The organism is Rhizobium mulingense, assembly GCF_029194105.1.
GTDB classification, from domain to species: Bacteria; Pseudomonadota; Alphaproteobacteria; order Rhizobiales; family Rhizobiaceae; genus Rhizobium; species Rhizobium mulingense.
Genome location: NZ_JARFVE010000005.1, coordinates 172,238 through 229,056, shown reverse-complemented (window position 1 = coordinate 229,056; position 56,819 = coordinate 172,238). Strand labels below are relative to the sequence as shown.

General features: G+C 61.9%; 52 protein-coding genes and 1 riboswitch (1 of these 53 cut by a window edge). Of the genes, 38 read left to right on the top strand and 14 right to left on the bottom strand.

Features of this window, described 5'->3' with window-relative positions; translation table 11 throughout:
- Both pyc and PYR71_RS13740 read left to right on the top strand, forming a co-directional pair.
- Window positions 1-71: the 3' portion of a pyruvate carboxylase gene (gene pyc, locus PYR71_RS13745; protein WP_275619754.1), read on the top strand. It extends 3,394 nt beyond the left edge of the window; the window shows 71 of its 3,465 coding nt (coding positions 3,395-3,465); its start codon lies beyond the left edge, outside the window; its stop codon occupies window positions 69-71.
- 186 nt (window positions 72-257) lie between these two features.
- Window positions 258-830, top strand: coding sequence for an NADPH-dependent FMN reductase (locus PYR71_RS13740; RefSeq protein ID WP_183917512.1), 573 nt, complete (start codon window positions 258-260; stop codon window positions 828-830).
- Window positions 831-871: 41 nt separating this feature from the next.
- Here PYR71_RS13740 and PYR71_RS13735 read toward each other — a convergent pair whose 3' ends face one another.
- The 3 genes from PYR71_RS13735 to PYR71_RS13725 all read right to left on the bottom strand — a co-directional run bounded on the left by PYR71_RS13735 (window position 872) and on the right by PYR71_RS13725 (window position 3,304).
- Window positions 872-1,633 carry an amino acid ABC transporter ATP-binding protein gene (locus PYR71_RS13735; protein WP_183917513.1) on the bottom strand — a complete coding sequence of 254 codons (762 nt, stop codon included), beginning with the start codon at window positions 1,631-1,633 and terminating at the stop codon, window positions 872-874.
- Window positions 1,630-2,310, bottom strand: coding sequence for an amino acid ABC transporter permease (locus PYR71_RS13730; protein ID WP_275619753.1), 681 nt, complete (start codon window positions 2,308-2,310; stop codon window positions 1,630-1,632). Before PYR71_RS13730 ends, PYR71_RS13735 begins: the two co-directional genes overlap by 4 nt.
- Window positions 2,311-2,530: 220 nt before the next feature.
- A complete protein-coding gene (locus PYR71_RS13725; RefSeq protein WP_183917517.1) occupies window positions 2,531-3,304 on the bottom strand; it encodes an amino acid ABC transporter substrate-binding protein in 774 nt (257 codons plus the stop codon).
- A gap of 281 nt (window positions 3,305-3,585) precedes the next feature.
- Here PYR71_RS13725 and PYR71_RS13720 point away from each other — a divergent pair, with 281 nt between their 5' ends.
- From PYR71_RS13720 to hisC, 4 genes are all read left to right on the top strand, one after another.
- Entirely contained in the window at window positions 3,586-4,362 is a 777-nt protein-coding gene (locus PYR71_RS13720) for a DeoR/GlpR family DNA-binding transcription regulator (RefSeq protein WP_275619752.1), read from the top strand.
- 63 nt (window positions 4,363-4,425) lie between these two features.
- Entirely contained in the window at window positions 4,426-5,619 is a 1,194-nt protein-coding gene (locus PYR71_RS13715) for an MFS transporter (protein WP_275619751.1), read from the top strand.
- Between the two features lie 200 nt (window positions 5,620-5,819).
- Window positions 5,820-7,070, top strand: a complete 1,251-nt coding sequence (gene ispG, locus PYR71_RS13710) for a flavodoxin-dependent (E)-4-hydroxy-3-methylbut-2-enyl-diphosphate synthase (RefSeq protein ID WP_275619750.1) — start codon at window positions 5,820-5,822, stop codon at window positions 7,068-7,070.
- A 16-nt stretch (window positions 7,071-7,086) separates the two neighbouring features.
- The gene (gene hisC, locus PYR71_RS13705) at window positions 7,087-8,148 is read left to right on the top strand and encodes a histidinol-phosphate transaminase (protein ID WP_275619749.1); all 1,062 of its coding nucleotides are present in this window, start codon (window positions 7,087-7,089) and stop codon (window positions 8,146-8,148) included.
- Between the two features lie 112 nt (window positions 8,149-8,260).
- Here hisC and PYR71_RS13700 read toward each other — a convergent pair whose 3' ends face one another.
- Window positions 8,261-9,175, bottom strand: coding sequence for a polyprenyl synthetase family protein (locus PYR71_RS13700; RefSeq protein WP_275619748.1), 915 nt, complete (start codon window positions 9,173-9,175; stop codon window positions 8,261-8,263).
- Between the two features lie 137 nt (window positions 9,176-9,312).
- On the opposite strand from PYR71_RS13700, the gene mtgA reads away from it, so the two are divergent.
- From mtgA to PYR71_RS13675, 5 genes are all read left to right on the top strand, one after another.
- Window positions 9,313-10,050 carry a monofunctional biosynthetic peptidoglycan transglycosylase gene (mtgA, locus tag PYR71_RS13695; RefSeq protein ID WP_275619747.1) on the top strand — a complete coding sequence of 246 codons (738 nt, stop codon included), beginning with the start codon at window positions 9,313-9,315 and terminating at the stop codon, window positions 10,048-10,050.
- 96 nt (window positions 10,051-10,146) lie between these two features.
- Window positions 10,147-10,869: a DUF1868 domain-containing protein gene (locus tag PYR71_RS13690; protein ID WP_275619746.1), complete on the top strand. Its 723-nt coding sequence runs from the start codon at window positions 10,147-10,149 to the stop codon at window positions 10,867-10,869.
- A gap of 13 nt (window positions 10,870-10,882) precedes the next feature.
- Window positions 10,883-11,530 carry a glutathione S-transferase family protein gene (locus PYR71_RS13685; protein WP_275619745.1) on the top strand — a complete coding sequence of 216 codons (648 nt, stop codon included), beginning with the start codon at window positions 10,883-10,885 and terminating at the stop codon, window positions 11,528-11,530.
- Between the two features lie 155 nt (window positions 11,531-11,685).
- Complete coding sequence (gene rpmF, locus PYR71_RS13680; protein WP_003543812.1) at window positions 11,686-11,871, top strand: 50S ribosomal protein L32; 186 nt, start codon at window positions 11,686-11,688, stop codon at window positions 11,869-11,871.
- A 147-nt stretch (window positions 11,872-12,018) separates the two neighbouring features.
- Window positions 12,019-12,426 carry a hypothetical protein gene (locus PYR71_RS13675; RefSeq protein ID WP_275619744.1) on the top strand — a complete coding sequence of 136 codons (408 nt, stop codon included), beginning with the start codon at window positions 12,019-12,021 and terminating at the stop codon, window positions 12,424-12,426.
- Here PYR71_RS13675 and phaR read toward each other — a convergent pair.
- Window positions 12,421-12,996: a polyhydroxyalkanoate synthesis repressor PhaR gene (gene phaR / locus PYR71_RS13670; protein ID WP_064683897.1), complete on the bottom strand. Its 576-nt coding sequence runs from the start codon at window positions 12,994-12,996 to the stop codon at window positions 12,421-12,423. The genes PYR71_RS13675 and phaR overlap by 6 nt on opposite strands.
- Before the next feature lie 238 nt (window positions 12,997-13,234).
- On the opposite strand from phaR, the gene PYR71_RS13665 reads away from it, so the two are divergent.
- Together PYR71_RS13665 and PYR71_RS13660 are read left to right on the top strand one after the other, a co-directional pair.
- Window positions 13,235-14,416 (top strand): acetyl-CoA C-acetyltransferase, encoded by a 1,182-nt coding sequence (locus PYR71_RS13665; protein ID WP_275619743.1) that lies wholly within the window; start codon window positions 13,235-13,237, stop codon window positions 14,414-14,416.
- Window positions 14,417-14,487: 71 nt separating this feature from the next.
- On the top strand, window positions 14,488-15,213 hold the full coding sequence (locus PYR71_RS13660) for a beta-ketoacyl-ACP reductase (RefSeq protein WP_038691952.1): 726 nt from the start codon (window positions 14,488-14,490) through the stop codon (window positions 15,211-15,213).
- A 156-nt stretch (window positions 15,214-15,369) separates the two neighbouring features.
- Here PYR71_RS13660 and PYR71_RS13655 read toward each other — a convergent pair whose 3' ends face one another.
- Both PYR71_RS13655 and PYR71_RS13650 read right to left on the bottom strand, forming a co-directional pair.
- Window positions 15,370-15,630 carry a YMGG-like glycine zipper-containing protein gene (locus PYR71_RS13655; RefSeq protein WP_009991900.1) on the bottom strand — a complete coding sequence of 87 codons (261 nt, stop codon included), beginning with the start codon at window positions 15,628-15,630 and terminating at the stop codon, window positions 15,370-15,372.
- 26 nt (window positions 15,631-15,656) lie between these two features.
- Complete coding sequence (locus tag PYR71_RS13650; protein ID WP_003543790.1) at window positions 15,657-15,812, bottom strand: DUF3309 family protein; 156 nt, start codon at window positions 15,810-15,812, stop codon at window positions 15,657-15,659.
- A gap of 807 nt (window positions 15,813-16,619) precedes the next feature.
- Between PYR71_RS13650 and PYR71_RS13645 the strand changes: the two genes are divergently transcribed.
- From PYR71_RS13645 to PYR71_RS13625, 5 genes are all read left to right on the top strand, one after another.
- Window positions 16,620-19,802: a helicase-related protein gene (locus PYR71_RS13645; protein WP_275619742.1), complete on the top strand. Its 3,183-nt coding sequence runs from the start codon at window positions 16,620-16,622 to the stop codon at window positions 19,800-19,802.
- Window positions 19,803-19,804: 2 nt separating this feature from the next.
- On the top strand, window positions 19,805-20,209 hold the full coding sequence (locus tag PYR71_RS13640) for an RNA-binding S4 domain-containing protein (protein WP_183917540.1): 405 nt from the start codon (window positions 19,805-19,807) through the stop codon (window positions 20,207-20,209).
- A 193-nt stretch (window positions 20,210-20,402) separates the two neighbouring features.
- Complete coding sequence (gene fdxA / locus PYR71_RS13635; protein ID WP_183917542.1) at window positions 20,403-20,741, top strand: ferredoxin FdxA; 339 nt, start codon at window positions 20,403-20,405, stop codon at window positions 20,739-20,741.
- 393 nt (window positions 20,742-21,134) lie between these two features.
- Complete coding sequence (locus tag PYR71_RS13630) at window positions 21,135-21,707, top strand: CarD family transcriptional regulator (protein WP_011427211.1); 573 nt, start codon at window positions 21,135-21,137, stop codon at window positions 21,705-21,707.
- A 372-nt stretch (window positions 21,708-22,079) separates the two neighbouring features.
- Window positions 22,080-22,943, top strand: a complete 864-nt coding sequence (locus tag PYR71_RS13625; RefSeq protein WP_018244054.1) for an RNA polymerase factor sigma-32 — start codon at window positions 22,080-22,082, stop codon at window positions 22,941-22,943.
- 104 nt (window positions 22,944-23,047) lie between these two features.
- Here the strand turns inward: PYR71_RS13625 and PYR71_RS13620 are convergent, their stop codons facing one another.
- Window positions 23,048-24,592 (bottom strand): M48 family metalloprotease, encoded by a 1,545-nt coding sequence (locus PYR71_RS13620; RefSeq protein ID WP_275619741.1) that lies wholly within the window; start codon window positions 24,590-24,592, stop codon window positions 23,048-23,050.
- A gap of 387 nt (window positions 24,593-24,979) precedes the next feature.
- On the bottom strand, window positions 24,980-26,518 hold the full coding sequence (locus PYR71_RS13615) for an MDR family MFS transporter (RefSeq protein ID WP_275619740.1): 1,539 nt from the start codon (window positions 26,516-26,518) through the stop codon (window positions 24,980-24,982).
- Between the two features lie 115 nt (window positions 26,519-26,633).
- Between PYR71_RS13615 and PYR71_RS13610 the strand changes: the two genes are divergently transcribed.
- The 3 genes from PYR71_RS13610 to PYR71_RS13600 are packed head-to-tail and all read left to right on the top strand — an operon-like array spanning window position 26,634 to window position 29,694.
- On the top strand, window positions 26,634-27,158 hold the full coding sequence (locus PYR71_RS13610; RefSeq protein WP_275619739.1) for a MarR family winged helix-turn-helix transcriptional regulator: 525 nt from the start codon (window positions 26,634-26,636) through the stop codon (window positions 27,156-27,158).
- Window positions 27,159-27,213: 55 nt separating this feature from the next.
- Window positions 27,214-27,870, top strand: coding sequence for a thiamine diphosphokinase (locus PYR71_RS13605; protein WP_275619738.1), 657 nt, complete (start codon window positions 27,214-27,216; stop codon window positions 27,868-27,870).
- Between the two features lie 3 nt (window positions 27,871-27,873).
- A complete protein-coding gene (locus tag PYR71_RS13600; RefSeq protein WP_275619737.1) occupies window positions 27,874-29,694 on the top strand; it encodes an ABC-F family ATP-binding cassette domain-containing protein in 1,821 nt (606 codons plus the stop codon).
- Window positions 29,695-29,704: 10 nt separating this feature from the next.
- On the opposite strand, the gene PYR71_RS13595 is transcribed toward PYR71_RS13600, so the two are convergent.
- Complete coding sequence (locus PYR71_RS13595) at window positions 29,705-31,609, bottom strand: ABC transporter ATP-binding protein/permease (RefSeq protein WP_275619736.1); 1,905 nt, start codon at window positions 31,607-31,609, stop codon at window positions 29,705-29,707.
- Between the two features lie 156 nt (window positions 31,610-31,765).
- A riboswitch (SAM riboswitch) is annotated at window positions 31,766-31,843 on the top strand.
- Between the two features lie 49 nt (window positions 31,844-31,892).
- Here PYR71_RS13595 and metA point away from each other — a divergent pair.
- From metA to PYR71_RS13565, 6 genes are all read left to right on the top strand, one after another.
- Window positions 31,893-32,816, top strand: coding sequence for a homoserine O-acetyltransferase MetA (gene metA / locus PYR71_RS13590; RefSeq protein ID WP_064683908.1), 924 nt, complete (start codon window positions 31,893-31,895; stop codon window positions 32,814-32,816).
- A gap of 113 nt (window positions 32,817-32,929) precedes the next feature.
- Window positions 32,930-33,952 carry an aldose epimerase family protein gene (locus tag PYR71_RS13585; RefSeq protein WP_275619735.1) on the top strand — a complete coding sequence of 341 codons (1,023 nt, stop codon included), beginning with the start codon at window positions 32,930-32,932 and terminating at the stop codon, window positions 33,950-33,952.
- A gap of 134 nt (window positions 33,953-34,086) precedes the next feature.
- The gene (locus PYR71_RS13580) at window positions 34,087-34,860 is read left to right on the top strand and encodes a GntR family transcriptional regulator (protein ID WP_275619734.1); all 774 of its coding nucleotides are present in this window, start codon (window positions 34,087-34,089) and stop codon (window positions 34,858-34,860) included.
- On the top strand, window positions 34,857-35,888 hold the full coding sequence (locus PYR71_RS13575) for an SIS domain-containing protein (RefSeq protein WP_275619733.1): 1,032 nt from the start codon (window positions 34,857-34,859) through the stop codon (window positions 35,886-35,888). Before PYR71_RS13580 ends, PYR71_RS13575 begins: the two co-directional genes overlap by 4 nt.
- The gene (gene nagA, locus PYR71_RS13570; protein WP_275619732.1) at window positions 35,888-37,039 is read left to right on the top strand and encodes an N-acetylglucosamine-6-phosphate deacetylase; all 1,152 of its coding nucleotides are present in this window, start codon (window positions 35,888-35,890) and stop codon (window positions 37,037-37,039) included. The genes PYR71_RS13575 and nagA overlap by 1 nt, the downstream gene beginning before the upstream one ends.
- Window positions 37,040-37,056: 17 nt before the next feature.
- Window positions 37,057-37,785 (top strand): SIS domain-containing protein, encoded by a 729-nt coding sequence (locus PYR71_RS13565; RefSeq protein WP_275619731.1) that lies wholly within the window; start codon window positions 37,057-37,059, stop codon window positions 37,783-37,785.
- A 59-nt stretch (window positions 37,786-37,844) separates the two neighbouring features.
- Here PYR71_RS13565 and efp read toward each other — a convergent pair whose 3' ends face one another.
- The gene (gene efp / locus PYR71_RS13560) at window positions 37,845-38,414 is read right to left on the bottom strand and encodes an elongation factor P (RefSeq protein ID WP_183917567.1); all 570 of its coding nucleotides are present in this window, start codon (window positions 38,412-38,414) and stop codon (window positions 37,845-37,847) included.
- Window positions 38,415-38,561: 147 nt separating this feature from the next.
- Here efp and epmA point away from each other — a divergent pair, with 147 nt between their 5' ends.
- From epmA to PYR71_RS13515, 9 genes are all read left to right on the top strand, one after another.
- Window positions 38,562-39,623, top strand: a complete 1,062-nt coding sequence (gene epmA / locus PYR71_RS13555) for an EF-P lysine aminoacylase EpmA (protein ID WP_275619730.1) — start codon at window positions 38,562-38,564, stop codon at window positions 39,621-39,623.
- Window positions 39,620-40,672, top strand: a complete 1,053-nt coding sequence (locus PYR71_RS13550; protein ID WP_275619729.1) for a lysine-2,3-aminomutase-like protein — start codon at window positions 39,620-39,622, stop codon at window positions 40,670-40,672. Before epmA ends, PYR71_RS13550 begins: the two co-directional genes overlap by 4 nt.
- Before the next feature lie 262 nt (window positions 40,673-40,934).
- Window positions 40,935-41,186: an acyl carrier protein gene (locus PYR71_RS13545; protein WP_010031713.1), complete on the top strand. Its 252-nt coding sequence runs from the start codon at window positions 40,935-40,937 to the stop codon at window positions 41,184-41,186.
- Window positions 41,186-42,367, top strand: a complete 1,182-nt coding sequence (locus tag PYR71_RS13540) for an acyl-CoA dehydrogenase family protein (protein ID WP_275619728.1) — start codon at window positions 41,186-41,188, stop codon at window positions 42,365-42,367. Before PYR71_RS13545 ends, PYR71_RS13540 begins: the two co-directional genes overlap by 1 nt.
- 5 nt (window positions 42,368-42,372) lie before the next feature.
- Complete coding sequence (locus tag PYR71_RS13535; protein ID WP_275619727.1) at window positions 42,373-43,281, top strand: amino acid--[acyl-carrier-protein] ligase; 909 nt, start codon at window positions 42,373-42,375, stop codon at window positions 43,279-43,281.
- Between the two features lie 8 nt (window positions 43,282-43,289).
- Window positions 43,290-44,252 carry a DUF1839 family protein gene (locus PYR71_RS13530; protein ID WP_275619726.1) on the top strand — a complete coding sequence of 321 codons (963 nt, stop codon included), beginning with the start codon at window positions 43,290-43,292 and terminating at the stop codon, window positions 44,250-44,252.
- Window positions 44,253-44,268: 16 nt separating this feature from the next.
- The gene (locus PYR71_RS13525; RefSeq protein ID WP_275619725.1) at window positions 44,269-46,749 is read left to right on the top strand and encodes a glycoside hydrolase family 2 protein; all 2,481 of its coding nucleotides are present in this window, start codon (window positions 44,269-44,271) and stop codon (window positions 46,747-46,749) included.
- 46 nt (window positions 46,750-46,795) lie between these two features.
- On the top strand, window positions 46,796-47,974 hold the full coding sequence (locus tag PYR71_RS13520; RefSeq protein WP_275619724.1) for a glycosyltransferase family 4 protein: 1,179 nt from the start codon (window positions 46,796-46,798) through the stop codon (window positions 47,972-47,974).
- A 90-nt stretch (window positions 47,975-48,064) separates the two neighbouring features.
- Window positions 48,065-51,376, top strand: a complete 3,312-nt coding sequence (locus PYR71_RS13515; protein WP_275619723.1) for an oligosaccharide flippase family protein — start codon at window positions 48,065-48,067, stop codon at window positions 51,374-51,376.
- A 22-nt stretch (window positions 51,377-51,398) separates the two neighbouring features.
- Here PYR71_RS13515 and PYR71_RS13510 read toward each other — a convergent pair whose 3' ends face one another.
- From PYR71_RS13510 to PYR71_RS13500, 3 genes are all read right to left on the bottom strand, one after another.
- A complete protein-coding gene (locus tag PYR71_RS13510; protein ID WP_275619722.1) occupies window positions 51,399-52,577 on the bottom strand; it encodes a glycosyltransferase family 4 protein in 1,179 nt (392 codons plus the stop codon).
- A 144-nt stretch (window positions 52,578-52,721) separates the two neighbouring features.
- The gene (locus PYR71_RS13505) at window positions 52,722-52,958 is read right to left on the bottom strand and encodes an Lrp/AsnC ligand binding domain-containing protein (protein WP_010029047.1); all 237 of its coding nucleotides are present in this window, start codon (window positions 52,956-52,958) and stop codon (window positions 52,722-52,724) included.
- 68 nt (window positions 52,959-53,026) lie between these two features.
- Window positions 53,027-53,935: a LysR family transcriptional regulator gene (locus PYR71_RS13500; RefSeq protein WP_275619721.1), complete on the bottom strand. Its 909-nt coding sequence runs from the start codon at window positions 53,933-53,935 to the stop codon at window positions 53,027-53,029.
- Between the two features lie 103 nt (window positions 53,936-54,038).
- Here PYR71_RS13500 and hglS point away from each other — a divergent pair, with 103 nt between their 5' ends.
- Together hglS and PYR71_RS13490 are read left to right on the top strand one after the other, a co-directional pair.
- Window positions 54,039-55,451, top strand: coding sequence for a 2-oxoadipate dioxygenase/decarboxylase HglS (gene hglS, locus PYR71_RS13495; protein ID WP_183917589.1), 1,413 nt, complete (start codon window positions 54,039-54,041; stop codon window positions 55,449-55,451).
- 67 nt (window positions 55,452-55,518) lie between these two features.
- A complete protein-coding gene (locus tag PYR71_RS13490) occupies window positions 55,519-56,802 on the top strand; it encodes an NAD(P)/FAD-dependent oxidoreductase (protein WP_275619720.1) in 1,284 nt (427 codons plus the stop codon).
- The last annotated feature ends 17 nt before the right edge of the window (window positions 56,803-56,819 follow it).

Genomic DNA, 56,819 nt, shown 5'->3' with positions numbered 1-56,819 from the left:
TTGCCGAAATCCTCGTCAAGGCCGGCGACCAGATCGATGCCAAGGATCTGCTGGTTGTCTATGCCGGTTGAACCTTACCGAGCGGCTTGTTCAGTTGGCCGGCCGCTTCGGCCAATCACCTGATTGTGTGTGATCGGGCTGTCGGAAAGCTGATTTTTCGACGCGTTTACGGCCTCCTCGCCTTGCCCGGTGAGGAGGCTTTCTCATAGACTTGAGGTCGTATTATCCGTCCCAAGAACAACCAGGAAATCTTTTCCATGAACAAATTGAAGATTGCCGTCATCGTCGGCAGCACGCGTATTGGCCGTTTTGCCGAACATCCGGCCAAGTGGATCGCCGGGCTCGTCGGCCAGCGCTCCGATCTCGAATGTGAGGTTCTCGATCTTCTCGACTATCCCATGCATTTCTTCGGCGAAGAGCGCGCAACGACGGCGGAAAGCGAAGCCGCCGAACGCTGGAAGAAGAAGCTGCGCGAATTCGACGGGTTTATTTTCACCGTCGCCGAGTACAATCACGCGCCGACGGCAGTTCTGAAGAACGCCATCGATCTCGGCGAGTTCCTCCAGAAGCCGGTCGGCTTCGTCGGCTATGGCGGCGTCGGCGGTGCACGGGCCGTCGAGCAGCTTCGCCTGATCTTCGTCGAAATGAGCGCAGCGTCGGTCAAGACCGGTGTTCACATTGCCTTCAGCGAATATCTTGCCGTTCTCAAGGAGGGCAAGCAGCTTGGGGACTACGCGCATCTCAACGAAGCCGCCAAGAACATGCTCGACCAGCTGACCTGGTGGGGCAACGCCTTGAAGGCCGCGCGCACCGTCGTCACGGCCGCTTGATCGAAATGCCGGCGGTGCCGGGGCGAGAGCCCGGCACCGTTTTAAATATCGTAGGTATGCGCCGCGTTGATCGTCGAGATGAACCGCTTGGTGCGTTCGCGCTCCGGCGCGGTGAAGATCGCTCTGGCGCTGCCCGTTTCTACCACACTGCCAGCTTCCAGGAAGACGACGTCATTGGCGATCTTGGAGGCGAGGCGCAGATCATGGGTCGCCATCACCATGGTCGTGCCTTCCCGGGCCAGTTGGCCCAGCACATCGACCACTTCCGCCGAGAGTTCCGGATCGAGCGCCGAGGTCGGCTCGTCACACAGAAGCACGCGCGGCGACGGCGCCAGCGCCCGGGCGATCGCCACGCGCTGTTGCTGGCCGCCCGATAATGTCGAGGGCCAGGCATCGGCTTTGTGCGCCATACCCACCTTGGTTAAAAGTTCCGCGGCGCGTTCGCGGGCTTTCTCCTTCGGCCATTTCAGCACCGTGACCAGACCTTCCATGACATTTTCGATCGCGGTTTGATGCGGGAATAGCTGGAAGTTCTGGAAAACCATGCCGGTCTGACGGCGGATTTTCTGAATCGCCTGCCAGCCGACGCGTTTGCCGGGCGCGAAGGAAAGCTCTGCCTCGCCGAGGCGGATTGCACCTGATGTCGGGATTTCGAGCAGGTTGATAGAGCGCAGCAGCGTGCTTTTGCCGCCGCCTGAGGGTCCGACCAGCGCGGTGACGCTGCCCTCCGGGATGCGAATGCTGATATCCTTCAGGATGATGGCGTCGCCGAAGCGCTTTTCGATGTTGGAAAGCTCGATCATGCGTTTGCCTCCAGCATGCCGCCATAACGCGCGAAGCGGCGTTCCAGCCGCACCTGCAGCTGCGAGAGCACGGAGCTCAGGGCAAGATAGATCAGCGCCGCCTCGATATAGAGGATCAGCGGCTCATAGGTGGTGGCGACGATGCGCTGCGCGGCCTGGAAAAGCTCCGGCACGGTGATGGCGGCGGCAAGCGACGTGTCCTTCACCAGCGAGATGAAGGTATTCGACAACGGCGGTACGGCCACGCGGCCGGCCTGCGGCAGGATCGTGCGGCTCATCGCCTGACGCCAGCTCATGCCAATCGAATAGGCCGCTTCCCACTGGCCCTTGGGCACGGAGGAGATGACGGCGCGGATGATCTCGGAGCTGTAAGCGCCGATATTCAACGTAAAGCCGATGAGGGCGGCCGGAAAGGCATCGAGCAGGATGCCGATGCTCGGCAGGCCGTAGAAGATCACGAAGAGCTGCACGAGCAGCGGCGTGCCACGGATGACCCAGACATAGAAACGGGCGACGATCGCGACCGGTGTGGGACCGAAGAGGCGGGCGATCGCGGTGATCAGGCCGAGGATCAGGCCGAAGCTGAAGGACAGCAGCGTGAGGGGGATAGTGAAGATCAGCCCCGCCCAGAGGAGCGAAGGGAGCGATTCCGCCATCAATTGGAGCCAGTGCTGCAAGGGCGTTCCTTCTCGTCAGTTGGGTGGTGATATCTCGAATACCCCTCCCCAACCCCTCCCCACAAGGGGGAGGGGCTTGGATGCCGTTCCCGAAGCTTTCCACTTATTCGTTTCATCCGCAGGAAGGCTGCTGCTTTCTGCAAGCGGATGCTGCAAGTTAGCCCCTCCCCCTTGTGGCGAGATTGTAGGGAGGGTTGGGGAGGGGACTTTTTCCCCGAGCCTACTTCGATACGTCCTGGCCGAAATATTTGTCGGCGATCTTCTTGTACGTGCCGTCGGCTTTGATGTCGGCGAGCGCCTTGTTGATTTCGGCGAGCAGCTCCGGCTCGCCCTTGCGGATGATGATGCCGGAGTAATCGGCATTTTCCTGCTCGGCGGCAATCTTCACCGGCGCGTCCGGCTTATGCTTCTTGAAATCGAGGAAGGAGAGACTGTCGTTGATCGTCGCATCGGCGCGCTTAGTCAGCACGAGCTGGATCGATTGGTCGAAACCGTCGGTGCCGACGAGTTCGGCGCCGGCTTCGGTCGCGAGCTTGCCGAAATTGCTGGTCAGCGACTGGGCGGATTTCTTGCCCTTCAGATCGGCGAAGGTCTTGATGCTGTCGTCGCCGTCGCGGACGATCAGCACCGCCTTGGAAGCGATATAGGGTTCGGAGAAATCATACTTCTGCTTGCGGGCCTCGGTGATGCCGACCTGGTTGATGACGGTGTCGTAGCGCTTGGCGTCGAGGCCGGCGATCAGGCCATCCCACTTGCCTTCGACGAATTCAGCCTTGACGCCGAGCTTTGCGGCGACCGCTTCACCGATCTCGACGTCGAAGCCGACGAGCTTGCCGCTTTCGTCATGATAGGTGAAGGGCGCATAGGTGCCCTCGGTGCCGATCTTGAAGACGCCGGCCGATTTGATGGCGGCAAGGTTTTCGCCAGCATGGGCGGGCAGGAGGGCGGCAGCCTGAATGAGGGCAACGGCGGCGACGGTTTTCAACCAGTTCATTGTTTTTTCCATCCTTGGGAGGTTGTCATCGGATACGGCATAGTTTGCAGAAAACTAGGGCGCCGGAAGCGAAGAAAACTGCGAATAAAAGCAGCAAGTGCAAATATTTTTCTCAAGCGGCTGACCGGGCATCGAATTGCCTGGGAACCAGACCATTTTTGCCCTTCGTTGGCGGGGTTTTATTTCAATACGTCAGAAAACGTGTGGCCGTGCGTATTGCATGCACAGTCGTAAGCGTTTATGCACGTTTTACATAATTCAATTATCGATCTGGTAGAAACATGCATGATTTCCTGTTGCGAGAGCGTCAAGGTGTGATTTCCGAAAGGCTGCGGCTGAACGGCCGCGTGCTGGCGGCGGAACTTGCGCTCGAATTCGGCGTCTCCGAAGATACGGTGCGGCGCGACCTTCGCGAGATGGCGGCGGCGGGACTCTGCGAGCGGGTCTATGGCGGCGCCTTGCCGGTCGCGCCGGCGCATGGAAGCCTGACGCAGCGCATCGGACTTGCCGCCGAGCGGAAGCAGGCACTGGCGCGGGCCGCGGCAAAACAAATCCCCGCCGGTCTGACGGTGTTCTTCGATGCCGGCAGCACCAATCTGGCGATTGCCAATGCCTTGCCGGCCGAACTCGACCTGACGGCTGCGACGAATGCGCCGGCGATCGCCGCGGTGCTCATCGACAAGCCTGCCGTCAACGTCATCCTGATCGGCGGCATGGTGGATCGGCAGACCGGCGGGGCGCTCGGCGCCAAGGCGTTGCGCGATATGGAGCAGATATCGCCGGATCTCTGCATTCTCGGCGCCTGCGGCGTCGATCTCGAGGCCGGCATCACCGCGTTCGGCTTCGAGGATGCCGAGTTCAAACGGTTTGCCACGTCGAAAAGCAGAAAAGTTCTTGTGGCCGTGACCTCGGAGAAATTCGGCACCGCTGCGCCCCACAGCATCCTGCCCATGGCGCATTGCGAATGCCTGGTTGTCGAGCACGATGCCGACCCGGCCGTCCTTGCCGCCTACCGCGCGCGCGGCTGCAGGACCGTCACCGCCGAGCAAACGAACTGAGACCGCTGTCATAGAGTTTAGGGAAACCGGGCGCGCAACCCGGCAACGAGGAAAGACCGAGAGATGGACAGTCATGTGAATGCACCGCGGGGGGCCAGGAGCGGCTTCATTACCAGAAGCAGGGCGGCGGTTTCCCTGCTCTTTCTCATGAACGGCTTCGTCGTCGGCTGCTGGGCGCCGAAGATACCCGATTTTGCCGAGCGTCTTGGGCTGAGCAAGTTCGACCTCGGGCTTATGATTATCGTCTTCGGTGTCGGTTCGCTGGTCATGATGCCGATCGCCGGCGCGCAGATCGCCAAACATGGCTCGCGTGTCGTCGTTCGGGCAACCGCCGTTTGCGTGCTGCCGCTGCTCCTGGCTTTGACGCTCGCCCCGACCGTGATCACCGCGGCTATCTCGCTCTTCCTGTTCGGCGGCTTCATCGGCGCCATGGATGTGGCGATGAATGCCAACGCAGTCTCTGTCGAAAAATCCATGCGCCGCGCCATCATGTCGTCCTGCCACGCTTTCTGGAGCCTCGGCGGCTTGATCGGCTCCGGCCTCGGCGGCATCGTGATCGCCAAGCTCGGCATTCTCGGCCACGCCCAACTGGCGACCGTGCTGGCGGCGATCTTCGTTGCCGTCGCCTGGCCGATGATTCTTGCGGATCCGCCCCATCCCGATGCCAAGAAGGAGAAGACGAGACTGCCGATGGTACCGCTGCCATGGCTGCTCGGCCTGATGGCGCTGTTCTCCATGGTGCCGGAAGGCGCGGTTCTGGATTGGGGCGCGCTCTACCTCCGGCAGGAAATGGATGCGTCGGTCGCCCTTTCAGGTCTCGGTTTCGCAGCCTTTTCGGCGACCATGGCGACCATGCGCTTTGCCGGCGATCTGGTGCGCGATCGCCTCGGAGGCGTCAAGACGCTACGCATCTGCACGATCTTTGCCATCGTCGGCATGTTGCTTGCCGGCCTTGCGCCGGACGCCGAGATCGCCATCCTGGGTTTTGCCCTTTGCGGCATCGGCATATCAAACATGGTGCCGATCGCTTTCTCGGCGGCAGGCAATATTCCTGGCCTTAAACCCGGCATCGGCATCTCCGTCGTCACGACGATGGGCTATTCCGGCATGCTCGTCGCGCCGTCGCTGATCGGTTTCGTTGCTGAACATATCGGCTTTGCCGTCGTCTTTATAGCGCTGCCGGTGCTGCTGCTGTTCGTTCTCGCGTTTTCGAAGCTGGCCCATTATGCCGACGGAGTTTCCGGAGGCGGCCATTGAGCCGCCTCCAAAACAAAAGTGATATAGGGGGCGGTTGACAAGAAAGCGGTCATGATCCACCTGAAAGGCACCATTTCTAAAGCGCTGCGCAATCTTTTCAGATTCGCTTGCCGCGCTTTAGATCTTTGTTTTACGCATGTCGTTATCGCAAAACCGCTGCGCACTTTTGCGCGACATGTTTAGGGGTGCAAGAGCTTTCAATGTTGTCAGCCGCCGATTTTGATCCGAAACCGCGCCGCGCTTCCGTCGCCGTCGATGTCGGCGGCGTCATCGTCGGCGGCGGCGCGCCGATCGTCGTGCAATCCATGACGAACACCGATACGGCCGATATCGATTCGACCGTCGCCCAGGTCGCGGCCCTCCACCGCGCGGGCTCGGAGCTGGTCCGCATCACCGTCGACCGCGACGAGAGTGCAGCTGCCGTGCCGAAGATCCGCGAGCGGCTGCTGCGGCTCGGCATGGACGTGCCGCTGATCGGCGACTTCCACTATATCGGCCACAAGCTGCTCGCCGATCACCCGGCCTGCGCCGAGGCCCTGGCGAAATACCGCATCAATCCCGGCAATGTCGGTTTCAAGGACAAGAAGGACAAGCAGTTCGCCGAGATCATCGAGATGGCGATCCGCTACGACAAGCCGGTGCGCATCGGCGTCAACTGGGGCTCGCTCGATCAGGACCTGCTGACGGCGCTGATGGATGAGAATGCTGGAGCCGGCTCGCCGCTCTCGGCCCGACAGGTGACGCGCGAAGCTATCGTGCAGTCGGCGCTGCTTTCGGCCGCCCTTGCCGAGGAAATCGGCCTGCCTCGCAACCGCATCATCCTCTCGGCCAAGGTCAGCCAGGTGCAGGATCTGATCGCCGTCAATTCCATGCTCGCCGAGCGCTCCAACCATGCGCTGCATCTCGGCCTCACCGAAGCCGGCATGGGCAGCAAGGGCATCGTCGCCTCGTCGGCGGCGATGGGCTTCGTGCTGCAGCATGGCATCGGCGATACGATCCGCGTATCGTTGACGCCGGAGCCGAACGGCGACCGTACGCGTGAAGTCCAAGTGGCGCAGGAAATCCTGCAGGTCATGGGCTTCCGCCAGTTCGTGCCTGTCGTTGCCGCCTGTCCGGGCTGCGGACGCACGACGTCAACGGTGTTCCAGGAACTGGCCCAGAACATCCAGAATGATATCCGCAAGAACATGCCGGTCTGGCGCGAGAAATATCCCGGTGTCGAGGCGCTGAACGTCGCCGTCATGGGCTGCATCGTCAACGGACCAGGCGAAAGCAAGCACGCCGATATCGGCATTTCGCTTCCCGGCACCGGCGAGACGCCGGCCGCGCCCGTTTTCATCGACGGCAAGAAGGCGCTGACGCTGCGCGGCCCCAATATCGCCGCTGATTTCGAAGCACTTGTCGTCGATTATATCGAGAAGCGCTTCGGCCAGCGGACGGCGGCGGAATGAAAACCGGCGTGTTTGGATGAGCCGGTACTGGTCGCCTATTGTGAGCAAGCTTCGGCCCTATGTCGCGGGGGAGCAGCCCCGTATTCCCGGCCTGATCAAGCTTAACACCAACGAGAATCCCTACGGGCCGTCTCCCAGGGCGCTCGAGGCGATTGGGCAAGCGGCGGACGATCGTTTGCGGCTCTATCCCGATCCGACTGCGACGGAATTGCGCGAGGCGATCGCCGCCCGTTTCTGTCTGGAAGCAGATGAAGTCTTCGTCGGCAACGGCTCCGACGAGGTGCTCGCTCATACGTTTCAGGCGCTGCTGAAACACCAGCTGCCGCTTCTCTATCCGGATGTCAGCTATCCGTTCTATCCAGCCTATAGCCTGCTATACGACGTTGAAACGATCGAAGTGCCTGTCGACGACAGGTTCCGGATCCGGCCGTCGGATTACGACAGGCCGTGCGGCGCGATCCTCATCCCCAATCCGAATGCGCCGACCGGCATCGGCCTGCCGCTTGCCGACATAGAGGCGCTTGTCGCCGCCCATCCGGATGCGGTCGTGGCGATCGACGAGGCCTATGTCGATTTCGGGTGTGAAAGCGCTGTCCCGCTCATTTCCAAATATCCCAATCTGCTTGTCATCCAGACCTTGTCGAAATCCCGCTCGCTTGCGGGTCTGCGCGTCGGTTTTGCGCTGGGGCAGCGGCAGCTGATCGAGGCGCTTGTGCGCGTCAAGGACAGCTTCAACTCCTATCCACTCGATCGCCTGGCGCAGGTCGCCGCAACGGCGGCGATCAAGGACGAGGCTTGGTTCGAGACGTGCCGGAAGAAGCTCATCGTCAGCCGGGACGCTCTCGTCCGGGAACTCGAAGCATTGGATTTCGAGGTGCTGCCGTCTCAGGCGAATTTCGTTTTCGCAAGGCACGAAAGTCGATTTGGTGCCGCGCTTCAAGCGGCTCTGCGCGAGCGTGGTGTTCTCGTCCGGCATTTCGCCAAGCCGCGCATTTCGGAATTCCTGCGCATCAGCATCGGCACGGATGAGGAATGCGCCCGTCTGGTGTCCGCTCTCAACGAAATATTGTCGGCCTGATCCGCCAGTTAATGCATGTCGCCCGGAAGCGTGCAGCGGTTCCGGAACAACGACATGCATCAAAACAAGGAGCTAAAGCGCGTGGCATGAAGCAAATGCGATGCGACGTGCTTTAGTTCTTCCGATCGGCGATGAAATGCGCCGCGGCGATGAGGGTCGATGCGCGGGCGCCGTAGGGAGCCAGCAGTGCTTCGGCGTCGGCCACATGCCGTCGGAGCTCGGTCTCGGCCCATTCCATGTCGTGCAGCGCCACGAGCGTTCCCTTGCCTCGGGCCGCATCCTTGCCAGTCGCCTTGCCCATGGTCGCAGCATCCGAGGTCAGGTCGAGAATGTCGTCGGCGAGCTGGAAGGCAAGGCCGATCTTTTCGCCGAAGGCGCGCAGGCGACGGCGATCGTCCTGCGGGCTTCCCGCGATGATGGCGCCGGCCTCGCAGCCGAAGCGGATCAGCGCGCCCGTTTTCATCGCCTGCAGGCGGATGATGCCGGCCTCGTCTGGAGCTTGTTTTTCCGCCGCTAGATCGAGCGCCTGGCCGCCGGCCATGCCGCCGAGACCGGCGGCGCGCGCAAGAGCCAGCACCAGCGATGCCTTGCTGGCATCGGGAAGCGCCGTTTCCGGTGCTGCGACAATGTCGAAGGCGTAGGTCAGCAGGCTGTCGCCGGCTAGGATCGCGGTGGCTTCATCGAACTTGATGTGCACCGTCGGTTTGCCGCGGCGCATGTCGTCATCGTCCATGGCCGGCAGATCGTCATGCACGAGGGAATAACAGTGCACGCATTCGAGCGCGGCGCCGATACGAAGGGCGGCCTGCGCATCGCCGCCGAGAAGAGCGGCACTTTCGACAACCAGGAATGGGCGCAGCCGCTTGCCGCCGTTCAACACGGCATAGTGCATGGCGTTGCGCAGGGTCTCGGGCCTGGCGATTTCGTCGGAGAGGGCTTTCGGCGACAGCAATGCGACGAGCAGCGCCTCGATCTCGCGGGCGTTGTTCTTCAGCCTCGTCTCGAAAGTGTCCCGGATCGCGTCCATCGGCGCTGTTTGGCATGGGGCAAGGGGGCTTGCAACGGAATTGTCGATGGCCGCCGCAAGATTTCCCATGTGCTCTGGCATAAGCGCCTCACAGGCGCTATGAGAACGACAGGGGAGCGAAGTGGACTGGGGACGTTTTGGATATAGCGCCGGAGACAGAGGATATCGCCGACATGCCGGCCCGTCGGCGATGGTTCGAAAATCGGCTTGTGCTGAAGCGCATCGTTCTTGCCCTGCTGGCGCTGGTAGTCCTTCCCTATGTGCTGATCTTTTTGTATCTGCTGCCCTTCATCCACCCGGTCTCGACGCTGATGCTGCGCGATCTCGTGCTGTTGCGTGGTTATGACCGCAGATGGGTGTCGCTGGACGAGATCTCTCCGGTCCTGGTGCAGTCGGTGATGATGTCCGAGGACGGGCAATATTGTTTTCATGGCGGCGTCGATTGGGCCGAGATGCGCATGCTGGTCGAGGATACGCTGAAAGGCCAGGCAACACGCGGCGGCAGCACCATCCCGATGCAGACGGCCAAGAATCTCTTTCTCTGGAACAGCCGCTCCTTCGTGCGCAAAGCGATGGAGCTTCCGCTGGCCGTCTCCACGGATTTCGTGCTGTCGAAACGGCGGCTGATGGAAATCTATCTCAACATCGCCGAGTGGGGTCCCGGTATCTACGGCGTCGAGGCGGCAGCCCAGCATCATTTCAAGGTGCCTGCCTCGAAGCTGACGCGGCGGCAGGCATCGCTGCTTGCCGTCTCGCTGCCGAACCCGATCGACCGCAATGCCGGCAAACCAGGACGCGGCCTTCGTCGGCTGGCCGGCGTCATCGAAAGGCGCGCGCAGGGATCAGGCGATTATATCAAATGCATCTATGGGTGAAGTCAGAACTTGTCGTTAGAAGCGGCAAGCGTCATCTGACATTCTTGGTCCTGCCATATGGGCGAATGAAGTCCACCCAGAACCCTTGAGTCGCCCATGACCGCCACAATCTTTTCTCCCGAACTTCTCCTTTATTCGAAGAGGCACAATCCCAATCCGCCCGCCCATCTCGGCAGCCGTTATCGCAAGGTCGGCGGCTTCCTGCCGGAGGCCGGCAACACCATCGTCTGCCACCCGGTGAAGCGTTCAAGGACGCTGACGGCATTGATCGAGGCGCGGGACAAATATCTTGCGATGCCGGAGGCGCCGCAATTCCTCTTCACGCCGATCTCCAGCCTTCACATGACGCTCTTCGACGGCATCATCGAGACCATGCGCCGGCAGGATCGCTGGCCGGCCGATCTTCCTCTCGAGACGCCCATCAAGGAAATGACAGCGCTGCTGGCGGCTCGGCTCGAAGGTTTTTCGATGGCCGAGCCTTTCAAGGTCGCCGTCACCGGAGCCCGCCCTTCAGGCTTGCTGGTCGACGGCGCGACGGAGAAGGACCGCAGGATCATGCGCGCCTGGCGCGATGCCTTTGCCGATCTGTTCGGCTATCGCGAACCGAACCATGCAGACTACACGTTCCACATCACCTTCGCCTATCCGCTCGAATGGCTGGAGGACGACGCCCTGCCGCGCTGGCAGGCGATGCTTGGCGAGGTGGTTGAGGATATTCGTCGTAAAATCCCTGTTTTCGAGCTGATGCCGCCGGCATTCTGCGTCTACGAGGACATGAACCATTTCCACGAACTGCTGATCTTTGATTTCGACGCCTGAATAGGAGAGGCCTATGGACAGACCGACGCTCTACATCGCCAACAAGAATTACTCCTCCTGGTCGTTCCGGCCGTGGATGGCGCTGACGGGCGCCGGTGTTGATTTCGAGGAGGTCCTGATCCCCTTCGACTATCCCGGCGGCAATCCCGACGTCAAGGCCATCTCGCCAAGCGGCAATGTGCCGGTCCTGCAGCACGGCGCATTGAAGATCTGGGAATCGCTGGCGATCATCGAATATACCGCCGAGCTTTATCCCGAAGCCGGCCTTCTGCCGAGGGATCGCGCTGCGCGGGCGCTCGCCCGTTCGGTTTCGATGGAAATGCTATCGAGCTTCCGGGCCCTGCGCGGCGCCTGCCCGATGAATATCCGACGGCCGAAGGCCAGGATCGTCTTGCCGGATGGTGTCGCCGCCGATATCAGCCGTATCGAGACGATCTGGCGCGACCTCCTGCAGCAATCCGGAGGACCGTTTCTTTTCGGTGCCTTCAGCGGTGCGGATGCGATGTTTGCGCCTGTCGTCAACCGGTTCGACATTTATGACCTCGTCGATCGGGACGACACGCTCGCCTATATGACGACGATGAAGGCGCATCCGGCCTGGCGCAAATGGGAGGAGGCGGCCCGCGCCGAACGTTGGATCGTGGCGGAAGACGAAGTCTGAGGCAGGAATCGTCGCCTCGCAAAAAATATTCATGGGGACTGGTCAAGGCCGCCCCTTGCATGTATAAGCGCGCAAAATTTCCGAAATCGCGACATGTCCGTTTCGGCCGCCAGTCTGGCCGTGGGAATGTTTTGCCCGCAAGTGGAGTAAGAGAAATGGCTGTACCGAAGAGAAAAACGAGCCCGTCCAAGCGCGGCATGCGCCGTTCGGCTGATGCGCTGAAGGCTCCGACCTATGTCGAAGACAAGAATTCCGGCGAACTGCGCCGCCCGCATCACATCGACCTGAAGACCGGCATGTATCGTGGCCGCCAGGTTCTGACGCCGAAGGAAAGCGCATAATTTTCCGATCCGGCTTGTCCGATCGAAAGTTTCAAAGGCCGGCATCACGCCGGCCTTTTGCGTTTCGGCGATATAATATTTGCAATGGCTTGCAGTGGAGCAACGGTTTACGGCAGTATTCTTCCGGTCGCCAAGGAGAGATTGCCGATGATAGCCGCCATGCCGCTGATGATTATCCCGTTTATTCTCTACAATCTGGCGATGCTCGGCCTGATGGGCGACGGCGGCATTGCAGCGCTGCAGCACGACATCATTGTGCTGTCGATGCTCTCGGGCGCGATCTGGAGCATGGCGCTCGGCGATCTCTTCATCGTTATAGCGCTCGTCGTGCTCTTCTTCGAAATCCTGAAGGCAACCAGAACCGGCCCCGGCAACCTCATCAACCATATCTTGTCGATGCTGGTGTTCATCCCGTTCCTGGTCGAGTTTCTGCTCGTCCAGGACGCTGCGACGCAGGTATTCTTCATACTGATGACGATCGCTCTGATCGATGTGATCGGCGGTTTTGCCGTTTCGATCCGAAGCGCCGGGCGGGATGTCTCGATCGGCTTATAGGTTATCGAGCTTGTTCTGAAGGGCGCGGAGCTGCTCCTTCAGCTCGTCGATATCCTTGGCCTCGGCCTTGCGGCTTTCCTTGGCCGCCGGCGGGTTCATGAAAGGCGAGAACATCTGCATTGCCTGCTGAAACAGCTCCGTATTGCGGCGAACCTGGTCCTCGACCATCTGCATCGGCAATTGCAGATTCTTGCCGAGCGGCGTTTCGCCAAAGGCGCGGTTCACCTGCTCACGCATCTGCGCCTGCTGTTCGCTAAAGGCGCGCATCGAATGTTCGAGAAAGCTCGGCACGACCATCTGCATCTGGTCGCCGTAATAAGTGATGAGCTGGCGCAGGAAGGAGATGGGGAGCAGTGTGTTGCCGGTCTTCGATTCCTGTTCGAAGATGATCTGGGTCAGCACCGAATGGGTGATGTCATCTCCGCTTTTTGCATCCTGGACGGTAAAATCCTCGCCCTTCTTCACCATCTCCGCCAGATCTTCCAGCGTCACATAGGTGCTGGTGCCTGTATTGTACAGGCGGCGATTGGCGTATTTCTTGATGACTATCTGACCCTCATTCTTCGCCATATCAGTCTCCTGAACCCCCGTCTGATTTATGGATGTTCCTCCACTTCAGACTGTAAACGCAAAAGAAGGCCGGTGACAATCTCTTTGTGCGATGCGGCAAACCTTTAACAGATCATACGAATCGGCTTTGCGGGCCGCCGCCGAAAAATGCCGGCGGCCGGTCTTCGCGTTTGACTTGTGCTAAAAGCTTTGCCAGTTTCCCCTAATGTAAGTGGGACGAAAAACGAGGAGCCTCCCCATGAGCAATTCATCCGTCGTCATCGCCAGCGCAGGTCGAACCGCAGTCGGTTCATTCAACGGCGCTTTCGCAACGGTCCCCGCCCATGAACTCGGTGCGGCCGTCATCAAGAGTGCGCTCGCGCGCGCCGGCGTCGAAGCCGGCGAAGTCGACGAGGTGATCCTCGGTCAGGTGCTGGCCGCCGGCGAGGGCCAGAACCCGGCCCGCCAGGCGGCAATCAAAGCTGGCATTCCCAAGGAAGCGACGGCCTGGGGCGTCAACCAGCTCTGCGGCTCGGGCCTACGCGCCGTCGCGCTCGGCATGCAGCAGATCGCCACCGGCGATGCCAGGATCATCGTTGCCGGGGGCCAGGAATCCATGTCGATGGCGCCGCATGCCTTGCATTTGCGCGGCGGCGTCAAGATGGGCGACGCGAAGATGGTCGACACGATGATCAAGGACGGCCTGACCGATGCCTTCCACGGTTATCACATGGGCATCACTGCCGAGAATATTGCGCGCCAATGGCAGCTTTCGCGCGACGAGCAGGATCAGTTCGCCGTCGCTTCGCAGAACAAGGCGGAGGCCGCCCAGAAGGCCGGCCGCTTTGCCGATGAGATCATCCCTTATGTCATCCAGACGCGTAAGGGCGACGTGACCGTCGATGCCGACGAATATATCCGCCACGGCGCCACGCTGGAGGCGATGGGCAAGCTGCGTCCGGCCTTCGACAAGGACGGCACGGTGACGGCTGCAAATGCCTCCGGTCTCAACGACGGCGCCGCCGCCGCGGTGCTGATGAGCGAAGCGGAAGCGGTCCGTCGCGGCATCCAGCCGCTCGCCCGCATCGTTTCCTGGGCAACGGCGGGGGTCGATCCTTCGATCATGGGCACCGGCCCGATCCCGGCGTCCCGCAAGGCGCTGGAAAAGGCCGGCTGGTCGGTCGGCGATCTTGATCTCGTCGAAGCCAACGAGGCTTTTGCGGCGCAGGCCTGCGCCGTCACCAAGGATCTCGGATGGGATCCAGCCATCGTCAACGTCAATGGCGGGGCGATTGCGATCGGCCATCCGATCGGCGCTTCCGGCGCGCGTGTTCTCAACACGCTGTTGTTCGAAATGAAGCGCCGCGGCGCGAAGAAGGGCCTGGCCACGCTTTGCATCGGCGGCGGCATGGGCGTCGCCATGTGTTTCGAGGCATTTTAATAGCACACGATACGATCCGTCATTGATTGAAATCCCGCTGCGTGCGGGCGAAAATACAAAGGGAGCGGAACATGAGTAGAGTGGCTCTGGTCACCGGAGGTACACGCGGCATCGGCGCGGCCATATCAATGGCGCTGAAAAACGCCGGATACAGGGTTGCGGCGACTTATGCCGGCAATGACGAGAAGGCCAGAGCCTTCCACGAGGTCACCGGCGTTGCCGTATTCAAGTGGGACGTTTCGGACTACGCCGCCTGCGGTGAAGGGATCGCCACGGTTGAAAGCGAGATTGGACCGGTCGAGATTCTCGTCAACAATGCCGGCATCACCCGCGATGCAATGTTCCACAAGATGACGCCGCAGCAGTGGCACGAGGTGATCAATACCAATCTCACCGGCCTGTTCAACATGACGCATCAGGTCTGGACCGGCATGCGCGACCGCAGCTTCGGGCGCATCGTCAACATCTCCTCGATCAACGGCCAGAAGGGCCAAATGGGCCAGGCGAACTATTCGGCCGCCAAGGCCGGCGATCTCGGTTTCACCAAGGCGCTTGCGCAGGAAGGCGCGGCGAAAAACATTACGGTCAACGCCATCTGCCCCGGTTACATCGGCACGGAAATGGTGCTTGCCGTGCCGGAGAAAGTGCTGAACGAACGGATCATTCCCCAAATTCCCGTCGGCCGTCTCGGCGAGCCGGAAGAGATTGCCCGTTGCGTCACCTTCCTCGTCTCCGATGATGCCGGCTTCATCACCGGTTCGACGCTGACGGCCAATGGCGGGCAGTTCTTCGTCTAGCCCATTCTCCGATCACGTGGATCGAAAAGGGAGCGCATCCGGCTGGATGCGCTCCTTTTCTGTCCCGGCATGCCACCGTTGGCGCTGACGGCCACGGCGAGCAAAGAAAAACGGGCGCCGAAGCGCCCGTTGGGAAGTCCGATATGCGTTTGTCGATCAGTAGCGGCAACGGGCCTCGTAGCGGCGGCCGTAGCGGTCGCGATAGATGCAGTAGCCGCGGCGTTCAACCGACTGGCCGATCAGAGCGCCGGTCAGACCGCCGGCAACGGCGCCGACAGCGGCACCACCCCAGCTATTGGTAACGGCGCCGCCGATAACCGCACCGGTGCCGGCGCCGATCGCCGTGCCCTGCTCGGTCGCCGTGCAGGATGCGAGAGCGCCCACGAGCGCGCCAATGAGAACAATCTTCTTCATCATGTCGTAACTCCCCAGGTTGTCGGGCTTTAGATGCGGCCCATTAGTACAAGGATAATGATAATGACGAGAACTAGCCCCAAACCGCCGGAAGGTCCATAGCCCCAGCCACGGCTATAACCCCAATTCGGCAAGGCTCCGATCAAGAGCAGAATGAGGATAACGAGAAGTATCGTGCCAAGCATGGTGTGTTTCCTTCATTTCATCCGCAATCTGAATGGACAAGAAACACGCATTGGCGATTTTTGTTCCCGGTTGAGCGCGCGAATTGTGGTGCGAGGAGATTCATGGTTTGCGATCCGTGTTCCCCGGTAAATTGTCAATATGGTTAAAAAGATGTTTAAATACAATATGTTGCGGCGAACAAAGCGGAAAAGTCGCTATGTCGCCGATTCGTCGGTGATTCGTTCCGTTTTTGATCGACCGATCGCACAAGCGGTTTCCCGGGTGTAGACTGTGTGAATTTCGTGGTCGAAAGGTTAACGCCTGTCCGAAGCATCAGATGCGAGGATCTGTCGCCTGCCTGCATCTAGCGGCGGGTGGCGGCGGCGCCACCAGATCTTGCCGTGAACGAAAGGTGAAAGCGGTTCGGTCGGCGATTCGTCTCCGCTTCGTTCCGGATTTGGTCGAGAAATTAATGTGGGGTGGAATTTTCGACCGGCAAAAAGCGCGCGACAGACCGCCGGCAAGGCGACGGAAATGCGAAGGGACAGATTCTCGCGATTCAGCATCTAGTAGGAAAAAGTGATTCAAAATCAATACTTAGCCGTGAACAAAAGCTGAATCAGCGGGAGTCAGCGATTCGTCGCTGATTCGTTCTCAGGCTGTTCCGAATCTGAAATGCGGGCGCTCCCGATGACTCGCAAAGGTCGTAATTGCGGAAGCATTTTAAAATCTGCCCTTGCGTTTGCGGCGATAGCTGTCCATGTGTTCTGTGCCTCCGTCGCGAGGCGACAGTTTTCCTGGGGCCGCCTGCCTCAATTGCATGGACGATGACTCTGACTTCGCAGCCGATGATTCTGAGCGGGCGCGGTGTGACCGCGATGCTCGGACCAACCAATACCGGCAAGACCCATTATGCTATCGAGCGCATGGTCGCACACGGGACCGGTGTGATCGGCCTTCCGCTCCGGCTGCTGGCGCGCGAGGTCTATACGCGGGTGGTGGAGAAGGTCGGTGTGCAGAACGTGGCGCTGGTCACCGGTGAGGAAAAGATTTCGCCCGTCAATGCACGTTTTTCGGTCTGTACCGTCGAAGCGATGCCGCGTGAGACCAAGGCCGCCTTTGTCGCGATCGACGAGGTGCAGCTTGCCGGCGATCTCGAGCGCGGCCATATCTTCACCGACCGAATCCTGCATCTGCGCGGTCGCGAGGAAACGCTACTGCTCGGCGCGGCAACGATGCGGCCGATCCTGCAGCAGCTCCTGCCCGGTATTACCATCGTCGAGCGGCCGCGGCTTTCGCACCTTTTCTACGCCGGACAGAAAAAGATCACCCGGCTGCCTCAGCGCTCCGCAATCGTCGCCTTTTCGGCCGACGAGGTCTATGCCATCGCCGAGCTCATCCGCCGGCAGCGCGGCGGCGCGGCTGTCGTGCTGGGGGCGCTCAGCCCGCGCACCCGCAATGCGCAGGTGGCGCTTTACCAGGCGGGCGACGTCGAATATCTGGTGGCGACCGATGCGATCGGCATGGGACTGAACCTCGATGTCGATCACGTTGCCTTCGCCCAGGACCGAAAATTCGACGGGTACCAGTTCCGCAACCTCAATCCGGGTGAACTCGGCCAGATCGCCGGCCGCGCCGGGCGGCATGTGCGCGACGGAACCTTCGGCGTCACCGGCCAGGTCTCGCCCTTCGACGAAGAGCTTGTGCAGCGCATCGAGGGTCACGAATTCGACAACGTCAAGGTTTTGCAATGGCGCACGACCGAGATGGACTTCTCCTCGATCAACGCGCTGCGCGCCAGCCTCGAGGCGGGACCGCGCGTGGCAGGGCTGACGCGAGCACTGCCCGCGGTCGACCAACAGGCGCTGGAACAGCTTTCGCGCTATCCGGAGGTCATCGATCTCGCCGATCGGCCGGCCCGCGTCGAAAAACTCTGGGAGGCTTGCGCACTTCCCGACTACCGGCGTATCACTCCGGCACAACATGCCGATCTTATCTCGACCCTCTTTTCCGATCTCGTCCGCTATGGCACGGTGAACGAGCAGTTTCTGGCGGAGCAGGTTCATCGCTCCGACCGGACAGATGGGGAAATTGACACGCTTTCGGCGCGAATCGCGCAGATAAGGACCTGGACCTATGTTTCGAATCGGCCCGGTTGGCTGGCTGATCCGACACATTGGCAGGAAAAGACGCGGGAAATCGAAGATCGATTGTCCGATGCGTTACATGAAAGGTTGACGAAACGCTTTGTTGATCGCAGGACATCTGTGCTCATGAAGCGCCTGAGAGAGAATGCGATGCTGGAAGCTGAAATCAGTGTGAATGGCGATGTCTTCGTTGAAGGACATCATGTAGGGCAGTTAAGCGGATTCCGTTTCACGCCGGTGGCGGGAACGGACGGACCGGATGCCAAGGCGGTTCAGGCTGCGTCACAGAAGGCGCTCGCGCTCGAATTCGAAGCCAGAGCGGCGCGGATGCATGCCGCCGGCAATAGCGATCTGGCGATCGGCTCGGACGGGTTGATCCGCTGGCTCGGCGACCCGGTGGCGCGGCTTTCGGGCAGCGATCACGTCATGCGCCCGCGGGTGATCCTGCTGGCCGACGAACAGTTGACGGGCAATGCCCGCGATCACGTCGCCGCCCGCATCGAGCGCTTCGTCAATCATCACATCAGCACGGTGCTGAAGCCGCTCGACGATCTGTCGCGCGCTGAGGACCTGCAGGGGCTGGCCAAGGGGCTGGCCTTCCAGCTCGTCGAAAATCTCGGCGTGCTCTTCCGTCGCGACGTGACCGAGGAGGTGAAGTCGCTGGATCAGGAGGCCCGCGCCTCCATGCGCCGCTACGGCGTGCGTTTCGGCGCTTATCACATCTTCGTGCCGGCACTGCTGAAGCCGGCGCCGGCCGAATTGATCACGGTGCTCTGGGCGTTGAAGAACGACGGTCTCGACAAGCCGGGTTACGGTGACCTCATTCCCGTGCTGGCCGCCGGCCGTACCTCCGTCGTGACCGATCCGAGCTACGAGCGGATGTTCTACAAGCTCGCCGGCTTCCGTTTCCTCGGCAAGCGCGCCGTGCGCATCGACATTCTTGAGCGGCTTGCCGACATCATCCGTCCGCTGCTGCAGTGGAAGCCCGGTCAGAACAACCGTCCGGAGGGCGCCTATGACGGCCGCCGCTTCACGACGACGACGGCGATGCTGTCGATCCTCGGCGCGACGCTCGAGGACATGGAAGAAATCCTCAAGGGTCTCGGCTATCGCGCCGATGCCGTGAAGGCGGAAGAGGCCTCAGCTCATCTTGCCGCGCAGGACGCCGCTTCGGCGCCTGCCGCCGCTGCGGAAACCTCCGCGGACGAGACGGTGGAAAAGGCCGATCATGACGACGCCGACGCGGTGGCGGAAGAGGCTGCTTCCGAGCCATCTCCGGCGGCCTCGGCCGCAGCCGACGCGCCCGCGGCAGAAGCACTCCAAAGCACCCCTGCGGCCGAAACATCCGCCTCGGCGGAGGCTTCGGCTGCCGGCGACGCGACCGTTGCTATCGGGGAGGCTGGCGAACCGGCGGAACCGAAGCCGGTTCTTCTGTGGCGCCTCGGCGGCCGCAATGATAATCATCGCCAGGCGCGTGGTCATGGCGAACGCCGCGGTGGCCAGGGCCACGATCGGGGCCAGAACCAGGACCGCGGCGAGCGCAATCGCCGTCCGGGCGGCGGTGAAGGCGGCGAGGGCAATCGCGGCGACGGACGCGACAACAACCGCAACAACCGCGGCAAGGACAGCGGTCGCGATGGCCGGCCGCAGCAGGCAAGGGGCGGCGAGCGCAAGGACCAGCCGCGCGGCGACCGGCAGGATCGTGGCGATCGCAATGATCGCAATGACCGTAACGACCGCAACAACAATCGCGGAGCCCAGCCGCTGCGCTTCGAGGCCAAGCCGCCGCGCAAGGAGAAGCCGATCGATCCGGATTCTCCCTTCGCCAAGCTCGCAGCTCTCAAGGAACAGATGAAGAAGTAGTCATGGGCGGGGAGACACAGCCGACAAGCGGTTCGCGCCAGCGCATCGACAAGTGGCTGTTCTTCACGCGCATGGTGAAGTCGCGTTCGCTGGCGCAGAGCCATGTCCAGTCGGGGCACGTGCGCATCAACGGCGAGCGTTGCAGCCATCCGAGTCAGATGGTCAAGCCGGGCGACCGCATCGAATTGACGCTGGAACGGCGTGACATCGTTCTCATCGTACGCCTCGCCGGGGAGCGGCGGGGTCCCTATGAGGAGGCCCGCCTCCTCTATGATGACCAATCCCCGCCGCCAGATGAGGCAAAACGCCTCACCCCCTACGAGCAGGCGATCCGGGCGACCGGGACCGGCCGTCCGACTAAAAAGGAAAGACGCGCAATTGACAGGCTGATGTCGGACGAGGATTAGAAAACTCTGTCTGCGGCGGCGGCTTTTGCAGATCGTTTATCCTTGAAATCCGGCGATAAAGCCGATAGGTCACTGACAACCTGCCGGAAGCGTGCTTGCCTCCCAAGCCTGTCCACGCTTTTCGTCCGGCACGGGGATAGGCGCGACGTTCCAGGTTGCCCGGCCCCATCCGCATGGAATCCTGGAGTTCTTCATGACCTATGTCGTGACCGACAATTGCATCAAGTGCAAATACACCGATTGCGTAGAAGTCTGCCCCGTCGACTGCTTCTATGAAGGCGAGAATTTCCTCGTCATCCATCCCGACGAATGCATCGATTGCGGCGTCTGCGAACCCGAATGTCCCGCCGAGGCGATCAAGCCGGATACCGAGCCGGGCCTCGACAAGTGGCTGAAGATCAACACCGAATATGCCAGTATCTGGCCGAATATCACGGTCAAGAAGGATCCGCTGCCGGAGGCCAAGGAGATGGACGGCCAGACCGGAAAATTCGAGAAGTATTTCTCCGAAAAGCCCGGGGCCGGCGATTAGCACGGCTGGCCGATCGACCGCCGGATTTGGGCGTTTACGCGATGAAACGTTTTAAATCCTGCGTGTCGCATATGGGTGATGTGTGTTGCCCGCATGACTCAGGCGAACCAAATTATTGATTTCCTCATATTTTTATGATAGGTTTCGCCTACTGTTCCATTTGTGGCATGACGCATGCCCAAAACCATCACGAAAGCAAAACCGATCCGTACGCGGTTTCCGTGACATATCAACGCTTTGAGCGTGGGATCCCCCAGATCGCGCGCAAGAAGTCCTTGTTTTTGCCTGATGGGACCAGAGTGAAGTCACCCGACGGATGCAACCGTCTCAACCGGGCCTGACTGACCCGGCTCCGGCCGCCGCCGGAAGCGTAACAGGGAGTTTTTGGATAGAATGACGACTCAGCAGAAAAAACCTTCTACAGCACGTCACGGCTTCAAGACCGGTGAATCGATCGTCTACCCCGCTCACGGCGTCGGTACCATCACCGCTATTGAAGAGCAAGAAGTTGCCGGCATGAAGCTCGAACTTTTCGTTATCGATTTCGAAAAGGACAAGATGCGCCTGAAGGTTCCGGTCGCCAAGGCTATGAGCATCGGCATGCGCAAGCTTTCGGAAACGGATTTCGTCGATCGTGCATTGAAGGTCGTGCAGGGCAAGGCGCGCGTCAAGCGCACCATGTGGTCCCGCCGCGCCCAGGAATATGATGCCAAGATCAATTCCGGTGATCTGATTTCCATCGCTGAAGTCGTGCGTGATCTCTATCGTGCGGAGAATCAGCCCGAGCAGTCCTATTCCGAGCGCCAGCTCTACGAGGCTGCCCTCGATCGCATGGCGCGAGAGATCGCCGCTGTCAACAAGATGTCGGAAACCGAGGCCGTCCGCCTCGTCGAGACCAATCTCAACAAGGGTCCGAAGCGCGGCAAGGCCATCGAAGAAGACGACTCGCAGGACGAAGCCGCATAACGCGACTTTCTTTTTCCTAAAAAAACCCGGCCATCGAGCCGGGTTTTTTTATTGGAACTTTTTCGCGACTGCCGCGTTTATCACACGTAATTGCGGACTGCTCGTCGGGCGATGCTCGTCGGGCGAACTGCTATTCCGTCATGTTCGATGAGGAGCGGATCATGCCTTTTCAATATTGCCCATCCGGCAACGGGAAGAAACAGGTCCGCCCAGCCGTCTCAGCGGCACATGATGAGAATTAGGGCTTCTCCCTGAAAAGTCCAGGGGTGAGGCCTTTTGCATTCAGAACCCCATTCAGTCCGGACAGCGATGTTCCGGAACGTGAGTTTTATTGTTCATTTTGAGGGCGAAGGCCTGTTTCGGGAGATCGAAATGAAGAACATGTCTGCAGATCGGCGCATGATCAAAATCGCGATGGCCGCCCCCTATCTCGCCCGTCAGGAAGAGCACGATCTCGCCACACGCTGGAAAGATCACGACGATCGCGGTGCGCGCAACCAAATCGCCATGGCGCATATGCGCCTGGTGATCTCCATGGCCGGCAAGTTCCGCAATTTCGGCCTGCCGATGAGCGACCTCGTGCAGGAGGGCTATGTCGGACTGCTGGAAGCGGCCGCGCGTTTCGAACCGGAACGTGATGTGCGCTTTTCGACCTATGCCAGCTGGTGGATCAGGGCGTCGATCCAGGACTATATCCTGCGCAACTGGTCGATCGTGCGCGGCGGCACGAGTTCGGCGCAGAAGGCGCTGTTCTTCAATCTGCGTCGCCTGCGCGCCAAGCTCGCCAAGGGCGACACGCAACTGACGCTGCAATCGATTCATCAGGAAATCGCCGCCGCCCTCGGCGTCAGCCTTGCCGACGTTCAGACCATGGATGCCAGACTTTCCGGCAACGACGCTTCGCTGCAGGCGCCCTCGGTCTCCGGCGATGCCGAGAGTGCGGAGAAGATGGATTTTCTCGTCAGCGACGATCCGTTGCCGGACGAACAGGTTTCCAACATGATCGACGGCGAGCGCCGCCGCGTCTGGCTCGCCTCGGCGCTGAAACATCTCAACGAACGCGAGATGAAGATCATCAGCGCCCGGCGACTTGCCGAAGATGGCGCCACGCTCGAAGAACTCGGCGCCGATCTCGGCATTTCCAAAGAGCGTGTGCGGCAGATCGAAAGCCGGGCGATGGAAAAGCTTCGCAGTGCGCTGGTCAGCGCCGACCCGCATATGGCGGCCTACGCGTAGCCCGAGAGTGCTTACAGCATCCTTTGCGCGTTTGAAAAGACGCGCGCCGTAAACCTCGTTCCCCTCCAGCAGCACAGACTGGCCCGGCGCAAGCCGGGCTTTTTTTACTCGGCAATGATCTTGACGCGATCGCCGGGTGAAACGGCCGCGCCCATGGGCAGGGCGTTGATGAGTTTGAAGAGATCGAGCTTGCGGTCGGTGCCCATCATCCGGGCGGCAAGCGTCGAGATGTTCTCGCCCGGCCGCACCGTGACGACACGGATGCGCATCGGCTTCAGCGAGGCCGCTTCCGCCGGCGTCATGCGCCGGAAACTCGCCCGCAGAACATTGGCCGTCGGCTCCAGGGCCTCGCTGCCTTTCGGCACCGCGGTGAGGAAACGGAAGATCTGCGCATTGTTGCGGATCACGGTGACATCGAAATCCCAGCGATCGGCGCTGGCGCGTGCGGTGGCAGCTTCCATGCCATTGACGGTGATCTGCTGGATGGTCGACGGATCGAGACCGGTCACCCAGCCGCTGGAGATATAGTTGGTAAGGCTCTGGTTCTGGTTGTCGGCGACGCCATCGAAACGGACGGCGATGTCGCTCGGGCCGGTGGCCATCACCGCCTCGACCTTGTTATCGATGTGAAAGTCCGGCGGCACGTCGAAGCGGATGCCGAGACCGCCGTGCAGGAAGGTCTGACCGCGCACATAGCCTTCTTCCGGGCTGTCGCCGTAGAGCAGGCCGTCTATGCCGTCGAGATAATAATCGCGGCCCTTGTCGCCGACCGAACCTTCCTGGCCGAAGGCCCGCGCATGGGTGCGGGCAAGCTCGATGCGCTGGGCGGAATTCGGGTGGCTCGACAGGAAGTCGAGGCTCTGGTCGGCTTCCGGATCGACCGACATGAAGCGGCTGTAGGCCGCCATGGAATCGAGGAAGCGGGCGGCCGCATAGGGATCGTAACCGGCTTCGCCAAGCATGCGCACGCCGATGACATCGGCCTGCAGCTCCTGCTGGCGGGAGAAGGCGGCCAGCCGCAGCTTGCCGCGGGCCAACGCCTGTTTGCCGGCGATATCGCTGGAAAGGACCTCGGCGACGACGCGGCTGGCGATGACCTCCGCCTCTTCGCGCTTCTGCCGCTCGATGCCGTGGTTCGCCGTCACATGGCCCATCTCATGCGACAGCACGGCGGCGACCTCCGAGGCGTCATTGGCAAGGGCGAGCAGGCCGCGCGTAACGTAGAGATAACCGCCCGGCAGCGCGAAGGCGTTGATAGCCGGCGAGTTCAAGATGGTGATGCGGTAGGACTGGCTCGGATTTTCCGACACCGCCGTGAGCGCGCCGGCGATGCGGGCGACGAGACGCTCGGTCTTGGCATCCTTATATTCGCCGCCGTAGCTTGCCACGATGCGCGGATGTTCGCGTGCGCCCATCGCTGCACGCGGGTCGTTTTTCTGCACCTCGTCAACGATCTGCGGATTGGAAGACGGCGAGATGCTCGGCTGATAGGATTGTTCTATCAGCGATTGACACCCGTTCAGCGCCATTGCGATGGCTGACAGCAACATCAGGTGACGCGCGAAACGGCGCGGCGCGGAGATGGCATCACTGGAAAGCGCGGGTGATTTCCACGTCGTCAAGCTGTCCAGTCTGGTTCTCCGCATCATCTCGCTGCTTTGCCGGTTTGCCGCAAATCGGGACCGGCCTTGGCAAGGGGAACTCAACAGGTGTGCACCCCTGATCTCGCGCTGCACAATAGGCCGATACAAGTCATTGCTGTAGCTGATTTACGCATCGGTTGCATAGCGAGACTCTGTTTAATTGTTGCGCCGTTGCATTTTGGCAATGCCTCAGCCTTGAGGTCTCCCTTCGCTCGGATGAAATTATGGCGAAAGTTCCGTCACGCGGCGCAGATTTGTCGGCGCCACGGAAAAAGAACGGAGTGATTGAGGCAATCGCCGCAGAAACAGAAACAGCGCACGAAAACAACAACTCCTGATCGTGATTCTCAGGACGGGACGCCTGATGTGAAGCGTTCCGATTTTGCCATCGAGCTATTCCGCCGCTTCCGCCCTTGCCGGTTGCAGTTGCTTCGTCTCACCGGCGCGCGGCAGCTGCACGGGCTTCACCATCACAGCGGCGGCAAGGCCGATCAGGGCAATGGCGCAGGAGGTCACGAACAGCGGCGAGAAGGCGGCGGCATAGAGATCCGCGACGGCCTGGCGGCTGGCTTCGGGAAGCGCGGCCATCATCTTCGGCGTCAGCTGTTCGATATCGGCAACCCCGGCAATGGGAATGCCGGCCTTGCCGAGACCAGAGGCGATGATGGCGCCGTAGATGGAAATGGCGATCGAAGCGCCGCCCATGCGCGAGAGCGTCACCGAGCCGGTCGCGGCGCCGACGTCGCGGGCCGGCGCGGCATTCTGCACGCCGATAACGGGAACCTGCTGGGCAAGGCCGATCCCGATTCCGTGCAGCAGCATAATCGCCCCGATGAAGACGATTGGCGTTCCGGCCTGGATCTGCGACATCAGCGCGAAGGCGACGGCGCTACAGGTGAAACTGGCGATGGCGAAGGGTTTGTAGCGCCCCGTTCTGGAAATGATGCGGCCTGCCGATAGCGATCCGCACACGAGACCGCCCGTGAGAAGGATGAACAGAAGGCCGGCGGCGGATGGCGAAAGACCCGTCGTCGTCTGCAGGAAGAGAGCGAAGTAATTGACCATGCCGATGGCAATGGCGCCGCCCATGATCGAGATGATCAGCAGCAGGCTGAAGGTCGAATTGCGGAAGAGCTGCAGCGGCAGGATCGGCTCCAATGCGCGGCGTTCGACGAAAACCCAGGCGACGGCGCAAACGATGCCGAAGGCGACGACGCCAATGCTCTCAGGCGAGATCAATGCGCCGAACAGTTCGCTGCTATCGGTGGCGAGCACGATGCTCGTCGTCGTCAGCGCAAGCAGCAGCGCACCGGCATAGTCGATCTTGGGGCGGCGATGCGGTTTGCGGTAAGGTAGCATGAAGGCGAGGCCGGTCAGCGCGATGAAGCCGATCGGCACGTTGACGAGGAAGATCGAGCGCCAGCCGAAGAGGTCACTCATCGTACCGCCGAGCACTGGCCCGATCGCGCCCGACGCCATCAGCACCAGGCTGGAATAGCTCTGATAGCGCGCCCGCTCGCGTGGCTCGAACAGATCGGCGTTGACGGCAAAGATCGATACCATGATGCCGCCGCCGCCGAGGCCTTGTAGCACGCGGGCGGCTATTAGCGTATCCATCGAGACGGCGAGGCCGCAGACCGCAGAGCCGCCGGTGAAGATTGCGATCGCCGTCATCATCACGTATTTGCGGCCGAAGAGATCGCCGAGCTTGCCGTAAAGCGGCATGACGGCGCTGAGAGCCAGAAGATAGGCCGATCCGATCCAGCCGAAACGTTCGAGATGGCCGAATTCGCCGACGATCGTCGGCAGCGCCGTGGAAACTATCTGATTATCCAGCGTCGCCATGAACATGGCGGTCATCAGGAAGAAGAAGAGGATAAGCCGGCGACGAGGGTCCGTCACCAGCGGCGCAGGCGCGAGTTGCATGTCCATGAATGCGTCGTTCCGATTGGTCGGCTTTTTATGTGCTGTTAGCATATAGTTGTCAATAGCACATTATTGACGTCGGCATATTCAGTTTCCGCTTGCGCTCTGTTATGGTGTCGTCATGAATGAAACTCTAACCAGCATCCTGTCCAACAGCCCGGCCGAGCCGGACGACAACGTGCCCCTCATCGGCCGGAGCATGGCGCGCATGCGGCTGCTGACAGGGCGGCGGCTGATCGGCCGGTTGGCTATCCAAAGCGCCGCACCGGGCCTCGAGCTTTCGCATCTCGATGTGCTCGATGCCGTGCGCAGGGCGCAGCCTGCCGGCGAGGTCACGGTCGGCCTGATCGCGGAGATGCTGCGCATCGATCCCTCACGGGCAAGCAGGGTGGTCGCCGACATGGTCGGACGCAACGTGCTGCGCCGCGAGGCATCGCAAGCCGATGCGCGGCGGATCGTCGTCGTCATGACGGCGGCGGGTGAGGCCCTGCTTGCAGAGATCCGCGCGCAGAAATTCGCAATCATCTCTCAGATCGTCTCCGATTGGCCTGAAGAGGATGTCGAAAGTTTCGCGACGCTGTTCGATCGTTTTATCGGCGGTTACGAGGCGATCTTCCTGTCGCGTGACAAGGATACGCCGGGTTGAGGTGATCCCCGATCCTTCGGCCCTTCCCCTCGACCCCCCGTTTGCGCTAAGGGCAATGCCCATGAGCCAATCCACCTTCACCATTCTGCTCGGCGGCGAACTCAGCCTGACGGAGCGCCTGCGCCGTGCGATCGGCGGCAGCCGCTTCATCGCAGCCGATGGCGGCATGCGGCATGCGGCGGCACTCGGCGTGACGCCGGAGCTCTGGGTCGGCGATTTCGATTCGACTCCGGCCGATCTCGACGGGGCGTTTCCCAATGTGCCGAGACAGCCCTACCCGGCGGCAAAAGCAGCAACGGACGGCGAAATCGCCGTATCGGAAGCGATCGCCCGCGGTGCGCGGCGGCTGATCCTCGCAGGCGCGCTCGGCGGCGAACGCTCCGACCATGCGCTCCAGCATCTGTTGTCGGCCGTGAGCCTGGCGGAAGAGGGTTTCGATGTGCTGCTGACCTCGGGCAAGGAGGAGGCGGTGCCGTTGATTGCCGGCATGATCGAACTCGATCTCCCCGCAGGCAGCCTGTTTTCAGTGCCCGGATTCAGCCCGCTGACCGGCCTTTCGATTGAGAATGCGCGTTATCCGCTCACGGATTACGATCTGCCTTTCGGCTCGTCGCGCACCATTTCCAACGTGGCGAAAGGCAAGGTTCGTTTTTCGCTCGGCAGCGGCCGGGCGATCGTGCTTGCCCGACCTTACGATCTTTCCGGAGTCTGATTTTTGGCCCCTCCCATTCTGAAACTCGACGACATCTTTTTGAGCTTCGGCGGCGCGCCGCTTCTGGCGGGTGCTTCGCTGCAGATCGAACCCGGCGACAAGATCTGTCTCGTCGGCCGCAACGGCTCGGGAAAATCGACGCTGCTTAAGATTGCCGCGGGCCTGGTGGAGGCGCAGTCGGGGGAGGTCTTCCGCCATCCCTCTTCGACGGTGCGTTATCTCGAACAGTCGCCGGATTTTGCCGGCTTCAGCACGGTGCAGGCTTATGCGGAAGCCGGGCTCGGGCCGGGTGACGACCCTTATCGCGTCACCTATCTGCTGTCGCATCTCGGGCTGACCGGCGAAGAAAATCCGAGCAATCTTTCCGGCGGTGAATCACGGCGTGCCGCCCTAGCGCGGGTGCTGGCGCCGGAACCTGACATTCTCCTGCTCGACGAGCCGACCAACCATCTCGATCTGCCGACGATCGAATGGCTGGAAGGCGAGTTGCAGAAGAGCCGCAGCGCCCTGGTGCTGATCTCGCACGACCGGCGTTTCCTGGAAAAGGTTTCGACCGCGACCGTCTGGCTCGACCGCGGCACCTCGCGCCGGCTCGACAGGGGGTTTGCGCATTTCGAAGCGTGGCGTGACCAGGTTCTGGAGGCCGAGGAGTTGGAGCAGCACAAGCTCGGCAAAGCGATCGAGCGCGAGGAGCACTGGCTGCGCTACGGCGTCACGGCGCGGCGCAAGCGCAATATGCGCCGGCTCGGCGAGTTGCAGACGATGCGTTCGCAGTATCGCGGCCATAAGGGACCGCAGGGCACGGTGCAGGCGACTCTTTCAGACGCGCAGGAATCCGGCAAGCTGGTGATCGAGGCCGACAAGATCACCAAGAGTTTCGGCGAGCGCGCCATCGTCACGCCCTTCTCCATCCGCGTGCATCGCGGCGATTGCATTGGCTTGGTCGGCCCGAACGGCGCCGGCAAGACGACATTGTTGAAAATGCTGACCGGGCAGCTTTCTCCGGATAGCGGCACGATAAAGCTCGGCACCAATCTGGAGGTCGCGACGCTCGACCAGAAGCGCGAGGATCTCGATCCCGAGGATACGCTTGCAAACTACCTGACGGACGGGCGCGGCGAAAACCTGATCGTCAACGGCGAGCAGCGGCATGTCACTGGTTACATGAAGGAGTTCCTGTTTCAGCCGGAACAGGCGCGGACGCCGATCAGGAGCCTCTCCGGCGGCGAGCGCGCCCGACTGATGCTGGCCCGCATTCTTTCGCGCCCGGCGAATCTTCTGATCCTCGACGAGCCGACCAACGATCTCGATATCGAAACACTCGACCTCTTGCAGGAAATGGTCGCCGGCTTTCCCGGCACCGTCATTCTCGTCAGCCACGACCGCGATTTCCTCGACCGCACCGTGACCTCGACGATCGCCCCTGCAGTGCCGGATGCGCCTGATGGCCGCTGGATCGAATATGCCGGCGGCTATTCGGATATGCTTGCCCAGCGAAAGGGCGCGCTCGAGGAGCGCAAAAGGGCTGAGAAGGCGGCGGAGAGGCCGAAAACCCAGGAGACGGCAGCTGCCGCGGGAAGCGCAAGGGGCAAGCTCTCCTTCAAGCAGAAATTCGCGCTGGAAAACCTGCCGAAGGAGATGGCCAAAGCCGAAGCCGAGATCGCCAAGCGCGAACAGGTGATGGCAGATCCCAATCTCTTCACGCGTGATCCGGCAGCCTTTAACCGGCTTGCAGCCGAGATGGAGAAACTGCGCGCCGGTCTGACCGCCATGGAAGAGGAGTGGCTGGAGCTCGAAATGCTGCGGGAAGAGCTGGAGGGCTGAGTTTCACAACTCAGCCGCTCGCTTTATCCATGTAACCAGTGGTCCGGCGAGGGCGACCCAAGGCGCTGGGAGCGGGGACGGCAGCGGCGCCCGCACTGGCGCTGGCGCCCGTCTGAGCGACCTGCGGCTGCGGAACTTCGGATTTTGAAGGCAGCGCCTGCAGATGCAGGACGCGCGGCTGCAGCGCCTCGAGGTAGGCTTCGGAGCGGCCGATGTAGATCATGCCGGTTTCGGGCATGGCGGTCAGCAGCTTTGCCATCGTTGCCTGCCACTCCGGCTCCATGCCTTCCAGCACTTCGTCGAAGACGATCCAGCGCGGGCGTACGAGCAGCAGGCGGGCGAAGCCGATCGCCTTCTGTTCGTCGCTGTCGAGCAGCTTGTCCCAGCGGGCGCGGGTATCGAGCCTTGTGATCAGCGAATGCAGGCCGGCCTTGTCGAGGGCGGCCTCGACGGCGGCCTTCTCGTAAGCATTGGGGCTTTCGGGGAAAGCCAGCGCCTCGCGTAGCGTGCCGCCCGGCACATAGGCGACCTGCGGCACGAACAGGATATCGTCGACCGGCGGCAGACCCATCGTACCGCTGCCGCATGGCCAGAGGCCGGCCATGGCCTGAAACAGCAGCTTGCGGTTGACGCTGTGATCGCCGTTGATCATGACTTTCTCGCCGGCCTTGATCACGACATCGGTTTCGCGCAGCCGGAAACCGCCGCATTCGTCGATGTCTTCGCCGATCTTGGCGTTGATCACCACATCCTTCAGCGTCAGTGTGTCGGGTGCGGTGTTTTCGTAAGCGATGCTGTCCTTCAGGTCGTAGTCCGCGTCCATGTCGAGCAGCGCCTGGCGGAAATCGGTGACGCGCATCAGCGTGGCGCGCCATTCGGCGATGGGACCGAAATTGGCGACATACCACCGCAGCGCGGTATTGACCTGGTTGAAGGCACCGACCGACATCATCAGCTGGCCGAGGGTCAGGCCGCCGGAGAAATAGGCAGGTGCGGCAACGATGATCGGAATGACGATCACCAGCCAGCCGTAGCCGGCCGATACCCAGGTGAGGTTGGTATTGGCCATGGCGAGGCGCTTGACGACCCGCAGCACCGAGCTGATGTCGGTGTTGATGCGCCGGCGCTCGTTCTCCTCGCCGCGGGCGACGGTGATCGCCGGCATGTTTTCATTGGCATGCATCAGCGTGAAGCGAAGCTCGGCCTCTTTCGAGAAGCGGTCGGCATTGAGCTTCACCAGTTTGCGGCCGACGACCTGGCTCAGCACCGAGGCGGAGGCGGCGTAAAAGATTGCGGCCCAGACCATGTAGCCCGGAATGGAGAAGCTGTGGCCGCTGATATGGAAGATGAAGCCACTGGAAAGTTGCCAGAGCACGCCGATGAAGCTGACCAGAAGAATGGTCGATTGGAGCAGGCCGAGAACAAGCCCCGTCGTGCTTTCGGCGAGATTGCGGGAATCCTCGTGCAGCCGCTGATCCGGATTGACGCCGATCAGGCCGCTGGAGGCGAGCCGCAGCGCCCGCTTGCGCTTCAGCCACTGGTCGACGAGATCGCGCGACAGGCCCTCGCGCATATAGAGCGCGGTCATCTGGTTCAGCCAGGCCTGCAGCACGTTGAGGAGCAGCAGCGTGCCGGCGATCATCGCGAAGATTTCGAGCTGGTGGAAAAATTCGCCGAGGTCGCGGCGCTCCAGCGAGTCGTAGAACGGGGCATTCCACTCATTGAGGATGACCTGGCCGTAGGACGTCGCCAGGATGACGAGGATCAGCACGGTCGCCAGAAACAGCACCTTGCCACGCACTTCAGAATTCCAGAATGCGGAGAACATCACCCCGAGGCGATATGCCAGGCTGAAATCATAACCTACTCCATCCTGCCTCCGAATACCCGGCCTCCCCTTGGTCTTATCTGCCATCACGCTTTTCCAACACCGCCCCATACTGTCATTATTAACATGGTGGCGTCACCGGTCTATCAACAGATTCTATCAGTCATTAAACTGTGATGAGGCTTGCCTGAGTCGCCGCTGCATGCATTCGGCAGTTGATTCGTCGCGCAACTGGGACTAATTAAGGCATTCCGTGGTGATTTGGCCGGCCGGCTTGCAGCCACGTTAAAAAATTCGCTAAAGGGCCGCGTGCGGACCGGTAGCGATTTTTTGTCGCCGCCGGTTTTTTATTTTTGATCGAGTGACCGCAATGCCCATCAAGATCCCCGATACGCTGCCCGCTTTCGAAACCCTCGTCCAGGAGGGTGTACGGGTAATGACCGAGACAATGGCGATCCGACAGGATATCCGCCCGTTGCAGATCGGGCTGCTCAATCTCATGCCGAACAAGATCAAGACCGAATTGCAGATGGCCCGCCTGGTCGGCGCCTCGCCGCTGCAGGTGGAGCTGTCGCTCATTCGCATCGGCGGGCACAAGGCGAAGAACACCTCCGAAGATCACCTGCTTGCCTTCTACCAGACCTGGGAAGAGGTAAAGCAGCGCAAATTCGACGGCTTCATCATCACCGGCGCACCGATCGAACTCCTGCCCTATGAAGACGTCACCTATTGGAAAGAGATGCAGGAGATTCTCGACTGGACCGAAACCAACGTCCATTCGACGATGAACGTCTGCTGGGGCGCGATGGCGGCGATCTATCATTTCCACGGCGTTCCGAAATACGAGCTGAAGGAGAAGGCCTTCGGCGTCTACCGCCACCGGAACCTGAAGCCTTCCTCGATCTATCTCAACGGCTTTTCCGATAATTTCGAGGTGCCGGTGTCGCGCTGGACGGAGGTCCGGCGCGCTGATATCGAGAAATCCGAAAGCCTGGAAATTCTGATGGAATCGAGCGAGATGGGCGTCTGCCTCGTGCATGAGAAAAGGGGCCGGCGGCTCTACATGTTCAATCATGTCGAATATGATTCCACTTCGCTCTCGGACGAGTATTTCCGTGATGTCGACGCCGGCGTGCCGATCAAGATGCCGCACAATTACTTCCCGCATAACGATCCGGCGCTTGCGCCGCAGAACCGCTGGCGCAGCCACGCACATCTCCTGTTCGGCAACTGGATCAACGAAATTTACCAGACGACGCCTTATGATGTCGAAGAGATCGGCATGGATCTCTGAGCGGATGAGCGGATGCCGCGGCATTCTTTCTGATCCGACAGGTTGCGGATTGAAGCAAATGCGGGCAGGTTCCGATCCTGAACCCCAAGGATAAAACGGAACGGATGTCGATCATGTCGGAGAAGTTGGAGCGGGAAGTTTTCGGGCAGACGAAGGCGGGCGAAACCGTCTATCGTATCGTCATCAAGGGCGGCGGGTTGACGGCCAAGATCATCAGCTGGGGCGCGGTCATCCAGGATCTGCGCCTTGAGGGACATGATGCGCCGCTCTCGCTCGGCTTTGAGGATTTCGACAGCTATCCGCTCTATTCCGCCTATTTCGGCGCGACGCCAGGCCGCTGCGCCAATCGCATCGGCGGCGGTAAATTCACGCTCGACGGCAAGGACCATCAGCTCGAGCCGAACGAAAACGGCGTCACGCATCTGCATGGCGGCAGCGACAATATCGCCAAACGCAACTGGACGATCGTCGAACATGCCGTCGACCGCGTGGTGCTGAAGATCGTCGATCCGGATGGCCGCGCCGGCTATCCCGGCAATTGCACCATCCAGGCAACCTTCTGGGTGCACGGCAACGGCGAACTGTCGGTGACCTACGAATCGACCAGCGATCAGCCGACGCTCGCCAATGTCTGCCAGCACGCCTATTTCAATCTCGACGGCCGCGAGGATGCGCTCGGCCACGACATCATGATCGCCGCCGACCACTATCTGCCGACCGACGAGAGGCAGGTGCCGACCGGCGAGATTCGTTCCGTCGCCGGCACGGAATTCGATCTGCGCGAAATGACGCCGATGAAGCGTTTCGTCGGCAGCGAGCAGGTGCTTTACGACCATAATTTCTGCCTGTCAGCCGAACGCACCGCCAAGCGCAGCGTCGCGCTCGCCCGCAGCCTTTATTCCGGTGTGTCGCTTGAGGTGCGTAGCACCGAGCCGGGCGTGCAGTTCTATGCCGGTTTCAAGCTGAATACCGGGGCGCCCGGCCTCGGTGGGCGCAAATACGGACCCTTCGCAGGCTTCTGCCTGGAAACGCAGGTCTGGCCGGATGCCATCAATCACCAAGGTTTCCCGAATGCGGTGCTGCGCCCCGGCGAAGTGCTGCGTCAGGAGACGGATTATATTTTTACCAAGAGCTGAGCGTCGGCCGGACGAACACGTGTCAAATTTGAGCGCTATGAAACCCTCTCCGGACACGCACCGGGGAGGGTTTTTTCTATCGGCATCCGATTGCGTCTTGCCGATTGGTTCTAAATAGGTTCTATTGCCACCCCATGGATAGAACCAGTCTGATAGCGGAACTGAATAGCCGCGGTCTGCGTGACGCGGGCCTGACCGGGCCGCTCTACAAGCGGCTGGCGCTGGCCCTGACCGGCCTTGTGCAGGAAGGCCTGCTGAAGCCTGGCACAGCGCTTCCGGGCGAGCGCGACCTTGCCGAGGCCTTGAAGCTCGGCCGCGTCACCGTGCGCACCGCCTATCGCGATCTGATGGCGTCGGGCGTACTGGAATCGCGGCACGGAAGCGGTACTTTCGTATCGAGCAGAGTGGAGCGCATGGAACAGTCGCTCTGGCGGCTTTCCTCCTTCTCAGCCGACATGCGCTCGCGCGGGCGGCTGCCGGCCGCACGGATCTTGTCGCGGTCGGTCAACAGGCCGTCACCGGAGGAATCCTTCCTGCTCGGCCTCGGTGGCGACGAGCCGGTTCTGCGGCTCGACCGCTTGCGTCTTGCCGACGGCCTGCCGCTGGCGATCGAGCGCGCGGTGGTGCCGATCAAGTTCCTGGGCGACGATGCCGGCGGCGAAGGATCGCTTTACGATGCGCTGGCGGCCAACGGCCACAGGCCGGTGCGGGCGCTGCAGCGGCTGACCGCGGTCACGCTCGACCCGTCCTCGGCCGCCATCCTGAACGTCAAATCAGGCGCGCCGGCGCTTCTGATCGAGCGCGTCTCGCGCCTGGAAGACCAGCGCGTCGTTGAATACACCCGCTCGCACTATCGCGGCGATGCCTATGATTTCGTTGCCGAATTGAGAATCGGAGATGACCTATGAGTGAGAACCAGTCGCTGATGCTGCAGGAAGCCGGCCAGTCGCCGGAGGTGGTAGCCACACTTCTCGAAAAGGAAAAGCCGGTCTTTGCCGAGATCGCCCGGCTGTTTTCGTCCGCCCGCCCGAGCGTCGTGACGACGGCGGCGCGCGGTTCCTCGGATCACGCCGCCACCTTCTTCAAATATCTTTTCGAGATCACCTGCGGCGTTCCGGTTGCGTCCGTCGGTCCGTCGATCGCTTCCGTTTACGGCGCCGCGCTCCATCTGAAGGGCGGCGTGCATTTCACCGTCTCGCAATCGGGTGCAAGCCCCGATATCGTGGCGCTGCAGGAGGCGGCCAAGAAAGGCGGGGCGACGACGATCGCCGTCGTCAACGTCACCGACAGCCCGCTGGCGAAACAGGCTGATATCGTTCTCGGCCTGAATGCCGGCGCCGAAAGGAGCGTTGCGGCAACGAAGTCCTTCATCGCTTCCGTTGCCGCTCTTGCCGGCGTCACGGCTGCGATCGGCGGCGCGTTCGACCTGCAGACAGCGCTCGCCAAGCTGCCGGAGGCGCTTTCGGCAACCGCCGGGATCGATACGGCGGCAGCCGAAGAGGTGCTCTTCCATGCGACCTCGCTCTATACGGGCGGCCGTGGCCCGGCTTTCGCGATCGCGCTTGAAGCGGCATTGAAGGCCAAGGAAACCGCCGGCCTGCATGCAGAAGCTTTCTCGCTGGCGGAACTGATGCACGGTCCGATGCGCCTTGTGCAGCCGGGTTTCCCGATCGTCGCCTTTGCGCCCGACGACGCGGCCTTCGCCAATAACAGCCAGGCGCTGGAGCGCCTGCAGAAGCTCGGCGCCACCACTGTCGGTTTCTCCACGCAGCCGCTTTCCGGCATCAATCTGCGCGTGCCGACAACGGGCAACGGCCTCGTCGATCCGCTGGTGTCGCTGCTCGTCTATTACCGGCTGATCGAGTCGGTGACGCGCCGCAAGGGCTTCGATCCGGACAAGCCGGCAAACCTGCTCAAGGTGACGGAGACGGTCTGATGGCCCGCAAGATCTTCATCGGCGCCCGTATTTTCGACGGCGAGCGCTTTCATGACGACAAGGCGCTCATCGTCGCCGACGGCCGGGTCGAAGCGATCGTTGCGACAAACGACCTGCCGGACGGCGAGACGGTGACGCTTGCCGGCGGCGTGCTTTCGGCCGGCTTCATCGATGCGCAGGTCAACGGCGGCGGCGGACGGATGCTGAACGACGAACCATCAGTCGCCTCGATGGAGATCATCGCACAGGGGCATCGGCCCTATGGCACGACGTCACTGCTGCCGACGCTGATCACGGATACGGCAGAGGCCTCCATCGCTGCGATCGAGGCCGCGATCGAGGCTGTCAAAGGGCACCGCGGCGTCGCCGGCTTGCATCTCGAAGGCCCGCATCTGGCGCCGGCGCGCAAAGGCGCGCATCTGGCCGAATTGATGCGGCCGGTGGAGGACCGCGACGTCAAGGCCTTCATCCGGGCGCGTGAGGCGATCGGCACGCTGCTCGTCACTATTGCCGCCGAACAGGTGACGGTTGCCCAGGTGCGCGAACTTGCCGAAGCCGGCGTCACGGTCAGCATCGGCCATTCCGATTGTTCGAGCGAGGCGGCGGAGGAACGTTTCGATGCCGGGGCGCGCGGCGTCACGCATCTCTTCAACGCGATGAGCCAGATGGGACATCGGGCCCCCGGCCTCGTCGGCGCGGCGATTGATCATCCCTCGACATGGTGCGGCATCATTGCCGACGGCCATCACGTCGATCCGAAGGCTTTGCGCACGGCGCTGCGCGCCAAACGCGGCGAAGGCAAACTGTTTTTCGTCACCGACGCGATGTCGCTCGTCGGATCGGAAAAGGATTCGTTCACGCTGAACGGGCGCACCGTCCGGCGCGAAAAAGGCGGCTTTTGCTCGAAGCTGGTGCTGTCCGACGGCACGCTGGCCGGCTCCGACGTCGATATGATCTCGACGATCCGTTACGGCGTCGCTTATCTCGACTTGACGCTCGCTGAGGCCTTGCGCATGGCGACCCTCTATCCCGCGCGTTTCCTCAGGCTTGCCGATCGCGGCCATCTCTCGCCTGGCGCGCGCGCCGATCTCGTCCATCTTACCGATGAGCTGACTGTTACCGCCACCTGGCTCGCCGGCGAGGCGTCCTGACATCAAGGAGACGTGGCATGACTGATATCACCGATGCCTATTTCTCCAATCTGATCGGTCGACTGGAGACGCTGAAACAGGTACTTGCCGAGCCGATGGCGCAGGCAGCGTCGGTCATCCTCGATGCCGCCCGCGGCGACAAGCGCGTTTATGTCTTTGGCACCGGCCATTCGCACATGCTGGCGGAAGAGGTGCACTACCGCGCCGGCGGGCTTGCCTTCACCGTGCCGGTGCTTGTCGGGTCGGCCATGCTGCACGAGGGAGCGGTCATCAGCTCGGTCTATGAACGCACCCAGGGCCTCGTGCGGCCGATGCTGGAGCGTTACGGCATGCAGCCGGGCGACGTTATTATCATTGCCTCGAATTCCGGCGTGAACGCCGCGCCGATCGAGGCCGCCGATTATGCGCATGAAATCGGCGCCAAGGTCATCGCCATCACCTCGATCGCCTATTCCGCAGCGATCGCCAATGGCCGCCGGCGGCTCGCAGAAGTCGCCGAAATCGTGCTCGACAACGGGCTGCCGCCGGGTGATGCCGTTCTCGACCTCGCAGGCACAGGACTTCGGGTCGGCCCGGTCTCGACGGCGGTCGGGGTCACAGTCATCAATGCGATCTTTGCCGAAGTCGCCTCGGAGCTTTCCAGATCCGGCGATGCGCCTGTCTATCTCAGCGCCAACATGCCCGGGGCTGCCGAGATCAATCAGAGGCTGGTGAAGAAGTACAGGCCGCGCAATCCGCATCTCTGATATCGCGGATACAAAAAAGGCCGGTCTGAGCCGGCCTTTTGCGCGAGATGCAACCAGGATCAGTCCTTGGCGCGCTCGACGTAGGAATTGTCTTCGGTCGCGATGACGACGCGGGTGCCGGCATTGATGTGCGGCGGCACCATGGTGCGCACGCCGTTCGACAGCATGGCCGGCTTGTAGGAGGACGACGCCGTCTGGCCCTTGACGACCGGCTCGGTCTCGGTGATTTCGAGCGTGACGTGGCGCGGCAGTTCCAGCGCCAGCGGAATGCCTTCGTGGATCGACAGGATGCAGGACATGCCTTCCTGCAGATAGGCTTTCTGGTCGCCCATGGTTTCGACGTCGACCACGACCTGGTCGTAGGTCGCCGGGTTCATGAAGTGGAAGCCTTCGCCGTCTTCATAGAGATACTGGAAGGAGACGTCTTCGACGAAGGCGCGCTCGACCTGTTCGGTGGTGCGCCAGCGCTCGGAAACCTTTACGCCGTCGACGATGCGGCGCATGTCGACCTGGGTGACCGGCGTGCCCTTGCCCGGATGAAAGTTCTGGGCGGTGAGAACGACGTAGAGCTTGCCGTCGACATCGAGAACGTTGCCCTTGCGGACCGAAGAGGCGATGACCTTGACCATAAGACTTCCTTGTAACTCGGCTTTCGGCGTCGTAGAGGACTGTCGAAACGCCCCGAAGACGCAAATGTTTTTCTTTGGGGGCGCAACTAACCTAAAATCCGGGAAATAGCCACCCCATACCGGCTTCTCCGGCGAAGAAAGCTTGGAATGAACTCTGCGGCCAAAGCGTCCCCCTGGTGGACCCCGTCCGTGCATGCCGATCGCCGCCCGTTCCTCATCGGGCGCAATGCGATCCAGGCGGCATTGCGCGGGTTTTTTGCGCGCGAGGATTTCATCGAGGTGGATACAGCGGTGCTGCAAATCTCGCCGGGCAACGAGGCGCACCTGCATGCTTTCGCGACGGAAGCGGTGACGACGGACGGGCAAAGAGCGCCGTTTTATCTGCACACCTCGCCGGAATTCGCCTGCAAGAAGCTGCTCGCAGCCGGTGAGCAGCGCATCTCCTGCTTTGCCCATGTCTACCGCAATCGCGAGCGCGGGCCGCTGCATCACCCGGAATTCACCATGCTCGAATGGTATCGGGCGGGCGAAAGCTATGAGAGCCTGATGATGGATTGCGTGCGCATTCTGGCGCTTGCGGCCGAGACGGCGAAGACTGACAGGCTTGTCTATCGCGGCCGTGAGAGCGATCCTTTTGCGGGGCCGGAGCGGGTGAGCGTCGCCGAAGCCTTCGAACGTCACGCCGGCATCGATCTTCTCGCCTCGGTCGCCGCCGACGGTTCGACCGATCGTGAGCATCTGGCGGCCGAGCTCAGGCGCGCCGGCATGCGTGTGGCCGAAGACGACGGCTGGGCCGATCTCTTCAGCCGGGTGCTTGTCGAGAAAATCGAGCCGCATCTCGGCTTCGGCCGCATCACCATCCTCGACGAATATCCGGTCTCGGAGGCGGCCCTTGCCCGCCCTTCAGCCGGCGATCCGCGTGTTGCCGAGCGTTTCGAGCTCTATGCCTGCGGCGTCGAGCTCGCCAACGGCTTCGGCGAGCTCACCAACGCCGCCGAACAGAAGCGGCGGTTCGAAATCGAGATGGCCGAGAAGATGCGGGTCTATGGTGAGACCTACCCGATCGACGAGGACTTCCTGGCGGCGCTGTCGTCGATGCCCGAGGCAAGCGGCATTGCGCTCGGTTTCGACCGGTTGGTCATGCTGGCGACGGGCGCTTCGCGCATCGATCAGGTGCTCTGGGCACCGGTTGCGGAGTATGGGCGATGAACACAGTCAAACCGCTAAAGACCGTCGATGATCTTCTACAGGCAGGTCTGGCCTCGCCCGCCGATCGCGCATTGCTCGACGAGGTGGCCGCGCGTTATGCGATCGCCTTGACACCTATTATCACCAGGCTGATCGATCGGGCCGATCCTGATGATCCGATCGCACGGCAATTCGTGCCCGACGCGGCCGAACTGACGGTCGCGCCGGGGGAACGCGCCGATCCGATCGGCGATCATGCCCACAGCCCCGTCGAAGGCATAGTCCACCGCTATCCCGATCGCGTATTGCTCAAAGCCGTGCATATCTGCCCGGTCTATTGCCGCTTCTGCTTCCGACGCGAAATGGTCGGGCCCCAGGGTCTCGGCACGCTCGATGCGGCGGCGATGCAGAAAGCCTTCGATTACATAGCCGGCCACCAGGAGATCTGGGAGGTCATCCTCACCGGCGGCGATCCACTGGTGCTTTCCGCGCGCCGGCTCCGCGACATCATGGAGGCGCTCGCGGCAATCGCGCATGTCAAGATCATACGCTTCCATACCCGCGTTCCCGTGGTCGATCCCGAAAAGATCGACGCGGCGCTGATCGCTGCCCTGAAGGCGAGCGGCAAGACGGTCTATGTGGCGCTGCACGCCAACCATTCGAGGGAACTGACAAGCGAAGCGCGCGCGGCTTGCGCCCGCCTGGTCGATGCCGGCATCGCCATGATCAGCCAGTCGGTACTGCTGAAGGGCGTTAATGACGATCCCGACGTGCTTGCCGAACTGATGAAGGCCTTCGTCGAGATCCGCGTCAAACCCTATTACCTGCACCATCCGGATCTCGCGCCCGGCACCGGCCATTTCAGATTGACGATCGACGAGGGGCAGCGGATCGTCGCGGCGCTGCGCGGACGGATTTCCGGGCTTTGCCAGCCGGCCTATATCCTCGATATCCCGGGTGGTCACGGCAAGGCCGTCATCAGCGAAAGCGTTATCCGGACAACAGGGGACGGATGTCATTCCGTCTCGGACTATCGCGGCGGCGAGCATTCCTATCCCCCCGCCGGTTGACGCAAAATGGCGCTTTGCGTGTCATTTCTGTACTCGTCGCGTCGAACAGCGCCGCAAGCTTCGCCGTCGGAAATCTATTAAACTATTGATATGACATTCTTATATTCAGCCCGGCCGGGCCGATCGCTAAAATCCTAACTGTGAGTGCTAATCATATTTAACCCAACAAATTAGCGGAATGTTCTGTTTTCCGCACTAAAAGAACGCTCATGACAAGGCGATGAACGCCGGTTCGGGATCATGAGAATCTTGGAGTGATGGGATGAATACGACAATCCGCGACCTCGTAGCCAAATTCGGCAAGCTTCCGACGTCGATTGACCAGATCGCCGACGATGCCGACCTTTATGCAGCAGGTCTGACGTCCTTCGCTTCGGTGCAGCTGATGCTCGGCATTGAAGAAGCCTTCGACATCGAATTTCCCGACAATCTCTTGAACCGCAAATCCTTCGCGAGCATCTCGGCGATCGCTAAAACCGTCGATCTCATCCGGGACGGTCGGAAAGTCGCCTGATGAATTTCCCCGTCAAGATCATACAGGACGGTCTTGTCGCAAGGGTGGCTCGCGTCGCCGAAATCGCGGCCAAACATGCCGATGCTGTTGACGCCGAGGGCCGTTTCCCACGGGAATCCGTGGATGCCATGAAGGCCGAGAGGCTGCTCGGCATTCAGGTGCCGCACCATCTCGGCGGTGAATCGGCCTCGATCACTGAGATCGCCGAATTGTGCTCGATGCTCGGCCAGGCTTGCGCGGCGAGCGCCATGGTCTTCGCCATGCACCACATCAAGCTGTCGAGCCTTGTCGAACACGGCGCCGACAGCGAATGGCATCGCGACTTCATGCGCAGCATTGCTGCCGAGCAGCTGCTCATCGCCTCCGCCACCACCGAAGGCGGGATCGGCGGAAATCTGCGCAACAGTATTTGCGCGGTCGAAGTCGATGGCGATATCTGCCGCCTCGAAAAGGATGCCACCGTCATTTCCTACGGCTCCCATGCCGACGCCATTCTCATCACCTCGCGTGCCCACGCCCAGGCCGCCTCCTCCGATCAGGTGCTGACGGCCTTCCTCAAGGACCAGTATACGCTCGAAAAGACGCACGTCTGGAACACGCTCGGCATGCGCGGCACCTGTTCCGACGGCTTCCTCTTCAAAGGGCAAGCGCCGGCGCATCAAATCCTGCCGAAGCCTTTCGCCGAGATCGCCGCGCAGTCCATGCTCGCGTCCTCGCACCTGTTGTGGAGTGGCGTCTGGTACGGGATTGCGGTCGACGCCGTCGCCCGTGCCCAGGCCTTCGTGCGCGCCGCCGCCCGCAAGTCCCCCGATTCCCAGCCGCCCGGCGCCCTGCGCCTCGCCGAGGTCTCGAACCTGCTGCAGATGGTGAAATCCAACGTGGTGGCCGGCCTGAAGGCCTATGAACATGCAAAAGCCGATCCCGACAGGCTGTCGGCGATGGGCTTTGCCGTGGCGATGAACAACGTCAAGATCGCCTCGTCCGAGACGATCCTGGAGATCGTCAACCATGCCATGCTGATCTGCGGCATCATGGGCTACAAGAACGGCACGCCCTTCAGCCTCGGACGCCATCTGCGCGACGCGCATTCCGCACAACTCATGATCTCGAACGACCGCATCCTCGGCAATACGTCGAGCATGCTTCTTGTCCACAAGCAGGACACTAGCCTACTGGGGTAACAGTCATGGATATGCAGACCTCGTTTCTCGACCGGCTTTTCGAAGCCGGCCTGCTGATCGACACGGGCATCGATGGACTCTATGGCCGCAGCGGCCAGTTCGAAGAGGTGATCGCTGCCTTCGAGCGCCTCATCGATAAGGTCGGCGGCGCCGACGGTGCGGAGGCCATGCGCTTTCCTCCGGGCATGAACCGCGCCTTCTTCGAAAAGAGCGGCTACATGAAGAGCTTCCCGCAGCTGGCCGGCACGGTGCACAGCTTCTGCGGCAGCGAACTCGATCATGTCAGCCTGCTGCAATGCATGGAGGTCGGCGAGGACTGGACCAAGGGGCAGGAGGCGACCGACATCGTGCTGACGCCGGCGGCCTGCTATCCGCTCTATCCGACGATCGCCAAGCGCGGCAATCTGCCGAAGACGGGCGGCCTCTTCGACCTCCAATCCTACTGCTTCCGCCACGAACCGTCGAAAGATCCGGCCCGCCAGCAGCTCTTCCGCATGCGCGAATATGTCTGCATGGGTACCGAAGAGCACGTCACCGAATTCCGCCAGCGCTGGATGGACCGCGGCGTCGAGATGATGAATGCCGTCGGCCTCGAGGTGACGATCGACATCGCCAACGATCCGTTCTTCGGCCGCGCCGGCAAGATGCTCGCCAACAACCAGCGTGACCAGAACCTGAAATTCGAACTGCTGATCCCGATCACCGCGGCCGCCAATCCGACCGCCTGCATGAGCTTCAACTATCATCAGGATGCCTTCGGCGCGAAATGGGGCCTCAACCTCGAGGACGGCAGCGTTGCGCACACGGCCTGTGTCGGCTTCGGGCTCGAGCGCATCGCGCTTGCGCTGTTCCACCATCACGGGTTCGACGTGAAAGCATGGCCGGCCAATGTACGGAAAGCGCTGTGGGGCTGAGCTATTCGATGACATCGGTATTCCCGGGGATCAGCCCGGAAAGCTACCGTCAGCACGCGCTGCATTCCAGCGAGCGCGCCTGGCCGGAAACCAACTGTTACGTCGATCTCTGGATCGAAGTGCTGGCGACGTCAGGGGTGGCACCCGAGGCGATGCTGGGTTTCACCCTGGCGCAGGATTTCGAAGGCGACCAGTTCACCTTCTTCAAGGTGCCGCTCGAGGATCTCGAGACACTTTACGGCATCCGCGCGACCGAGCTTGCCATCTATGACCGGGTCGAGCGGCATGTCGAGGTGCAGATCGCGCGGGGCCGCCTCTGCCTGATCGAGATGGATTCCTTCTACATGCCGGATACGCGCGGCACCGCCTACCGGCAGGAACACGGCAAGACGACGGTTGCGATCAACCGGCTGGACGTTGCGGCAAAGCGTGTCGACTATTTCCATAATGCTGGCTATTTCCGCCTCGAAGGCGAGGATTTCGACGGGCTGTTCCAGCTGCAGCTGACGGAGAACGACCCGCCGTACCTGCCTTACACGGAATTTGCGCGGTTTCCGGAAAAGCCAGCCGACGAAGCACATCTGCGCGCGACCGCGCGTCGGCTCGCCGGGGTTCATTTCATCAGGCGCCCAGGACAGAACCCGATCCGCGCCTTCGCCGCCGTCTTTCCGCAACAGGTGGAAGCGGTGGCCGAGCGGCCGTTCGGCTTCTTTCATAAATATGCCTTCAATACGCTTCGCCAGGTCGGCGCCAATTTCGAGCTGGCGGCCGATCATCTGGCGTGGCTCTCCGCGGATGAATTCGCAACCGCCGCCGAGCATGCCAGGGGCATTTCCGACGCAGCGAAATCCGTGCAGTTCCAGCTTGCCCGCGCCGTCGTCCGCAGGAAGTTCGAGCCGCTGCAGGCAGCTCTTGATCCGGCCGCCGATGCGTGGGATTTGATGATGGCATCGCTTGCAGAGCGAATCTGAGGCCGGAGATCAGACCATGCGGGGGCGTTTGGCAAGCATCGGAGCCGAGGAAAGCGTGCTTTCCGAAGGCTGGAACCTGGTCCTGACGGAACCGGATGCCTGCGCGGTGCCGCACGACATTCCGCTCTCCGCGCAGTTCATTCCCGCACCCGTTCCCGGCACCGTCGCCGCCGCACTCGAAAAAGCCGGGCTCTTCGACCGGGAAAATCCGGAACCGCTGAACACGAAAGACGCCTGGTATCTCTGCCGGCTCTTCGATGCCGAGCCCGGCGAAGCGATCCTGCGTTTCGAAGGGCTTGCGACGCTGTGCCATGTGTTCCTGAACGGCCAGGAAATTCTCTTTTCCGAAAGCATGTTTACGGCGCACGAGATTCCGGTGACGCTTACGGGCGGTGACGAGCTGGCGCTTTGTTTCCGTGCGCTTGGCCCGCGTCTGTCGGAGCCCGGCCCGCGCGCGCGCTGGCGGCCGCAGATGATCACGCCGGTGGGCTTGAGAAATTTCCGCACGACGCTGCTCGGCCATATGCCGGGCTGGTGCCCCGATATTCATGCGGTCGGCCCGTGGCGACCAATTTCGCTGCTGCGGCGCAATCCGGTCTCGATCGACAATGTCTCCATCCGCGCCGTTTTGGAGGAGAGCGGCGTCGGCCGGCTGAGCGTTTCTCTGCACAACAATGCCGAGAACCATTCGATGCTGCTGCGCTGCGGCGGCATGGAACAGCCGTTCGAGAAGGTCGGCGACAATCATTATTCGGCTATCCTCAAGCTGGCCGACATCGAGCCCTGGTGGCCGCACACGCATGGCGCTCCACGTCTCTACGAACTGACGCTGGTTTCCGATGGCGCCGAGTACTCGCTCGGCAGCACCGGCTTCCGGCGTATCGAGGTCGAGCGTGGCGATGACGGCGACGACTTCGCGATTCTCATCAATGGCGAGCGCATCTTTTGCCGCGGCGCGGTGTGGACGACGGCGGATATCGCACGCTTGCCGGGCCGACGGGCGGACTACGAGCCGTTCCTGCGACTTGCCACTGACGCCGGCATGAACATGATCCGCATCGGCGGCACCATGGCTTATGAGACGCCGGATTTCTTTGCGCTCTGCGACGAGCTCGGCCTGCTCGTGTGGCAGGACTTCATGTTCGCCAATTTTGACTATCCGCGCAACGACAAGGCTTTTCTCGGTCACGTGCATGCCGAGGTCGAGGAATTCCTGCACGGCGTCCAGGCCTCGCCTTCGCTCGCGGTGCTCTGCGGCGGCAGCGAGATCCACCAACAGGCGGCGATGCTCGGCCTGCCGATGGAATTCTGGAGTGGGCCGATCACCGATGAGATCATCCCCGCCGTGATCGCGCGCATACGTCCCGACGTGCCCTATGTCCCGAATTCTCCCTATGGCGGCGCAATGCCTTTTTCGCCGAACGCCAGTATCGCGCATTATTACGGCGTCGGCGCCTATATGCGGCCGATTGCCGACGCCCGCCGCGCCGAGGTGCGGTTTGCCTCCGAAAGCCTCGCCTTCGCGCATGTGCCGCAGCAGAGGACGCTGCATCGTCATCTCGACGCGCCGGCCGTCCACAGCCCACTCTGGAAGGCGCGGGTGCCGCGCGACCGCAGCGCGTCCTGGGATTTCGAGGACGTTCGCGACTTCTATCTGGAGCTTCTTTACGGCTGCGATCCGGCCCGGTTGCGCCGTGAGGATCCGGAACATTATCTCGATCTCTCCCGCGCCGTCACCGGCGAGGTACTCGAGGAAACCTTTGCCGAATGGCGGCGCAAGGGCTCCGGCTGCAGCGGCGCGCTCGTCTGGACGCTGCAGGACCTATTGCCCGGCCCCGGCTGGGGCGTGATCGATTCGACCGGCGAGCCCAAGCCGGTCTGGTATGCCATGCGCCGTGCCTTCCGGCCGGTTCAGACTGTCTTTACCGATGAGGGAACCAACGGCCTTGATGTGCATGTCGTCAACGAGACGGACGCCGCACTCGACGTGGAGCTCGAAGTTTTCTGCCTGCGCGACGGCAAGCAGCAGGTCGTCAGCGGCAATACGGGCTTTACGCTGGCGGCAAGGAGCGTGGAACGTTTTGCGTCCACTGCGCTGTTCGGCGCCTTCTTCGATACGACCTATGCCTTTCGCTTCGGCCCGCCGGCGCACGATGTGAGCGTGGCGCGACTGCGCTCGCTAGCCGACGGCACCGTTCTTGCCGAAAGCTTCCACTTCCCCTTAGGACGCGGCAAAGCGCTTCACGATGCGGGCATTGAGGCATCGGTCGGCAAGGTCGGCGACGATTGGTTCCTCGATCTCAGGACCGACCGGCTGGCGCAATCAGTGCATATCGACGTCGAAGGCTATCGGGCCGACGACGATTGGTTCCATCTGGCCCCCAGCGGGGTGCGGCGCGTGAAGCTTCACGCGCTCTCGGGCACGGAAAGCGATCTTCCACCTGCGGGCGAGATCAGAAGTCTGGGCAGCTCACATCGCGTCATGCTCCAGGGCTGATGCTTCCGCCAACAATAATCCCGACGCATTGAGAAAGACCCGTGGTTTGAGAACGATATACCGCTTTCTGCGTGCCCATCTCCTGCAGCGGCTGATCCCGCGGTCGCGTCTGGCCTTCAATTCGCGCAGGCCGGTGGAAATCGTCGGCTATCTCTCGATGGCCGTCGGCGTCGGCGAATCGGCAAGGCTCTGCGCCGGGGCTCTGTCGGAGGTCGGACGGACGATTTCGCTCTCCGACGTCAGCACCCATCCCAACGAGAATTCCTTCGCCGGTTGGACGCCGTCGGGTCTCTCCACCGAACTACCGGGAAGCCGTATCTGGCATCTCAATCCGCCGATGCTGCCGCGCGCCATCCTGAAGAAGGGCGTCGCGAATTTCACCCGCGCCTTCAATATCGGCTATTTCGCCTGGGAGCTCGAAGTCGTGCCGGCGGAGTGGCGCAATGCGATGCATTACATGAACGCCGTCTTCGTGCCGTCGGAATTCACCCGGCGGGCGATCGCGCCGCTGACCAAGGCGCCGGTCATTGTCGTTCCACATCCGGTCACCGAGGCGGCGGTGACCGACGGCATGCGAGAGAGGTTCGGCATTGGGAAGGATGCCTTTCTCGTCAGCTTCATCTTCAGCGCCGGCTCCTCGATCAACCGGAAGAATCCGCAGGCCGTCGTCGATGCCTTCAGGATCTTTGCCGCCGAAGCCCCAGGCGCTGTCCTGCTGATGAAGGCCAGCGGCGATGTGAACAAGGATGGAGGCCTGCGCGAGCTGATTGCGTCGGTTAAGGGCGACAGCCGCATCAAGATCGTCACCGACAGGCTGTCGAACGCCGATATCAACGGTCTCATCCGCTGTTCAGACGCCTATCTTTCGCTGCATCGGTCCGAGGGTTTCGGTCTGACGGTCGCCGAGGCGATCATGCAGCGTACCCCTGTTATCTCCACCGCCTGGTCGGGCACGGCGGATTTCTGCGATCCGGACAATACATGGCTGGTCGACTCTCCCCTCATTCCCGTGGTCGATACTCATCCGGAATTTGCCGGGCTCGCGGGCGCTGTCTGGGCCGATCCCTCTCCTGAAGCTGCGGCCGCGCACCTCAGGGACATCTTCCGCGCGCCCGAGCTTGCGCTGGACAAGGCGGAGAAGGCCCGGGCGTTCCTGCTGCGCTATCTCGCTGAGAATAGCTACGAGAAGGCGCTTCAGAGGCTGGCGACGATGCAGGCGAGCTAAGCTGAGGTCGTCACTCCGCTTTATTTTAACATTTTCGCATTAGAGATGGCGAGTGTCCGGCCTAGTGAGCCGATCCTGACGGATGGACAGATGTCGAAGGGTATTATCGCAAATTCGGTGATGAATGCGGCGGCGGGTATGCTGCTGTTGCTGACGGGATTCGTTTCCTCGATCATCACCGCTCGGCTGCTGGGGCCGGAAGCGAACGGCATCGTTGCCTTTTCGCTCTGGCTAGTGGTGACCGGCGCCTCGATCGCCGAACTCGGCTCCAGCATCACGCTCCTGAAGACACTGCCGCAGCTATCGGCAGAAGGTTACGACACTCGCCGGCGGCGGGGGTTTGCCGCCATCCTCGTCAGCTTCATGATGTTTTCGACAGTCGTGCTGCTGGCCCTCTACGCGCTGTTTTTCCTGACCTCCGAGGAGATGCACTGGGCCGATACCGCGCCGTCCGTCGCTCTGGTCACCGGCGGGCTGTTCTTCGTCCAGGCGATCGGATCCTTCGTCAAATTCTACCTGATCGGAGAGAAGAAGCTCGGCGCCTTCTTCCGCCTGACCGTCGTCGTCTCGATCGTGCAGCTTGCCGGCGTCGCCGGCGGCGCCTTCCTCTATGGTGTCGAGGGGGTTCTCGTCGGCTATGCGCTCGGCCAGCTTGTCTTGTTTTTCGCCACACTGCCGATCCTGCTTGCGCGGCGGGACTGGTGCGGGGTGTCGCTGAAGTACCTCGCCTCCTCCTCCGTCATCCTCTCGCTCCAGTTCATCATCGATTCCATCTTCCTCAACCGGCTCGAGCTGCTGTTTCTGCAGCAGTTCTGGTCGGTGGAGATGGTCGGTTATTACGCCGTCGGCCTGTCGATCGCCAATATCGCGTTGCAGCTGCCGATCCAGATGACCGGCAGCCTGCTGCCCTATTACTCCGAGCGGCGGCACAACAGCGACGATTCGACATTGCCGGTCGAGGTTTTCGCCGCCGTCACCCGCAGCATGGCCTATATCGTGCTGCCGATGAGCCTCGGGCTTGCGGCAATCTCCAGCGAACTGGTGCTGGTCGTGTTCGGCGAGGCGTTCGGCCGCAGCGGCACGGTAGTGGCGCTGCTGGCACTGGTGGCGCCCGCCTATACTTTCATGCAGATCCTCAGCCTCTACCTCTTATCGATGGACAGGGCCCGCGCCCGCCTGAATACCAGTGTGATCGGTGGCCTGGTAATGGTAGCGGGTTGTTTACTGATCGTACCTAGGCTTGCAGCCGAGGGCGCCGCGCTGGTGCGCATCCTCGTCTTCGTTGCAATGTCGGTGATGATGATCAGACAGACCGGATTCGGATCCCAACTTTCGAGTCTCTATAGAAGCCTGACGAAGGTGACGCTCGCCTCCGCGCTGTGCGCTTGCGGCGCCATCTCCGTGCTGGAATTTGTCCATGGTCCGGCCGGACTGGTCGGCGCGATCATGGCCGGCACGTTCTGCTATTTCGCAGCGCTGCGGGTGCTGCGCGCCGTACCGGCCGAAGATGTCGACGTCATGCGCTCCATTCTCGACAAGATGCCATCCGTGCTGCGCAAGCCGGTCGGGCACGCAATCAATTTCATTGCGCCGGCGCTTCCCGGCGATCCCGATCGCGCCAAGGTCGCTCCCGGCGAGTTCTCGCTCGAACCGGCCGAGGGGGCTGGGCGCAGCGCTGCCCTGCCGGTCGTCTTCGACGGCACGATCGGTCTGTTCATGCCTGAGAATGCGGGAGTGAAGAAGCGGTCGGCCGCCGTGCTCTTCGTCAGCCCCTGGGGTTTCGAGGAGATGTGCAGCCGCAAGTTTTTCCGGGTTGCGGCCGAGCATTTTTCGGATATCGGTGTGCCGAGCCTGCGGTTCGACTATCGCGGCACCGGCGACGCGCTGGATTTCGACGCGCTGCCGGCAAGGCTGGAAACCTGGGAAGATTCGATCCGCGCAGCGGCCGTCAAGCTGAAGTCGCTCACCGGTTGCGATCGCATCGTCCTCATCGGTCAGGGCCTCGGCGCAACGCTTGCCCAACGCATCGGCTCTTCGATCGAAGGCGTCGACAGCCTTGTCATGCTGGCGCCGGTGCTGAGCGGCCGGGCCTATCTGCGTGAACTCACCATGTGGTCGAAGATCATCGATGCCGATCTCGGCCTCGGCAAGGAGCATGTCCAGACCGCCAAGGTTCAGATCGCCGGGCTCGTCATGCCCGAGGAGATCGCCGGCGAGCTCGCCAAGCTCAACATCGCCTCGCCGCAGGGATTGGCGGCGTCCCGCTATCTAATCCTCGAACGTCCCGCCAGGGCCGACGATACCGGCTTTGCGGACACACTGAAGGCGCTTGGCGCCGATGTCGAGCAGACGGTTTTCGAAGGCTATGACGAGCTCGTCACCAATCCGCTCTTCGCCAAGACCCCAATGGCTGTCGTCGCGCTGCTGACGACCTGGCTGGAGGGCGCCACGGTGGAGACATCCGCCGCCCCTTCGCCGGCAGAAATCAAGAACCCGCCGCTGGCCGGCGATGGGTTTGTCGAAATGCCGGTCCGTTTCGGAAGCCATGGTCACCTGGTCGGCGTCGTCAGCCGGCCGCCCGGCGAGATCAAGGGCAGTGCAGTACTCTTTCTGTCGACGGCCTATGACCGGCACGCCGGCTGGGGGCGGACGACGGTTGATATGGCGCGCGAGCTTGCGCGCCAGGGCGTGATTTCGCTGCGCTTCGATTCCGCCAATGTCGGCGACAGTCCGCCACGGCCCGACGCACCGGAGCAGGTGCTCTATTCCGCTACCCAGACCGCCGATGCGGTCGCCGCGCTCGATCTGCTCGAGGGCATCGCCCCCGGCCCGGTGATGGTGGCCGGCCGATGCAGTGGCGGCTATGTCGCCTTCCGCGCCGGCGTCGCCGATGAGCGGCTGAAGGCCGTCGTGTCGATCAATCCCTTCGTTTATTACTGGGATCCTGAGATACCGGTGCGTAAGGAACATGTTGTCTCGGTTCCCCGCAGCCTCGATGATTACGGCCAGCGCCTGGCGCGGCTCGATACGCTAAAGCGGTTGCTGCGCGGCCAGGTGGATGTCGTCTCTGCGCTGCAGAACATGGTCATCGCTGCCGGTCGTCGTCTGTCCCCATGGATCGCGCCGCTGCTCGAGCTGCTCCCCGACCGGCGCCACATCGCCCGCGAAGTCCGGCATTCCTTCGCTCAGTTCGGTAAGCGTAAGGTGCCGTTGACGCTGATCTACAGCGAAGGTGATGTCGGCCTCGACCACGTCTATTTCCACTTTGGACCGCGCGGCGCCAAGCTTTCCCGCTATCCGAACGTGCGGCTGCTGATGCTGCCGGACGCCGATCACAATCTGACGCCGCCGCAATCACGCAGGTTCGTGCTCGATGAGATTATCCGTCTCGCCAAAGCGTGACGGAAATTTCAGACTGTTGGGATCAGACCCGGTCGGCAGCGGCGACGTTGAGCGATCGGTAAAGATCGACATAAAGTCCGGCGACAATATCCCAGGAATAGCCGCGCACGGCGTCGACCAGCTCGTCGCGAACGCCATCCGGTTGGCGCGCGAGTGTTTCATAGGCCGCTTCAATCACCGTCGCCGCGGTCTCTGGGTGGGTGAAATCGGCTAGCTTGATAACGGGATGCCGGCCGGCAAGCGTTGTAAAGGCGTCATTGGCATTCAGCACCGGCAACAGGCCGGCGCTCATCGCCTCCAGCGCCACCAGCCCGAAACCTTCATACTCCGAGGCGGAGGCGAAGAGCGAGGCCTCGGCAATGATGCGCCGGATGGCGCCGTTGTCGGGCGAGACGTGCAGGGTGACGCCGCCGGCAAGGCTGCGGCCTTCGATGGCGGCTTCGACATCGGCCCGGTTCAGGTCGGATTCGGCTCCGACGATGTCGAGATGCCAATCCGTATCGCGGCTCTTCAGCACGGTCATCGCGTCGAGCAGATGGTCCAGCCGCTTGTTCACCGAGAAGCGGCCGATGGTGACTATGCGGCGCCTCGGCCGCTGCGACGCGCTGCCGGCGAACTTGCCGATATCGGCGCCGTTTTCGATCAGCAGGCTGTCCGGCGCGATCTCGGAAAACTGCTTGAGATCGGAGGCGCTGCAGCAGACGACGCGCCGATAGGCCAGTGCGGAAGCGCGCGTCAGGGTGCGGAACCAGATCTTCTTGATCGCGGCGTATTTCCGGGTGTGGAAGAATCCGCCATGGGTGGTGACGACCATCGGCTTGCGATGCAGCAGCCGGCCCCAGGCGAGCGCGTCGAAGAAGAAGTCGATGGCATGGACATGCACGAGATCGGCATCGGCCAGATGGCGGAAAACCTTGGGCGCCAGCGGATATCGACTGCTGCCGGACCAGGGAATGCGCACTACCTCGATGCCGTCGATGTCTTCGCGCGCCGGCAGTTTATCCTTCGGTGCTGTGAACAGCGAATCGAGTGTGACGACGCGAACGCGATAACCGCGCCGGACGGTCTGGCGGGCGAGATTGGCGACCACATCTTCAAGGCCGCCGCGATTGGGCAAAAACTGGCGCACGACATGGACGATCAGCGGCGCAGTTTCCGGCTGCGGCCTCTCGCGCACCCTGTCTGCCTCGACGATCGCCATTTCCCACCTATCGCTGCGCGTGCCAACTCGTGTTGGCGCGGATTTATAGCAACGACCAGATACCCCCGGCGTTAAGGCGTGGTTGCAGCGGCGTCCTGCGGAGGCGATTCTTCGCGAAAAAGGTTAACCGTGTCTGACGGGAATTCAGAACGCCTTGAAGGTCAACGTCGTCAGCGAGCGGACGATGCCGGGAATATTGGCGAGGTTGTCGTTGATGAACTTGCCGATGTCCTGGCCTTCCTCGATGTAGACCTTCAGCAGCAGATCGTAGTCGCCGCTGGTGGAATAGAGCTCCGAAACCAGTTCGGTCTGGTAGATGGCGTCGGCGACCTCATAGGTTTTGCCGGGTGCGCATTGGAGCTGGACGAAGATCGGCTTCATGGGATTTCCTGCAGAGGTTGTTTGGCTGATATAATGGTCGAAAGCGCCATGCCGATGCAAGCCGTTCCTCACGCAGCCGGATTGGCGGCGGCTTCCGCGACGATCCAGTCGTGGAAGGCGGCGAGCGGCGCATAGTCGGCGCGCTCGCGCGGAAAGGCAAGATAATAGCGCTCACGGCTCTCCATCTCCCGATCGACGGCGGCGACAAGATCGCCGCGCCTGAGCTCCTCTTGCATCAGGAATGTCGGCAGCAGGGCGACGCCGAGACCGGCGATCGCCGCCTGCGCGGCGGTGGCGAACTGGTCGAAGAGCATTCCGTGCACGCTTTCGAAGGAAACGCCGTTGCCGGCGAACCACTGCTCCCACGCATCCGGGCGCGTCGTCAGATGCAGAAGCGGAACGGCGAGCAGATCCTGCGGCCCTGTGATCGTGTATCGCTTGAGAAAGTCAGGGCTGCAGGCCGGCACCGTGTGTTCCGACATCAGCAAGGTCAATTCCGCCCCCGGCCAGTGCGGATGGCCGAAATGGATCGCGGCATCGATGGAATCGAGGCGAAAATCGAAGGGTGAAAGCCGGGTCGCCAGATTGATGGTTACACCTGGATTGGCGGCGAGGAAGCGTCCGAGGCGCGGCGCCAGCCAGCGCGTGCCGAAGGTCGGCAGGATGGCGAGATTGAGCGTGCCGCCATGCGGATTGGCGCGCAGGTTCAAGGAGGCACTGGATATCCGCCGTAGCGCCTCGCGGATTTCGCGGGCGTAGCTGTCGCCGGCCAGCGTCAGCCGCATGGTCTGGCGTTCGCGCAGGAAGAGCTCGACGCCGAGCTGCTCTTCCAGCGCGCTCACCTGGCGGCTGACGGCGCTCTGCGTCAGATCGAGCTCGCGTGCGGCCGCCGTGACGCTGCCGGTGCGGGCGACTGCCTCGAAGGCGGCGAGATGTGAAATCGACGGCAGAAAGCGTCTAGAGCCAAGCATGATCATTCCGTTTCAGAATGAGCTATTTCCGAAATAGCGATATTTCCGGCTTCGCAGCGGTTGTAAAGAGTTTCATCCTGCAAAAACGGAATGAGCCGGAGTTTTCAAGATGCCGCAAACCTTCGTTTCCACTGACCGCATCCGTTCGCTTTTCACCGAGGCGATGTCGCAGATGTATCGGACGGAGGTGCCGCAATACGGCACGCTGATCGAGCTGGTCGCCGATGTGAATGCCGGCTGCCTCGAACGCGATCCGGATCTGCGCGAGCGCCTGGCCCGCGCCGGCGAGCTCGAGCGCATCGATGTCGAGCGTCACGGCGCCATCCGCCTCGGCACGGCTGACGAGCTTTTCACCATTCGCCGGCTGTTCGCCGTCATGGGCATGCAGGCGGTCGGCTACTACGATCTCTCCGTTGCCGGCGTGCCGGTCCACTCCACCTGCTTCCGGCCAATCGACGAGACCGCACTCAACATCAATCCATTCCGAGTCTTCACCTCGTTGCTGCGCCTGGAACTGATCGAAGACGAAGGGCTGCGCAGCGAAGCCGAGGCGATTTTGGCAAAGCGGCGCATCTATACGCCGCGCGCCGTCGCGCTGATCGAGCGCCACGAGCAGAATGGCGGTCTGACGGAAGCGGAAGCAGCGGAATTCGTCGCCGAGGTGCTCGAAACCTTCCGCTGGCACAGCGAGGCGACGGTCAGCGCCGAAACCTACAAGCGCCTGCACGACGCCCATCGGCTGATCGCCGACGTCGTCAGCTTCAAGGGCCCGCATATCAATCATCTGACGCCGCGCACGCTCGATATCGACGCGGTCCAGGCCCGCATGCCGGAACGCGGCATCACACCGAAGGCCGTCATCGAAGGGCCGCCGCGCCGTCATTGCGATATCCTGCTGCGGCAGACGAGCTTCAAGGCGCTGGAGGAGGCGATCGTCTTTGCCGGTGAAGCGGAAGCCGTTCAGGGGACGCATACCGCCCGTTTCGGCGAGATCGAACAGCGCGGCGTGGCGTTGACGGCCAAGGGCCGGGCGCTCTACGACCGGCTGCTCGCCTCGGTTCGCGGGGAAGTGCAGGTCGGCGCCGGCGGCGCCAAGGCCGGCGCTTACGATCAGGAACTCGCCGGTCGTTTCAAGGCGCTACCGGACAGCTGGGACGAGCTGCGCAGGCAAGACCTGGCCTTCTTCCGTTATTCCGCCACGTCAGAAGGCATTGCCGCCGCGGTCAACGGCACGCTGCCTGGCGATCCGGAAGCGCTGATCGCCAAGGGTCACCTTGCCTTCTCGCCGATCGTCTACGAAGACTTCCTGCCCGTCAGCGCGGCCGGCATCTTCCAGTCGAATCTCGGCACCGATCAGCAGCAGAATTATACCACGCGCTCGAACCGCGACGCCTTCGAGGCCGCACTCGGCGCCACCGTTCAGGACGAGCTGGCGCTTTATGCCGAGCGCCAGGCCGCATCGCTGGATGCAGCGATGGAAACGCTTGGCCTTGCGGGCGTCTACTTGAAGACCGTTGCGTGAAATGCTCGCTTCAACACTTCATCATATGGGTTAAACTACCGCGATTTCGTTCCAACCGGACTGAACCATGCTGAATGATCCGCGCTCCCACGGCCTCTGGGAAAAGACCGCAGCCGAACCGCCTGTAACCTCGCCTCTCACAGGCGCGGTATCGGCCGACGTAGTCATCGTCGGCGGCGGCTACACCGGCCTCTCCTCCGCCCTGCATCTTGCCGAAGCCGGCTCGGAGGTGGTGCTGCTGGAGGCGAAGGAGATCGGTTTCGGCGGCGCGGGGCGCAATGTCGGCCTGATCAATGCCGGCATGTGGGTGATGCCCGACGATCTGCCCGGCGTGCTCGGCCCGCTGCACGGCGAGCGCCTGCTCGAGCTGCTCGGCAATGCGCCGAAGCTCGTCATGGAACTGATCGACAGGCATGGCATTGCCTGCGAACTCGAACGCAACGGCACGCTGCACTGCGCGGTCGGCGCGGAGGGGCTGAAGGAAATCGAAGAACGCGCGGCGCAATGGTCCGCCCGCGGCGCGCCCGTGACGCTGCTCAATGCGGCGGAGACGGCCAGACGCATCGGCAGCGACGCCTATACTGGCTCGCTGCTCGACTTGCGCGCCGGAACGCTGCAGCCGCTGGCCTATGCGCGCGGCCTTGCCCATGCCGCCGTCAAGGCGGCTGTCACGATCCATACGTCGAGCCCCGTCACCGCAACGGAGCGCAGCGGCAGCCGCTGGACCGTGAAGACAGCGAAGGGCCAGGTCAGCGCGGACTGGATCATCGTCGCAACCGACGCCTATAGCACCGGCCCCTTCGAGCAGGTGCGCAACGAACAGGTCTACCTGCCCTATTTCAATTTCGCCACCGTGCCGCTCGGCCACAATCTGCGCCAATCGATCCTGCCGGGGCGGGAAGGTGCGTGGGATACCAAGGACATCCTCTCCTCCTTCCGCATGGACCAGGCCGGCCGTCTCGTCTTCGGCAGTGTCGGAGCACTGCGCAATACCGGGCTCGCCGTGCATAAGGGCTGGGCCAAGCGCGCCCTGAAGCGGCTCTTCCCCATGATCGGTGACGTCGAATTCGAATGCGAATGGTACGGCCAGATCGGCATGACCGATAATGCGCTGCCGCGCTTTCATAAATTCGCTCCCGGCGTGATCGGCTTTTCGGGTTATAATGGCCGCGGCATCGCCCCCGGCACGGTTTTCGGCCGGACACTGGCCGAGCATATTCTCGGCCGGCTTTCGGAAGCCGATCTGCCGCTGCCGCTGACCTCGCCCACCGAACCGAGCTTCCGGGCGCTTCGGGAATTATGGTACGAAGCCGGCGCTCAGGTCGCCCACTTCGCCGATGCCCGCTTCTGAGAGGCGAAACTCGCTTC

Coding starts and splice junctions, on each gene's coding strand:
- hglS (WP_183917589.1), top strand. CDS start 54,039: ATGCCGCAAACCTTCGTTTCCACTGACCGCATCCGTTCGCTTTTCACC.
- PYR71_RS13535 (WP_275619727.1), top strand. CDS start 42,373: ATGGATATGCAGACCTCGTTTCTCGACCGGCTTTTCGAAGCCGGCCTG.
- nagA (WP_275619732.1), top strand. CDS start 35,888: ATGGCCCGCAAGATCTTCATCGGCGCCCGTATTTTCGACGGCGAGCGC.
- PYR71_RS13735 (WP_183917513.1), bottom strand. CDS start 1,633: ATGATCGAGCTTTCCAACATCGAAAAGCGCTTCGGCGACGCCATCATC.
- PYR71_RS13585 (WP_275619735.1), top strand. CDS start 32,930: ATGTCGGAGAAGTTGGAGCGGGAAGTTTTCGGGCAGACGAAGGCGGGC.
- hisC (WP_275619749.1), top strand. CDS start 7,087: ATGAGCCGGTACTGGTCGCCTATTGTGAGCAAGCTTCGGCCCTATGTC.
- PYR71_RS13665 (WP_275619743.1), top strand. CDS start 13,235: ATGAGCAATTCATCCGTCGTCATCGCCAGCGCAGGTCGAACCGCAGTC.
- metA (WP_064683908.1), top strand. CDS start 31,893: ATGCCCATCAAGATCCCCGATACGCTGCCCGCTTTCGAAACCCTCGTC.
- PYR71_RS13725 (WP_183917517.1), bottom strand. CDS start 3,304: ATGAACTGGTTGAAAACCGTCGCCGCCGTTGCCCTCATTCAGGCTGCC.
- PYR71_RS13640 (WP_183917540.1), top strand. CDS start 19,805: ATGGGCGGGGAGACACAGCCGACAAGCGGTTCGCGCCAGCGCATCGAC.
- PYR71_RS13650 (WP_003543790.1), bottom strand. CDS start 15,812: ATGCTTGGCACGATACTTCTCGTTATCCTCATTCTGCTCTTGATCGGA.
- fdxA (WP_183917542.1), top strand. CDS start 20,403: ATGACCTATGTCGTGACCGACAATTGCATCAAGTGCAAATACACCGAT.
- PYR71_RS13605 (WP_275619738.1), top strand. CDS start 27,214: ATGCCCATGAGCCAATCCACCTTCACCATTCTGCTCGGCGGCGAACTC.
- PYR71_RS13565 (WP_275619731.1), top strand. CDS start 37,057: ATGACTGATATCACCGATGCCTATTTCTCCAATCTGATCGGTCGACTG.
- efp (WP_183917567.1), bottom strand. CDS start 38,414: ATGGTCAAGGTCATCGCCTCTTCGGTCCGCAAGGGCAACGTTCTCGAT.
- PYR71_RS13595 (WP_275619736.1), bottom strand. CDS start 31,609: ATGGCAGATAAGACCAAGGGGAGGCCGGGTATTCGGAGGCAGGATGGA.
- PYR71_RS13720 (WP_275619752.1), top strand. CDS start 3,586: ATGCATGATTTCCTGTTGCGAGAGCGTCAAGGTGTGATTTCCGAAAGG.
- PYR71_RS13530 (WP_275619726.1), top strand. CDS start 43,290: ATGACATCGGTATTCCCGGGGATCAGCCCGGAAAGCTACCGTCAGCAC.
- PYR71_RS13525 (WP_275619725.1), top strand. CDS start 44,269: ATGCGGGGGCGTTTGGCAAGCATCGGAGCCGAGGAAAGCGTGCTTTCC.
- PYR71_RS13675 (WP_275619744.1), top strand. CDS start 12,019: ATGATAGCCGCCATGCCGCTGATGATTATCCCGTTTATTCTCTACAAT.
- PYR71_RS13625 (WP_018244054.1), top strand. CDS start 22,080: ATGAAGAACATGTCTGCAGATCGGCGCATGATCAAAATCGCGATGGCC.
- PYR71_RS13615 (WP_275619740.1), bottom strand. CDS start 26,518: ATGGACATGCAACTCGCGCCTGCGCCGCTGGTGACGGACCCTCGTCGC.
- ispG (WP_275619750.1), top strand. CDS start 5,820: ATGTTGTCAGCCGCCGATTTTGATCCGAAACCGCGCCGCGCTTCCGTC.
- PYR71_RS13690 (WP_275619746.1), top strand. CDS start 10,147: ATGACCGCCACAATCTTTTCTCCCGAACTTCTCCTTTATTCGAAGAGG.
- PYR71_RS13500 (WP_275619721.1), bottom strand. CDS start 53,935: ATGATCATGCTTGGCTCTAGACGCTTTCTGCCGTCGATTTCACATCTC.
- epmA (WP_275619730.1), top strand. CDS start 38,562: ATGAACTCTGCGGCCAAAGCGTCCCCCTGGTGGACCCCGTCCGTGCAT.
- PYR71_RS13620 (WP_275619741.1), bottom strand. CDS start 24,592: ATGATGCGGAGAACCAGACTGGACAGCTTGACGACGTGGAAATCACCC.
- PYR71_RS13510 (WP_275619722.1), bottom strand. CDS start 52,577: ATGGCGATCGTCGAGGCAGACAGGGTGCGCGAGAGGCCGCAGCCGGAA.
- PYR71_RS13685 (WP_275619745.1), top strand. CDS start 10,883: ATGGACAGACCGACGCTCTACATCGCCAACAAGAATTACTCCTCCTGG.
- phaR (WP_064683897.1), bottom strand. CDS start 12,996: ATGGCGAAGAATGAGGGTCAGATAGTCATCAAGAAATACGCCAATCGC.
- PYR71_RS13610 (WP_275619739.1), top strand. CDS start 26,634: ATGAATGAAACTCTAACCAGCATCCTGTCCAACAGCCCGGCCGAGCCG.
- PYR71_RS13580 (WP_275619734.1), top strand. CDS start 34,087: ATGGATAGAACCAGTCTGATAGCGGAACTGAATAGCCGCGGTCTGCGT.
- PYR71_RS13655 (WP_009991900.1), bottom strand. CDS start 15,630: ATGATGAAGAAGATTGTTCTCATTGGCGCGCTCGTGGGCGCTCTCGCA.
- PYR71_RS13660 (WP_038691952.1), top strand. CDS start 14,488: ATGAGTAGAGTGGCTCTGGTCACCGGAGGTACACGCGGCATCGGCGCG.
- PYR71_RS13715 (WP_275619751.1), top strand. CDS start 4,426: ATGGACAGTCATGTGAATGCACCGCGGGGGGCCAGGAGCGGCTTCATT.
- PYR71_RS13740 (WP_183917512.1), top strand. CDS start 258: ATGAACAAATTGAAGATTGCCGTCATCGTCGGCAGCACGCGTATTGGC.
- PYR71_RS13515 (WP_275619723.1), top strand. CDS start 48,065: ATGTCGAAGGGTATTATCGCAAATTCGGTGATGAATGCGGCGGCGGGT.
- PYR71_RS13630 (WP_011427211.1), top strand. CDS start 21,135: ATGACGACTCAGCAGAAAAAACCTTCTACAGCACGTCACGGCTTCAAG.
- PYR71_RS13540 (WP_275619728.1), top strand. CDS start 41,186: ATGAATTTCCCCGTCAAGATCATACAGGACGGTCTTGTCGCAAGGGTG.
- PYR71_RS13490 (WP_275619720.1), top strand. CDS start 55,519: ATGCTGAATGATCCGCGCTCCCACGGCCTCTGGGAAAAGACCGCAGCC.
- PYR71_RS13505 (WP_010029047.1), bottom strand. CDS start 52,958: ATGAAGCCGATCTTCGTCCAGCTCCAATGCGCACCCGGCAAAACCTAT.
- PYR71_RS13645 (WP_275619742.1), top strand. CDS start 16,620: ATGACTCTGACTTCGCAGCCGATGATTCTGAGCGGGCGCGGTGTGACC.
- PYR71_RS13700 (WP_275619748.1), bottom strand. CDS start 9,175: ATGGACGCGATCCGGGACACTTTCGAGACGAGGCTGAAGAACAACGCC.
- rpmF (WP_003543812.1), top strand. CDS start 11,686: ATGGCTGTACCGAAGAGAAAAACGAGCCCGTCCAAGCGCGGCATGCGC.
- PYR71_RS13575 (WP_275619733.1), top strand. CDS start 34,857: ATGAGTGAGAACCAGTCGCTGATGCTGCAGGAAGCCGGCCAGTCGCCG.
- PYR71_RS13550 (WP_275619729.1), top strand. CDS start 39,620: ATGAACACAGTCAAACCGCTAAAGACCGTCGATGATCTTCTACAGGCA.
- PYR71_RS13545 (WP_010031713.1), top strand. CDS start 40,935: ATGAATACGACAATCCGCGACCTCGTAGCCAAATTCGGCAAGCTTCCG.